The 57,671-nt window shown below is 63.3% G+C and carries 31 protein-coding genes and 1 pseudogene (1 of these 32 running past the window's edge); 24 read left to right on the forward strand and 8 right to left on the reverse strand.

Going from position 1 to position 57,671, the window contains the following annotated elements; translation table 11 throughout:
- The 8 genes from KGB28_RS11500 to KGB28_RS11535 form a co-directional block, all read left to right on the forward strand.
- On the forward strand, nucleotides 1-411 hold a 411-nt coding region (locus KGB28_RS11500; protein WP_223445024.1), incomplete at its 5' end, for a calcium-binding protein.
- A gap of 334 nt (nucleotides 412-745) precedes the next feature.
- Nucleotides 746-940 (forward strand): hypothetical protein, encoded by a 195-nt coding sequence (locus KGB28_RS11505; protein ID WP_223445026.1) that lies wholly within the window; start codon nucleotides 746-748, stop codon nucleotides 938-940.
- Nucleotides 941-965: 25 nt separating this feature from the next.
- Entirely contained in the window at nucleotides 966-2,195 is a 1,230-nt protein-coding gene (locus KGB28_RS11510) for a Zn-dependent hydrolase (RefSeq protein WP_223445028.1), read from the forward strand.
- 224 nt (nucleotides 2,196-2,419) lie between these two features.
- Nucleotides 2,420-3,445 carry a histone deacetylase family protein gene (locus KGB28_RS11515; protein WP_223445030.1) on the forward strand — a complete coding sequence of 342 codons (1,026 nt, stop codon included), beginning with the start codon at nucleotides 2,420-2,422 and terminating at the stop codon, nucleotides 3,443-3,445.
- A 245-nt stretch (nucleotides 3,446-3,690) separates the two neighbouring features.
- The gene (locus KGB28_RS11520; protein ID WP_223445032.1) at nucleotides 3,691-5,595 is read left to right on the forward strand and encodes a sigma-54-dependent Fis family transcriptional regulator; all 1,905 of its coding nucleotides are present in this window, start codon (nucleotides 3,691-3,693) and stop codon (nucleotides 5,593-5,595) included.
- Nucleotides 5,595-7,313: an ABC transporter ATP-binding protein gene (locus tag KGB28_RS11525; protein ID WP_223445033.1), complete on the forward strand. Its 1,719-nt coding sequence runs from the start codon at nucleotides 5,595-5,597 to the stop codon at nucleotides 7,311-7,313. The genes KGB28_RS11520 and KGB28_RS11525 overlap by 1 nt, the downstream gene beginning before the upstream one ends.
- Nucleotides 7,303-7,980, forward strand: coding sequence for a S8 family serine peptidase (locus KGB28_RS11530; protein WP_223445035.1), 678 nt, complete (start codon nucleotides 7,303-7,305; stop codon nucleotides 7,978-7,980). The genes KGB28_RS11525 and KGB28_RS11530 overlap by 11 nt, the downstream gene beginning before the upstream one ends.
- Complete coding sequence (locus KGB28_RS11535; RefSeq protein ID WP_223445037.1) at nucleotides 7,977-9,272, forward strand: NAD(P)/FAD-dependent oxidoreductase; 1,296 nt, start codon at nucleotides 7,977-7,979, stop codon at nucleotides 9,270-9,272. Before KGB28_RS11530 ends, KGB28_RS11535 begins: the two co-directional genes overlap by 4 nt.
- A gap of 135 nt (nucleotides 9,273-9,407) precedes the next feature.
- On the opposite strand, the gene KGB28_RS11540 is transcribed toward KGB28_RS11535, so the two are convergent.
- On the reverse strand, nucleotides 9,408-10,898 hold the full coding sequence (locus tag KGB28_RS11540; protein ID WP_223445039.1) for an aldehyde dehydrogenase family protein: 1,491 nt from the start codon (nucleotides 10,896-10,898) through the stop codon (nucleotides 9,408-9,410).
- 525 nt (nucleotides 10,899-11,423) lie between these two features.
- Between KGB28_RS11540 and peaA the strand changes: the two genes are divergently transcribed.
- The 4 genes from peaA to peaD all read left to right on the forward strand — a co-directional run bounded on the left by peaA (nucleotide 11,424) and on the right by peaD (nucleotide 15,996).
- Entirely contained in the window at nucleotides 11,424-13,004 is a 1,581-nt protein-coding gene (gene peaA, locus KGB28_RS11545) for a quinohemoprotein amine dehydrogenase subunit alpha (RefSeq protein WP_223445041.1), read from the forward strand.
- A gap of 96 nt (nucleotides 13,005-13,100) precedes the next feature.
- Nucleotides 13,101-14,531 carry a quinohemoprotein amine dehydrogenase maturation protein gene (gene peaB / locus KGB28_RS11550; protein WP_008056152.1) on the forward strand — a complete coding sequence of 477 codons (1,431 nt, stop codon included), beginning with the start codon at nucleotides 13,101-13,103 and terminating at the stop codon, nucleotides 14,529-14,531.
- 1 nt (nucleotide 14,532) lies between these two features.
- Nucleotides 14,533-14,856, forward strand: coding sequence for a quinohemoprotein amine dehydrogenase subunit gamma (qhpC, locus tag KGB28_RS11555; protein WP_008016081.1), 324 nt, complete (start codon nucleotides 14,533-14,535; stop codon nucleotides 14,854-14,856).
- A gap of 21 nt (nucleotides 14,857-14,877) precedes the next feature.
- Nucleotides 14,878-15,996, forward strand: a complete 1,119-nt coding sequence (gene peaD, locus KGB28_RS11560; protein WP_223445043.1) for a quinohemoprotein amine dehydrogenase subunit beta — start codon at nucleotides 14,878-14,880, stop codon at nucleotides 15,994-15,996.
- Nucleotides 15,997-16,256: 260 nt separating this feature from the next.
- On the opposite strand, the gene KGB28_RS11565 is transcribed toward peaD, so the two are convergent.
- On the reverse strand, nucleotides 16,257-16,658 hold the full coding sequence (locus KGB28_RS11565) for a lysozyme inhibitor LprI family protein (RefSeq protein WP_223445045.1): 402 nt from the start codon (nucleotides 16,656-16,658) through the stop codon (nucleotides 16,257-16,259).
- A 62-nt stretch (nucleotides 16,659-16,720) separates the two neighbouring features.
- Complete coding sequence (locus tag KGB28_RS11570) at nucleotides 16,721-17,119, reverse strand: GFA family protein (RefSeq protein WP_223445047.1); 399 nt, start codon at nucleotides 17,117-17,119, stop codon at nucleotides 16,721-16,723.
- 199 nt (nucleotides 17,120-17,318) lie between these two features.
- Here KGB28_RS11570 and KGB28_RS11575 point away from each other — a divergent pair, with 199 nt between their 5' ends.
- A complete protein-coding gene (locus KGB28_RS11575; protein ID WP_223445049.1) occupies nucleotides 17,319-17,798 on the forward strand; it encodes an SRPBCC family protein in 480 nt (159 codons plus the stop codon).
- A 293-nt stretch (nucleotides 17,799-18,091) separates the two neighbouring features.
- Here KGB28_RS11575 and inhA read toward each other — a convergent pair whose 3' ends face one another.
- On the reverse strand, nucleotides 18,092-18,778 hold the full coding sequence (gene inhA, locus KGB28_RS11580; RefSeq protein WP_223445051.1) for an isonitrile hydratase: 687 nt from the start codon (nucleotides 18,776-18,778) through the stop codon (nucleotides 18,092-18,094).
- 89 nt (nucleotides 18,779-18,867) lie between these two features.
- Between inhA and KGB28_RS11585 the strand changes: the two genes are divergently transcribed.
- Nucleotides 18,868-19,851: a GlxA family transcriptional regulator gene (locus KGB28_RS11585; protein ID WP_223445053.1), complete on the forward strand. Its 984-nt coding sequence runs from the start codon at nucleotides 18,868-18,870 to the stop codon at nucleotides 19,849-19,851.
- Between the two features lie 39 nt (nucleotides 19,852-19,890).
- Here KGB28_RS11585 and KGB28_RS11590 read toward each other — a convergent pair whose 3' ends face one another.
- Nucleotides 19,891-21,714 (reverse strand): glycoside hydrolase family 15 protein, encoded by a 1,824-nt coding sequence (locus KGB28_RS11590; RefSeq protein ID WP_223445055.1) that lies wholly within the window; start codon nucleotides 21,712-21,714, stop codon nucleotides 19,891-19,893.
- A gap of 270 nt (nucleotides 21,715-21,984) precedes the next feature.
- Here KGB28_RS11590 and KGB28_RS11595 point away from each other — a divergent pair, with 270 nt between their 5' ends.
- The 7 genes from KGB28_RS11595 to KGB28_RS11625 all read left to right on the forward strand — a co-directional run bounded on the left by KGB28_RS11595 (nucleotide 21,985) and on the right by KGB28_RS11625 (nucleotide 50,639).
- On the forward strand, nucleotides 21,985-23,157 hold the full coding sequence (locus KGB28_RS11595; RefSeq protein ID WP_223445057.1) for an MFS transporter: 1,173 nt from the start codon (nucleotides 21,985-21,987) through the stop codon (nucleotides 23,155-23,157).
- Nucleotides 23,158-23,329: 172 nt separating this feature from the next.
- On the forward strand, nucleotides 23,330-24,064 hold the full coding sequence (locus tag KGB28_RS11600) for a thioesterase II family protein (protein ID WP_223445066.1): 735 nt from the start codon (nucleotides 23,330-23,332) through the stop codon (nucleotides 24,062-24,064).
- Between the two features lie 257 nt (nucleotides 24,065-24,321).
- Nucleotides 24,322-33,558, forward strand: coding sequence for a non-ribosomal peptide synthetase (locus KGB28_RS11605; protein WP_223445068.1), 9,237 nt, complete (start codon nucleotides 24,322-24,324; stop codon nucleotides 33,556-33,558).
- Nucleotides 33,559-33,610: 52 nt separating this feature from the next.
- Complete coding sequence (locus tag KGB28_RS11610) at nucleotides 33,611-34,669, forward strand: TauD/TfdA family dioxygenase (RefSeq protein ID WP_223445084.1); 1,059 nt, start codon at nucleotides 33,611-33,613, stop codon at nucleotides 34,667-34,669.
- 11 nt (nucleotides 34,670-34,680) lie between these two features.
- Nucleotides 34,681-37,779 (forward strand): non-ribosomal peptide synthetase, encoded by a 3,099-nt coding sequence (locus KGB28_RS11615; RefSeq protein ID WP_223445086.1) that lies wholly within the window; start codon nucleotides 34,681-34,683, stop codon nucleotides 37,777-37,779.
- Nucleotides 37,776-49,580, forward strand: coding sequence for a non-ribosomal peptide synthetase (locus KGB28_RS11620; RefSeq protein ID WP_223445088.1), 11,805 nt, complete (start codon nucleotides 37,776-37,778; stop codon nucleotides 49,578-49,580). The genes KGB28_RS11615 and KGB28_RS11620 overlap by 4 nt, the downstream gene beginning before the upstream one ends.
- A 93-nt stretch (nucleotides 49,581-49,673) precedes the next feature.
- Nucleotides 49,674-50,639 (forward strand): alpha/beta hydrolase, encoded by a 966-nt coding sequence (locus KGB28_RS11625; protein ID WP_223445090.1) that lies wholly within the window; start codon nucleotides 49,674-49,676, stop codon nucleotides 50,637-50,639.
- A gap of 146 nt (nucleotides 50,640-50,785) precedes the next feature.
- Here KGB28_RS11625 and KGB28_RS11635 read toward each other — a convergent pair whose 3' ends face one another.
- Nucleotides 50,786-51,145, reverse strand: coding sequence for a DUF6124 family protein (locus KGB28_RS11635; protein ID WP_223445097.1), 360 nt, complete (start codon nucleotides 51,143-51,145; stop codon nucleotides 50,786-50,788).
- 535 nt (nucleotides 51,146-51,680) lie between these two features.
- Here KGB28_RS11635 and KGB28_RS11640 point away from each other — a divergent pair.
- The 3 genes and pseudogenes from KGB28_RS11640 to KGB28_RS11650 all read left to right on the forward strand — a co-directional run.
- A pseudogene (locus KGB28_RS11640) lies at nucleotides 51,681-51,857 on the forward strand (antitoxin); the annotation flags it as partial.
- Nucleotides 51,858-52,531: 674 nt separating this feature from the next.
- Nucleotides 52,532-53,068: a glyoxalase superfamily protein gene (locus KGB28_RS11645; protein WP_008049764.1), complete on the forward strand. Its 537-nt coding sequence runs from the start codon at nucleotides 52,532-52,534 to the stop codon at nucleotides 53,066-53,068.
- Nucleotides 53,069-53,134: 66 nt separating this feature from the next.
- Nucleotides 53,135-53,641, forward strand: a complete 507-nt coding sequence (locus KGB28_RS11650; RefSeq protein ID WP_223445099.1) for a PaaI family thioesterase — start codon at nucleotides 53,135-53,137, stop codon at nucleotides 53,639-53,641.
- 170 nt (nucleotides 53,642-53,811) lie between these two features.
- On the opposite strand, the gene KGB28_RS11655 is transcribed toward KGB28_RS11650, so the two are convergent.
- Together KGB28_RS11655 and KGB28_RS11660 are read right to left on the reverse strand one after the other, a co-directional pair.
- A complete protein-coding gene (locus KGB28_RS11655; RefSeq protein WP_223445101.1) occupies nucleotides 53,812-56,229 on the reverse strand; it encodes a TonB-dependent siderophore receptor in 2,418 nt (805 codons plus the stop codon).
- A 126-nt stretch (nucleotides 56,230-56,355) separates the two neighbouring features.
- Nucleotides 56,356-57,671 carry the 3' portion of a cyclic peptide export ABC transporter gene (locus tag KGB28_RS11660; RefSeq protein WP_223445104.1) on the reverse strand. The gene runs 334 nt beyond the window's last position, so the window shows 1,316 of its 1,650 coding nt (coding positions 335-1,650); its start codon lies beyond the right edge, outside the window; the stop codon is at nucleotides 56,356-56,358.

The following is a 57,671-nucleotide window of genomic DNA, read 5'->3' on the forward strand; positions in this document are numbered from 1 at the left end:
GCGAGCTACACGCTGGGTGCCGACGTCGAAAATCTGTTTTTCGGCGGCAGCGGCAACTTCGCGGGCACCGGCAACGGGCTCGACAACATAATCGTGGGAGGGGCGGGTAACGACGTTCTCAGCGGCGGTGGCGGTAACGACGTGATGAGTGGCGAAGTCGGCAACGATTCGTTCGTGTTTGCTGCCGCGGGTTTCGGCAACGATACGATCCTGAACTTCGGAGCCAATCCGGCCGGGCAGGACTTGCTCAATATCACGGCGCTGGGGATCAACAGCGCGACGTTCGCTGCCAACGTGACCATAACGGCTAACGGGGCGGACACGGTGGTAGGGATCGGGGCGGACACGATTCACCTTGTCGGCGTCAACAGCGCGGCCGTTGATCAGACGGACTTCATTCTGGCCACTTGAGGTCCTGGTCAGTACTGTCGCAAGGAGCGTGGACAGCGGAGGGGAGGGCAATGGATGCCCTCCCTTTCTCCTTCCATTCAATTGCCCATCAGGAATCGAAGACGCCTATGGCCTGTGTGCCGCACGTCGCGCTCGGCTGCTACCTATGATTATAAGCTGGCGTAATACTTCGAATAATAAATAGAAAATTGACTGATCATGGTCCTGGAACGAAAAATCATCCCCAGACCGGCGCCGCCAGAGCGCCGCGGATTTGCCGTTTCTCTCCTGCCAGAAAAATAACCAAAGGAGTCCCCCATGAAGCCTCCCGCTTCGTCCCAGCCGCGCCGTGCTGGTGTTCGGCGCGTCGTTCTTTCCCTCCGACGACAAACTGTTCAGCACCATGGCCGCTTTCGGCACGTTCGCCGTGGGTGGCGAGTGGGGCGGGGCGGTGTTCTACAGCCTAATCGCCGCGACTTCGCTGCTGTGTGTGCTGTCTCTTGCCCGTCGCCATGCCAGTGCTGAACGCGTGGAACTGGCCAAGGCCTGACCCCCGAATTTTCCTGGAGAAACACATGTTGAAGATCAATGGCGAACGCCTCTGGGCGAGTTTGATGGCGATGGCCGAAATCGGTGCCACCGCCCGTGGTGGCAGCTGCCGCCTGGCCCTGAGCGACGAGGACAAGGCCGGTCGCGAACTCTTTGCCCACTGGTGCCGCGAAGCCGGCATGACCCTGAGCGTGGATGCCATCGGCAATCTGTTCGCTCGCCGCGCCGGCACCGATCCCGACGCTGCCCCGGTGATGATGGGCAGCCACCTCGACACCCAGCCTGAGGGCGGGCGGTTCGATGGCGTGTACGGTGTACTCGCCGGCCTGGAAGTGGTGCGCTGCCTCAACGATCTGGGCATCCAGACCCGCAAGCCGCTGGAAGTGGCGGTGTGGACCAACGAAGAAGGCGCACGCTTCACCCCGGCGATGTTCGGCTCGGCGGTGTTCACCGGCATCATGGCGCTGGACGCCGCTCTGGCGGTGCGCGACATCGATGGCATCAGCGTCGCCGAAGCCCTGCAACGCACCGGTTATGCCGGCAAGCGCCCGTTGGGTGGCGCGGTGGATGCGTACTTTGAAGCGCACATCGAACAAGGGCCAATCCTCGAAGACAACGCCAAGAGCATCGGCGTCGTCAGCGGCGGCCAGGCGATTCGCTGGCTCGACGTGCGGGTCGAAGGCATGGCGGCCCACGCCGGCACCACGCCTATGCCGCTGCGCAAGGATGCCTTGTACGGCGTGGCGCAGATGATCCAGGCCATCGAAGGCCTGGCGGCGGACTTTGCCCCCGAAGGCCTGACCACGGTTGGCGAGTTGAGCATCAACAAGTCGTCGCGCAACACCATTCCGGGCCTGGTGAACTTCACCGTCGACCTGCGTCATCACCGTGATGAAACCATCGAGGCGATGGAGCAACAGGTCCGTGCGCGGCTGCAGGCGATAGCCGACGCTCGCGGTTTGAACCTGGCGATCACCCCGCACTGGATCAGCCCCGCGACACCGTTCGACGCAGACTGCGTGGCGGCGGTGCAACAGGCCGTGGATGCCCTGGGCTACGCTCAGCAATCAATCGTCAGTGGCGCCGGACATGACGCGATCCACCTGGCACGGTACTGCCCGACGGCCATGGTGTTCATCCCGTGCCTGGGCGGCCTGAGCCACAACGAAGCCGAAGACGTGCTGCCCGAAGACGTGCGCCAGGGCACCGATGTGCTGCTCAACGCCGTGTTGGCCCGCGCCGGGAAAATCGAATAAGGCGCACCAGGGAAATCAACTTCAATGTCCGGCCGAGGCAATACCCTGTGGCGAGGGGGCTCCCCCGTTGGGTCGCGAAGCGGCCCCAAAATCAGTCGCCGCGTTAAGTCAGGTGCACCGCATGCGATGGTTTTACGACTGCTTTGCAGTCGAACGGGGGCAAGCCCCCTCGCCACAGGCTTGTGTTCGTCGCATTTTTTTCTCAACTGACAGGTATTCAGCCCATGCGCAGTTTTTTCCACCCAGAACAATTGCTCCACCATCCACGCAGTTACTACTCCCGTGGCCAGATGCGTACGCCGCAGGAAGTGCCGGAGCGTGCGCAGCGCCTGGTGCAGGCGTCTCATGCGTTGGGTTTTGCCGTTGAGCAACCGGCCGATGCCGGGATCGATCCGCTGCTGGCGGTGCACGGTGCGCCGTACCTCACGTTCTTGCAGGAAGCCCATCAGCGCTGGAAAGAAATTCCCGAGGATTGGGGCGACGAGGTGATGTCGAATATCTTTGTCCGTGAACCCAATGCCCTGCGCGGGATTCTCGCGCAAGCGGCGCGCTATCTGGCCGATGGCAGTTGCCCGGTGGGCGAGCAGACCTGGCGCTCGGCCTACTGGTCGGCGCAAAGCGCCATCGCCGGGGCCCGGGCGTTGCTCGATGGCGAGCCGGCAGCCTATGCCCTGTGCCGTCCACCGGGTCATCACGCCCGGGCGGAAGCGGCGGGTGGTTTCTGTTATGTGAACAACGCGGCGGTGGCGGCGCAGGTATTGCGCGCCGGTTTTTCGCGGGTAGCGGTGCTGGATACCGACATGCACCACGGCCAGGGAATTCAGGAAATTTTCTACGACCGTGACGACGTGCTCTACGTTTCGGTGCATGGCGATCCGACCAACTTCTATCCGGGCGTCGCAGGGTTTGCCGAAGAGCGCGGTGTCGGGGCGGGCGAGGGTTTCAACCTCAACCTGCCGATGGCCCATGGCGCCAGCGAGGCGGATTTCCTCGAGCAATTGGAGGTAGCGCTGAAGGCGGTGACGGACTTTGGCGCCGAGGTGCTGGTGCTGTCCCTGGGCTTCGATATTTTCGAACTGGACCCGCAAAGCAAGGTGGCCGTGACCCGCGAGGGGTTTGCCGTGCTTGGTGAGCGGATTCGCAGCCTCGGGTTGCCGTGCCTGATTGTGCAGGAGGGCGGGTATCACCTGGAGAGTCTGGAGGATAATGCCAAGGCGTTATTTGTGAACCCTGAGGTGTGGCAACTCTGAGATCTTGGGTGTCTGGAAGATCGCTTTCGCGGGCAAGCCCGCTCCCACAATTAACGGAGTTGAGCCGCAGATTTGTGGACGACGCGAAACCTGTGGGAGCGGGCTTGCTCGCGAAGAATGATGACACGACCCACCTGACGGAACACAAGCGCCCTACGGCACTTGCCACAGCCCTTACGTTAACGTAAAGATTGCTCCAGGGCGCCGACGTATGAAGGCGCAGGGTGGATGACCCGGAGCGCTTGATGACGCCAATAAAAACAAACTCCCCCAAACTGCATCGCGAAGCCCGGCTGGCCCGGGAAAAGCTGCACCTGGAAGGCGAAGTGCCGGATGGCGTCCTGCGAGCGGAAATCGATGCCTCGTGGCGACGCAGCCTGAGCCATGGCGTGCATTTCAATGCCAAGCATGAGCTGGCGCTGGAATCGAGTGCCAGCCTCGACGTGTTGCTGGCCAGCAACCGCTTGCTGATCGACGCCGCGCTGCCGGCCATCGATTACCTGGCCGAGCGTCAGGGCAAGGAAGGGCTGATCATCCTCGCCAACTCCGACGCCACCATCCTCGCCGTCGAAGGCCGCGCCGACCGTCTCAAGGGCAGTGGCCTGCAGGACATCACCCTCGGCGCCTGCTGGAGCGAAGCCGTTCGCGGCACCAACGCCCTCGGCACGGCACTGGTGGAAGCCCGGCCGACCCTGATCGATTGCGGCGAACATTATCTGGATCGCCTCAGTGATTTTTCCTGCACTTCGGTGCCGATCCATTGCCCCCAGGGCGACATTCTTGGCGTCCTCGACCTGACCCGCGAAGGCCCCCTCGGCCGCGCACACGACAGCACTGCGCTGCTGGCCATGGCGGTCAGCCAGATCGAAAGCCGGGTGTTCAACGCCAGTTATCCGGACGAAATCGTCCTGGCCTTCCACAGCCGCAGGCAATACCTGGAATCCCCGTGGCAAGGCCTGCTGGCCGTGAGCCTCGGCGGGCAGATCCTGGCGGTCAGTGCCCAGGCCTGCCAGTTGCTCCACGCCGAGCGTTCGGCCCTGGTCGGTCGGCGCTGCGAAGAGTTTCTCGGCGTCGACGGCCTGCAGTTGTTGGCGCGTCTGCATCAGGGTGGGGCTGGTAGCCTGCAAACCGCCAAGGGTGAATTCTTCTACAAGACCCTGCGCGCGCCGCAACGCTCGATCAACCTCAGCAACCCGCCGCGCACTGCGGCGAAACCCGCCAAGGCGCAACCGGATCTGGAAGCGCTGGCCGGCAGCAATACGCGCTACGCCCGAGCCTTGCGCATGGCCCGTCAAGGCCTGGCCAATGAATTGCCAGTCCTGTTGCTGGGCGAAACCGGCACCGGTAAAGAGGTTATCGCCCGCGCCCTGCACATGGCCGGAGCGCGCTGCGACAAACCCTTCGTGGCGGTGAACTGCGCGGCCATTCCCGAAGGCCTGATCGAGTCCGAACTGTTCGGCTACCGCGAAGGCGCGTTCACCGGCTCACGCCGGGGCGGCATGGTCGGACGGCTGCAGCAGGCCCACGGCGGCACCCTGTTCCTAGATGAAATCGGCGACATGCCATTGGCCTTGCAGGCCCGACTATTGCGGGTGCTGCAGGATCGCAAGGTCGCGCCCCTGGGCGCTGGCGAAGAGCAGGACATCGACGTCGCGCTGATCTGCGCCACCCACCGCGACCTCAAGCGTCTGGTGGAAGAAAAACACTTTCGCGAGGACCTGTTCTACCGGGTCAACGGCATCAGCGTGATGCTCCCGGCCCTGCGCGAGCGCGAGGATTTCGGCGCGTTGGTCACTCGCTTGCTGACGACACTGGGCGCACCCACCGTGGTCCTGCACGATGATCTGAATCGCTTGCTCAGCGGCTATCACTGGCCGGGCAACATCCGCCAACTGGAGATGGTCCTGCGCACCGCGCTGGCCATGCGCGAACCGGGTGACACTGTGCTGACCCTCGACCACTTGCCCGACAGCATGCTCGATGAGTTGACCGCCAGCGAACGGCCCCAGGCCGGCAGCATCCGGGAAAACGAACTGGAGCTGATCCGTCAGTCCCTGGACACGCACCAGGGCAACGTCTCGGCCGCCGCCGACGCCCTGGGCATCAGCCGCGCGACCCTGTATCGCAAGCTCAAACAGTTGCGTTCGTGATGCAGCGCCTGATCGTTCGGCTGATCGACAACCAGAACCCCGAGGCCCTGCAAGCGTCACTGCGCTGGCTGTACAGCTTTGTGCGACCCCATCGCCTGGCGATTGCCGGGCTGTTGGGTTTGTCGGTCTGCGCCTCGGCGCTGGTGCTGGTGCAGCCGTGGCTGACCAAACTGCTGATCGACGATGGCCTGTTGGCGCGCAACTTCCCGATGCTGGTGTTGATTGCCGGGCTGATGATCGTTGCCGGGTTGTTGGGCACGGTGCTCTCGGGCATCAACCGCTACCTGCACACGCGACTGTCCGGGCGCATGCTGTTTGCCCTGCGCGATGACCTGTACCGGCATTTGCAAACCCTGTCGCCGGGCTTTTACGGCCAGCGGCGCATCGGCGACCTGATGTCGCGCCTCGATGGCGACGTCGCGGAAATCCAGCGCTTTGCTGTGGACTCGATGTTTTCGGCCGTGTCCAGCGTGATCGGCCTGGTGGTAGCGGTGGCGATGCTGCTGACCCTGTCCTGGAAGTTATCGCTGCTGGCCCTGGTGCTGATTCCCCTCGATGTCCTGTGGCTGCGCTGGATGCGGCGCAAGGTCGAGCGCGATGTGCGGCAGTTGCGCGAGCGTTCGGCAGACATGTCGTCGTTCATGGTCGAGACGCTGCCGGTGATGAAGTTCATCCAGTCCGCCGGCCAGCAACAGCGCGAAGCACGGCGCCTCGAGACGCTGGGGCAGGGCTACATGAGCCAGTTGCTGCGCCTGCAAGTCACCGAATTTTTCACCCAGGCCGTGCCCGGTACCCTGACCTCGCTGTCCCGGGCCTGCGCATTCCTGATCGGTGGTTACTGGGTGGTGCAGGGCACCTGGCAACTCGGCGCCCTGATTGCGTTTTCCACTTACCTGGGCATGGCCGTGGGACCAGTGCAGAGCTTGCTCGGGCTCTACGTCGCGATCCAGCGGATGACCGTCAGCCTCGGCCGGGTCATGGAGCTACGCGGCGAACAACCGACCGTGCTGACGCCCGCCACGCCACGGGCGATGCCCACTGGTGGCGATCTCTGGTTCGACAACGTGCACTTCGCCCATCCCGGCCGCCAATCGACCCTGCGCGGCATCGAAGCGCGGATTCCCTACGGTATGAAAGTGGCCCTCAGCGGTGGCTCGGGCGTGGGTAAATCCACCCTGATCGACCTGCTGCAACGTCATCACGATCCGCAATCGGGCCGGGTACTGCTGGGCGACGTCGATCTGCGCGAACTGGACCTGTTCCAGTTGCGTCGACGCATCGCCATCGTCAGCCAGGACATCGTGCTGTTTCGCGGCAGCCTCGCCGACAACCTGGCTTACGCGGTTCCGGACGCCAGCCGCGAGGCGATTGCCGAAGTGGCGCGACTGGCGCAACTCGACAGCCTGATCGAGTTGTTACCCGAAGGCCTCGACAGCCCATTGGGCGAACGCGGTCAGCAGTTGTCCGGTGGGCAAAAACAACGCATCGCGATTGCCCGGGCGCTGTTGCAAGACCCTTTGATCCTGGTGCTCGACGAAGCCACTTCCGCGGTGGATGAAGCCACCGAGCGCGAGGTCATCGACGCCATCGACCGCTTGTTCGCCGGGCGTACGCGCATCCTGATCAGCCATCGCCCCTCAACCCTGGCCGATGCCGATCTGCGCTTCGAGTTGCTCGACGGCGTGCTGACCTCGAAAACGGTGCTGCATGAAACCTGAGTTGCGCATTGGTGTAGTCGACAGCGGTCACTCGGCGGCACAACGGGTGCAAGTGATCGCCGGTCGGCGCTTTTCATTGCTAGAAGACGGCCTGGCCGAGGGCGACTTGCGCGACGACCCGCTGGGGCATGGCAGTGCGGTGATCGAAGCGATCGGCCGGCGTGCACCCTCGGCGCTGTTTTGCGTGGCGCAGGTGTTCGACCAGCGGGGTGTCACCAGCGCCTTGCAGATCGCCACGGCGATTGACTGGCTGCTGACACAGGACGTGCGACTGATCAATTTGAGCCTTGGCCTGCGCCAGGATCGCAGCCTGCTGCGCGCGGCCTGTGCGGCGGCGGTGGCGCGGGGCGTGCTGCTGTGTGCGTCGAGCCCGGCCCAGGGGGAAGGGGTGTTTCCGGCGAACTATCCACAGGTTTTGCGGGTGACCGGCGATGCGCGGTGCGCCGAGCAGGAATGGTCGTGGCTCAACAGCGCCCAGGCGGATTTCGCCGCCTGTGTGCACGGCACCTACCCGGGGCAATCCGGGGCGAGCCTCGGTTGTGCCGCCTTGAGCGGGCACATCGCCGGGTTCCTCGCCGAACAGCCTGACGCCAGCAATGCGCAAGTCATCGAGTGGTTGCGCGACCATGCCCGTTACCGTGGCCCTGAACGGCGCTTCGGGCCATGACCGACATCGTCATTCTTGGCGCGGGACCGGCCGGTGCCGCCGTCGCACTGGGACTACGACGGTTGGGCCATGACGTCACGCTGATCAGCGAATGGCGCCGGTTTGCCGCGCTCGAAGGCGTGTCCGTGCGGGTTCTCGAGGCTTTGCGCGGCGCGGGCCTGCATCAGGCGTTGGCGCAGGCGACGCTGCCTTCTCAACGCCAGGTCTCGTGGAATGGCCAGCACCATGCGCAGAACATCGAATACTTGCTTGACCGTCCGCTGTTTGACCGAGGCCTGCGCGAGGATTTGCGCCTGGCGGGGGTCGAGCTGATCGAAGGCCGGGTGCTGACGGTTCAGTCATCGGCCAATGGTCATCGAATCGAAATCGACGGCCGCGAACCGTTGCTCGCGCCGTTTCTCGTGGAAGCCCGAGGACGTCAGGCTCCCGCTATCGGCAAAGGCTTGCGTGGCCCCGAGACCGTCAGCCTGCTCAATCGCTGGCAGGGTTCGCCGGGCAGCACCGCCAGCGCCGTGGAAAGCCTCGAGGATGGCTGGGCATGGATGGCGCGGCGCGCCGACGGTCAGTGTTACTGGCAATGGACGGCGGACGTGGCCAGCGCCGGATTGCCGGGCAAGGCGATGTTGCTCGAATACTGCAGGCAGCGGCGCCAGGGTTCGACGCTGGCCACGGCATTTTTTGCTGGCGAAACGGAAGCGGATCTACAGCTGCACGCCCGCAGTAGCACGGCGATTCTCAGCCCGCAGGTGTGTGGCGACAACTGGATTCGGGTCGGCGATGCGGCAATGGCGGTCGACCCGTTGTCGGGCAACGGGATCTTTCAGTCCTTGTCTTCGGCGTTGCAGGCGCCGGCAGTGATCAACACGCTGCTGTGCAAACCCGAGCGGGCGACTCTGGCCCAGCGTTTCCACCAGCAGCGAGTGGAACAGTTGTTTTTGCGATTTGCGCGGATCGGCCGGGATTTTTATGCCGATGAGCAACGCTGGCTGGATCAGCCGTTCTGGCAGGCACGACGAAACTGGCCGGACGCCGAGGTGGCCCATGCCGAGGCGGATTTCAATGCGCTGAGGATTGAGCGGGCGCCGGTGTTGCGTGATGGGCTGGTCGATGAGGCCGAAGTGGTGATCACGGTGGATCAGCCGTTGGGGATCTGGCATGTGCATGGGGTTGAGGTGGCGGCGTTGGTGCGGCGGTTGCGCAGTGAACCGGCTGAGCAGGTGTTGGCCGGGTTAACCACTGAACAGGGAAGAATGATCAGGAGTTGGTTGTTGGCTCAGGGATTCAAACCCTGAGATTTGAGCTGTCTGGACCGGCCTCATCGTCGGATCGCCGCCCGGAGCAAGCTCGCTCCCACAGTGGTTTGCGTCGTACACAAATCCCCTGTGGGAGCGAGCTTGCTCGCGATGGCGGCCTTAAGAACGCCGCTATTACAACTTGATCAACACCGACTTCAACTCGGTGTAATGCTCGATCGCCGCATACCCCATCTCACGCCCGACCCCGGACATCTTGTAGCCGCCGAACGGCAGCGCCGGGTCCAGGGCGCTGTGGCAGTTGACCCACACCGACCCGGACTTGATCCGTGGAATCATCCGGTGCACCGCCGCCAGGTCATTGGACCAGATGCTCGCGCCCAACCCATACGGACTGTCATTGGCCATGCGCAATGCATCGGCCTCATCATCGAACGGAATCGCCACCAGCACCGGCCCGAAGATTTCTTCCTGCACCAGTGAGTGCTTCTGATCGACGTCGACAATCACCGTCGGCTTGACGAAGAACCCCGGGCCGAACTGCTCACCGCCGCAGGCGATGGTCGCGCCGCTTTCCCGGCCCTTTTCGATGTACCCATAGACGCGCTCCTGCTGCCGCGCCGAGATCAACGGCCCCATGTCGACGCTCGGGTCCAGGCCGTTGCCGAGTTTCATGGCGTTGGCGATGTCGCTGATGTCCGCCACCACATTGTCGAAGTGCTTGCGCTGCACATACAGCCGCGAGCCTGCGCAGCAGACCTGACCCTGGTTGAAGAAGATCGCGCTGGCGGCCCCGGCCGCGGCGGTTTTCAGGTCGGCGTCGGCCATGACGATGGTCGGTGATTTGCCGCCCAGCTCCAGGGTGACCCGGGTCATGGAATCCATGGCGATCTTGCCGATTTGTTTGCCCACCGCAGTGGAGCCGGTGAAGGTCAGCTTGTCCACCAATGGGTTATGAGTCAGGGCGGAGCCGGCGGTGATGCCGGTGCCGGTGACCACGTTGAACACGCCTTCGGGGTAACCAGCCTCCAGCACCAGTTCGGCGAGTTTCAGTGCGGTCAGCGGGGTTTCGTCGGCGGGCTTGAGCACCACGCTACAGCCGGTGGCCAGGGCCGGACCGAGTTTCCAGCAGGCCAGCAACAGCGGGAAGTTCCAGGCAACGATGGCGCCGACCACGCCTACCGCTTCGCGTCGAATAAAGCTGTGGAACTGGTCGTTGGGCATCAGCGGTGCCGACACGTCAACCGTAGAACCTGCGATCTTGGTCGCCCAACCGGCCATGTAGCGCAGAAAGTCGATAGCCAGTTGCACGTCCATCACCTGGGCCACCGCCGCGCTTTTACCGTTGTTCAGGCATTCCAGCTGCGCCAGCAACTCGGCGTCGCGCTGCATCAGGTCGGCGAGTTTCCATAGCAGGTTCTGCCGCTCCCGGGGACGGGTGCGGGTCCAGGCCGAATCGTCGAACGCCTGACGGGCGGCGAGCACCGCGCGGTCGACATCCTCCGGTGTTGCTCGTGGTACCACGCACAACACCGCACCGGTGGCCGGGTTGTGCAGGGGCATGGTCTGGCCGTCGGCGGCCTCGACCCAGTCACCGCCGATGAGCATGCGCGGGGCGCGCTGAATGAATGCCGAAGTGGCGGGAAGCAGGTTTGGGAGCGACATGATGAAACCTCGTCTTGTTCGTGTGGCGAGGTCTTTCGCAATGGCTGTGCCAGTTGTTGATTTCTTTGTTTCGAGCCCGAACGGGCGGGCTTGCGGGTTGTTTTTCGAATGGCCTCGGCGTGGGCAAGCGTCGCAAATTGCGACGACGTGAGACATCAGTACACCCTTGTAGGAGCGAGCCTGCTCGCGAAAAACCTCCAGACAACCAAGGCATTCAGACACCCCGCGTTATCGTTGACGTCCATCGCGAGCAGGCTCGCTCTCACAGAGAGCAGAACTATGCTTGTCTCAGGTTGCAACAGCTGTCGCGAAATTAAACGAGGAACGTAGATCCAGCCATTGGCAAAAAGCCGGTATTAACCGGCAAATCATTGATTCATTGAGATATTCATAAGCTGGCACGCTCCGTGTATTGCTCATCGCAGACGTTTCTCTTGCCTCCGTCAGCGGATCAACGCCGGCGGCAGAAACCATAAAAACGATAAGCCACAACAATAAGAACGCACCGTGCGAGGTTCGACGTTGATGAAGAGAAAACTCCGATCAGGCATGAGCGCCAGCCTACTGGCCGTAGCCGCTTGTGTAGCGCTGCATTCGCCTCATAGCCTGGCAGCCCGCGACGCCCAGACCATCCTCAAGGAAACCTGTCAGGGCTGTCACACCCCCGAAGCCGATAACGGCCTGAGCCGCATCAGCCACCAGCGCAAAACGCCGGAAGGCTGGTTGATGAGCATCGCCCGCATGCAGACCATGCACGGTTTGCAGATCAGCGATGACGACCGTCGCACGCTGGTCAAGTACCTGGCCGACACCCAGGGCCTGGCGCCGAGCGAAACCGACGGCGTGCGTTATGCGCTGGAGCGCCGGCTCAATACCGTCGAGCAGTTCGACGACCAGACCAGTCAGATGTGCGGCCGCTGCCACTCCGGTGCGCGGGTCGCCCTGCAACGGCGTCCGGCCCAGGAGTGGGAACGCCTGGTGAACTTCCACCTCGGTCAGTGGCCGTCGCTGGAATACCAGGCGCTGTCCCGGGACCGCGACTGGTTCGATATGGCCCGCAAGGAGATGGTGCCGCTGCTGGCCAAGCGTTATCCGCTGGACAACCCGGCCTGGAAAAAATGGCAGAGCGCGGCGCCGAAAGCCGAGACCCTGGTGGGCGACTGGAGCTTCAGCGGCCACTTGCCGGGCAAGGGTGAACTGGCCGGTGTCATGACCGTGAGTGCCGATGGCAGCGACACCTTCAAGGTCAGCGTCAAAGGCCAGTACGCCGACGGCACCCCGTTCAATGGCGACGGCAGTGCGATTCTCTACACCGGCTACGAATGGCGCGGCAACGTGACCATCGATGGCGTGACCATGCGCCAGGTGTTCGCCGCCCAGGGCAATGCGATGCAGGGCCGGATGTTCGAGGCCGAGCACGACGAGCGCGGTCTGGACTTCATTGCCGCCAAGCAGGGCTCCAACCGCTTGCTCGCCGTGCAGCCGGGCTATGTGAAGGCTGGCAGCGAAACCGAAGTGACCCTGATCGGTAGCGGCCTGACCGGCAAGCCGGACTTCGGCAAAGGCGTGGAAGTAGTCGAAGTGGTCGAGCAGAGCCCCGAGCGGATCAAGGTCAAGCTCAAGGCTGCGGCCAATGCCCAACCGGGCGTGCGCGCGGTCAGCGTCGGCGCGTTGAAAGGCCCAAGCCTGTCGGTATACAGCAAGATCGCCGCGGTCAAGGTTGTGCCGGAATTCTCGGTGGCGCGGATCGGCGAGGGCGGTGGTTCGACGCCGAAAGTCCAGGGCCGTTTCGACGCGGAAGCCTGGGGCAAGGGCGCTGACGGCAAGCCGTATCGCATCGGCGTGTTCCCGGCGCAGTGGAAAGTCGAAGCCTTCGACGACCGCGCCAAGGAAGACGAAGACGTCAAGTTCGCCGGCACCATGCAGGCCGACACCGGCGTGTTCACCCCGGGCGATGCCGGGCCGAACCCGGCTCGCAAGATGTCCACCAACAATGCCGGCAACCTCAAGGTGATCGCCGCCGTCGACGACGCAGGGAAATCCCTGACAGGCGAAGGCCACCTGATCGTGACCGTGCAACGCTGGAACAATCCACCCATTCCATGAGTTGGCTGTCCTTGGCTTAACACAGCTTCAAGGCTACAGACACTTTTCGGAATGACCGCAAGCCCCGCCAAGCGGAGCCTGCACAGGAGGTTGGCAATGGGCGCTATCTTGAATCTGGTCGAACGCAACCTGCACGAAGTGCAGGTCGATGCCGACCGCATGCTGTTTCACATCCCCAGCAGTTCGCTGTTCGCCAGCGATGAACTGACGGGCACCATCATCGATACCTTGCGCGGGCCCGGCTGCTCCTCGGACGACCTGATCCAGCGCCTGGCCGCGCGTTTCAACGGCGAGGAAATCACCGAGACCCTGCGCGAACTGATGGCCCTGGAACTGGTCAGCGACGGTTCGCCGCTGACCCCGGACATCGCCACCAAGCGGGTCGAGCGCACGGCAATCAATACCGTGGTGCTCAACGTCAACACCGGCTGCAACCTGAGCTGCACGTATTGCTACAAGGAAGACCTCGACAAGCCGTCGGCGGGCAAGAAGATGGACGTCGAAACGGCGATTGCCTCAGTGGAAATGCTGCTGCGCGAATCCCCGGACGAAGAGCGTTTCACCGTGGTGTTCTTCGGCGGCGAACCGCTGAGCAACCGCAAGCTGATCGAGTACATGGTCGACTACTGTGAGAAGCGTTTTCGCGAGGCGGGCAAGTTCGTCGAATTCGTCATGACCACCAACGCCACGCTGCTCACCGAAGAAACCGTGGACTACCTCAACGCCCACCGTTTCGGGCTGTCGGTGAGCATCGACGGGCCGAAGACCGTGCACGACCGCAACCGCATCACCGTGGGCGGGCAGGGCACCTATGACGTGGTGCGGCGCAAGGCCGAGATGCTGCTGTCGCGCTACAACAGCCGTCCGGTGGGGGCGCGGGTGACCCTGACCACCGGCGTGACCGACGTCGAAACCATCTGGGATCACCTGTTCAACGAACTGGGTTTTGCCGAAGTCGGCTTCGCCCCGGTGACCTCCGGCGACATCAGCAGCTTCAACCTCACCAGCGATGAACTGGTGCAGGTGTTCGCCAACATGAAGGCCCTCGGTCGTCGTTACCTGGAAGCGGCGCTGGAGCACCGCAACATCGGTTTCTCCAACCTGCACCAACTCATCACCGACATCCACGAAGGCCACAAGAAAGCCCTGCCATGCGGCGCGGGCCTGAAGATGCTGGCGGTGGATCACAAGGGCGAGCTGAACCTGTGCCACCGCTTTACCGGTTCGAGCCTGCCGACCTTCGGCAACGTCCACAGCGGTGTGAAACAGGTGGAGTTGAACGACTTCCTGTCCCAGCGCCTGGACCGCACCAACACCGGCTGCGAGGACTGCCAGATCCGCAACCTGTGTTCCGGCGGCTGCTACCACGAGAGCTACGCCCGCTACGGCGACCCGACCCACCCGACCTATCACTACTGCGAACTGATGCGTGACTGGGTCGACTTCGGCATCGAGGTCTACACCCGGATCATGGCCAATAACCCTGCGTTCATCAGCAGCTACATCACTCCGCGCAAGGCTCACTGATATGAAACATCTCAAGGCAATCAATAACAAAGCGTTGAAGCTGGATCAGGCCGCGGATGAAAACCGCATTGAAGAAGTGGTGGCCATGAGTTCCGTGGCGGGTTGCGCCTCGACCACCGACCCGGGCTGGGAAATCGATGCGTTCGGTGGTGTGTCGTCGCTGTGCCAGCCGATGGAGGCCGACCTCTACGGTTGCTCCGACCCCTGCTGGTGGCCGGCCCAGGTGCCCGACATGATGAGCACCTACCCGGACTGGAACAAGGATGCCCAGGCGTCCAACGACAACTGGCGCAACCTCGGCACTGTCTTCCCCAAAGACAAGTGATCACAGAAGAAGGATTCCAGCATGCGTAACATCAAAGCCTGCGGCCTGGCCGCGTTCGCCGTCCTGAGCAGCTGTTCTGTCAGTGTTCTGGCCGATGAAAACACCGCGCTGCAAGTCGGTCACGAATACATGGTGACCACCAACTACCCGAACAACCTGCACGTGATCGACCTGGCCACCGACACCCTGTTCAAGACCTGCAAGATGCCCGACGCCTTCGGTCCCGGCTCCGTGCAGTTGTCGCCGGATCGCAAGACCGCCTACGTGCTGAACAATCACTATGCGGATGTCTACGGTGTCGAACTGGACAACTGCAAGCAGGTGTTCCACGCCAGCATCACCCAGAAGCCGGGTGAGAAGGCCAAGTCCATGTTCGCCTTCACGGTCAGCCACGACGGCAAGGAACTGTACACCGTCGCCAACCCGACGTTGATGATGAACGACCGCTACGAAGTGCAGCAGCCACGACTCGACGTGTACAAGACCGACGCCGGCATGGACGCCAAGCCGGTGCGCAGTTTCCCGGCGCCGCGCCAGCTGACCATCATGCAGAGCGGTGACGACGGCACGCTGTACGTGGCCGGGGCGGACGTCTACAAGGTCAATGTGCAAACCGGCAAGTTCGACGTGCTGATCCCCAGCCGTCACTGGAAACGCCCGAACTACAGCGCGCCCGACGTGCTCTACGTGTGGAACCAGCAGACCTACCGGCATGACTTCTCGCTGCTGTACACCGCGGCGAAGTTCAAGGACAAGAAACAGGACCCGGCCACCGCCGAATATCTGTACGGCCTGTTCAGTGTCGACCTGAAGACCGGCAAGACCGAAACCACCGACTTCGGCCCTCTGACCGAAATCTACTTCAGCGGCATGCGCTCGCCCAAGGACCCGAACCTGATGTTTGGCGTGCTCAATCGCCTGGCCAAGTACGACATCAAGCAGAAGAAAATGCTCCAGTCCGCCACGCTCGATCATTCCTACTACTGCATTTCCTTCAACAAGGACGGCAGCAAGATCTACCTGGCAGGGACCTTCAACGACGTGGCGATTTTTGATGCCGACAGCCTGAAGCAGACGGGCAGCATCAAGTTGCCGGGCGGGGACATGGCGATTACCACGGCGCAGATTTTTGTCCGGTAATTGCGGCGCCTGAGCTGACGCTATCGCGAGCAAGCTCGCTCCCACAGTGGATTTTCAGTGTGACCACTATTGTGTGAACACCCCTGAACCCTGTGGGAGCGAGCTTGCTCGCGATGAGGCCCTCAAAAACACTGCAACACTCAAACCCCCGGCACCGGGCAACTCCCACAGTGGATTCGCAGTGTGATCACTATCGTGTGAACACCACTGAACCCTGTGGGAGCGAGCTCGCGATGGGGCCCTCAAAAACACTGCAACACTCAAACCCCCGGCACCGGACAACTCAAATCCCCCTCCTGACACTTCAAGTACTGCTTGAAAGTCTGAACCCGTGCCTTGGTCAGCTCCGTGGTGCAGTTGCTGTAGATCAGCGGATACACACTCCCGCCTTTCACCCCGGACGCCGAGAACTTGCACTCGGCATCGCGGAACGCAACCCACGCTCGCTGCGCACCCACCAACTGCTTCTTGCTGTCCGGGTTGCTCTTGAGTCGCGAAGTGATCTGCTGGTACAGCGCATTCAATTCCTTGTCGGCGGCCGCATTCTGCTGCGCCGCGCACTGGTTCATCGTCGCCTGGTCGCTGGCATTGTCGTAGTCCACGGCGAGCGCCATGGAGGTGAACAACAGGGGCGTCAGCGCCAATAGTAAGCGTGGGTTCATGCTGGAGTGCTCGCTGTGACCGAATGAGAGATGCATCGTAGCGCCGAGGGGCATTCAGCCCGCTACGCTTGCCATTGCGCGTGCTTTTCCACCGAATCGTATTCCAGCCATGGCACGTCATGGGCCGTCCAGATATGCGCCTGGGGCGTCATCTGCGGATCGCTATCCAGTGTCGCCACCCGAACGATCACGTGCGGCTGGGCCGGCCGTTCGGCCATCAGGTGTGAACCGCAGGCCGAACAGAAATACCGAAACTTGCCCGGCGACGATTCATGGCGGCTCAGGCGATCCTGGCCTTTGGTCCAGCGAAAATGCTCGCGCATGACCCCGGCGGTCGATGCAAAAGCCGCCGCGTGAGCCTTGCGGCAGGTTTGGCAATGGCAGTGGCTGATGGGCATGTCGAGGCTATCGAGTTGGTATTCGATGGCCTTGCACAGGCAACTGCCGCGCAGTTTATTCATGGCTGACTCCTTTCAGGGGAAGATTTCGATGGAGAACGTTAGCAGTTTCGATTCTCTGACTATTCTCCCGCTCCAGAACTTATTGTCGTAAATGCAACCGAATATCTCAGGTATGGTTGATTGCACATCCCGATTGGTACAACTTTAGGGTTGGTCTTGTGCTCTTACTGACCTACTGTTCATGTACAGGAGGTGACTTATGAACCCAGCATCTGATCGCATCGAAAGGAAAATCCTGCTCAAGGCCAAGCGTTCACAGGTCTGGCGTGTGCTGGCCAATGCCGAAATGTTCGGACAATGGTTTGGCGTGGCACTGGAAGGCAAGCGTTTTGTGGCAGGCGAGTGGACCCAGGGGCAGATTACCTATCCCGGTTATGAGCATTTGCGCTGGAATGTACTGGTAGAGCGGGTCGAGCCGGAGCGGTTGTTTTCGTTTCGCTGGCACCCTTATGCCGTGAACCCGGAAGTCGATTACTCCCAGGAGCCCACCACACTGGTGAAATTCGAGCTCGAAGACATGGACGACGGTACGTTGCTCAGGGTCTCCGAGTCCGGTTTCGATCACGTTCCCCAGGCCCGTCGCGAAAGGGCTTTCCGCATGGACAGTCGTGGCTGGGAGGAGCAAATGAACAATATCGAGCAGTTTTTGATCGACAATGCCAAGTCCCACGAGCAATAGAGTGGCTGAAGTCGGCTCGAAACCTGAGGCGTTCAAGGGTTTCGGAAGGGGGGTTATAGCGAATGTCTTACACGCGATGGTAGCAATGTCGCCTGTTACAAATTGGATCCGGTGCGTATTCTCGCCTCACCCACTGAAGCACAGGATGTGCTCAGGATCATGGATGATCGACCATCTGCAAGGAACGCTACGACAAGGAGTCGTCATGGTCTTGGAAAAACCCGCTTCGGCGGGTTTTTTTTGCGCGCATGAAAAGTCGTGGCGGCAGGAACCGGGTTCCCGCCGCCATTTCTTCACTGTCGGTCGAGTTTTGCCGCCGCGCGCTCGGTGATCTGCGCCCGCAGCTTCAACGAGCCGGCAGCCCGCTGGCGAGCCTCCTCCAGCACACTGGCCGGGGCCGTCTCGGGGCTGCCCGCGCTAAACGGCGGGGCCGGGGCGTATTCCAGTTGCAGCTGCACCAGCTCGGCGGTGGCCTGGTCGAACAGCTCGGCGGCCAGGGTCAGGGCGAAGTCGATACCGGCGGTGATACCGCCACCGGTCAACAGATTGCCGTCGCGAACCACCCGGCCTTGCACCGCAATTGCGCCCAGCGGCTTGAGCAATTCGTGATACGCCCAGTGAGTGGTGGCGCGTTTGCCCTTGAGCAATCCCGCCGCGCCCAGCACCAGCGAGCCGGTGCACACCGACGTGACGTACCGGGCGTTGGCGGCCTGGGCCTTGAGAAAGTCCAGGGTCTGGTCATCTTCCATCAAGGGGCCGACGCCACTGCCACCGGGCACACAGATCACATCCAGTGCCGGGCAATCGTCGAAGGTGGTGGTGGGTTTCAACAGCAGGCCGGTGCTGGCGGTGACCGGCATCAGGTCTTTCCAGATCAGATGCACTTTCACATCCGGCAGCGAGGCCAGTACGTCGTAAGGGCCGGTCAGGTCCAGTTGCTGGACCTGTGGAAACAACAGAAAACCGATCTGTAACGTCATGGTGTTCTTTCTCGTGAAGTGGGTGGACGGTTTGACTTTAGGCTCGTAGGCTTTGGCGCATACGCCAATATCCCCACGAATTACGCCAAATGTCGAAAACCATCCGTGTGCTCGCTTTCGCCAACGTGCAATTGCTCGACGTCACCGGGCCGTTGCAGGTATTCGCTTCGGCCAACGACATAGCCCGCCAGCAAGGCCTGCCGCCACCCTACGCGCCGACGGTGATTGCCAGCGGCGGCGGGGCGGTGATGTCGTCGGCGGGCTTGTCGCTGTTGGCCGAACCGTTACCGGAGGAGGGCACCGATACCCTGATCATCGCCGGTGGCTGGGGTGTTTACGCAGCGGCTGAAGATGCGCCGTTGGTCGCCTGGGTGCGCGAACATGCCCGTGGTTGCCGGCGCGTTTCCTCGGTGTGCACCGGCGCGTTCCTGCTGGCAGCCAGCGGCTGGCTCGACGGCCGGCGCGTGGTCACCCACTGGACCCGTTGCGAGCAACTGGCGCAGCAGCACCCGCAACTGCATGTCGAGCCCAACCCGATCTTCATCAACGACGGCCCGGTCTGGACCTCGGCCGGGGTGACCGCCGGCATCGACCTGGCAATGGCCATGGTCGAACAAGATCTGGGGCGCGCCATGGCCCTGGAAGTCGCCCGGCAACTGGTGGTGTTTCTCAAGCGTCCGGGTGGCCAGTCGCAATTCAGCGTGACCCTGTCACTGCAACAGGAAGGCAACCGTTTCGACGAACTTCACGCCTGGATCAGCGAAAACCTGACCCACGACCTCGGCATCCCGACCCTGGCCTTGCAGGCCGGCATGAGCGAACGCAGCTTCGTGCGCCACTACCGCGCCGACACCGGCCAGACCCCGGCTCGGGCCATTGAACTGATCCGCGTCGAAACCGCGCGGCGTTTGCTCAGCGATACCGGCGTGCCGATCAAGCGGGTGGCGGTGCAATGCGGCTTCGGCAGCGAAGAAACCCTGCGCCGCAGCTTCCTGCGGGCCATGGGCGTGACGCCACAGGCTTATCGGGAGCGGTTTTCGGTCAGTGCTGGCGTAGATCCAGTGGTGTCTTGAACCACCTTCTGCCTGAGTTCGAATATTGTTTACCTGTATTCACGGCTGCCAAAGAACCTTCTCCCCACTCAACCTCCGATCCAGAAAGCACGCCGCACTGATCAACGCCAGATGCGTCAGCGCCTGCGGCGTGTTGCCCATATGCCGCCCATGGCTGTCGAACTCTTCGGCATACAACCCCAGCGGGTTGGCGTACCTGAGCAGTTGTTCGAACTCCAGGTGGGCCTTGTCGAGCTGGCCGGCGCGGGCCAGGCATTCGACGTACCAGAACGAGCACGCGGCGAACGCGCCTTCGCTGCCGGGCAGGCCGTCGATCTGGCTGTCGTCGTTGCGGTAGCGGTAGATCATGCCGTCGCGCACCAGGCTCTTTTCGATGGCTTGCAGGGTCGCCAGCCAGCGCGGGTCGCGGGCGCTGACGAAACGCACCAGCGGCATCAGCAGCATCGAACCGTCCAGGCCAGTGCCGCCGATGTGCTGGACGAAATGTCCGCGTTCCTCGCACCAGAAGTTCTCCCAGATGTCGGCGTAGATCGCCTGGCGGGTCTGGTCCCAGCGCGCGAAGGGTGCCGGCAGCGAGCGTTTTGAAGCGAGGCGGATGGCGCGGTCCAGGGCGACCCAGCACATCAGCCGTGAATGCAGGAAATGGTATTGCGCGCCGCGCATCTCCCAGATCCCGACATCCTTTTGCTCCCAGGTTTCGCAAACCTGATCGATCACCTCCACCGTGTGTTTCCAGCCTTCATGGGAGATGGCTTCGCCGTATTTGTTGACCAGGTAAATCGCGTCCATCAACTCGCCAAAGATATCGAGCTGGACCTGTTCGTAGGCCTGATTGCCGATGCGCACCGGTTGTGCACCACCATGACCGGACAGGTGTGTCAGCTCGATCTCCGGCAATTCCTGGCGACCGTCGATGGCATACAGGATATTGAGTTTCATCGGCTTGCCCCGACAGTCGCTGACCCGCCCGCGCAACCAGCGCATGTAGGCGTTGGCCTCTTCGACGAAGCCCAGGCGCATGAACGCATAGACGGTGAACGAGGCGTCGCGGATCCAGGTGAAGCGATAGTCCCAGTTGCGTGCGCCACCCGGGCTTTCCGGCAGACCGAAGGTGGCGGCGGCGAGAATGGCGCCGTGTTTGCGCGAGGTCAGCAGCTTCATCGCCAGGGCCGAGCGGTTGACCATTTCGCGCCAGCGGCCACGGTAGTTGGACTGGCCGATCCAGTCGCGCCAGAACTTCAGGGTGCGCTCCAGGCACAGTTGCGCAGCGCCTTCCTTGAAGCGCGGATCGTCGAGGGCGCCGAGCAGGAACTGACCGGTCTGGTCTTGTTCGAGGGTGAACTCGGCGACCGCCACGTTGGCGTCGATGCGCAATGCCTGATCCGCAGAGAGCCGCAGAGTCGGTTGGCCGTCAGCCTCAAACACCACATCCTGTTTGTTCTGGCGTGCGCGAGTGTGGGCGCGGGCGTAGTCATGGCGCACGGTGCAGCACATGTGGAAGGTGGCGCGGCCGCTGACCACTCGGACCCGCCGCATCAGCAGCGGCAAGTCATCCTCGGTGTCGCCGACGGGCAGCAGGTCGGTGACTTCGACCACGGCTCGATCACTGAGCCAGCGGGTCAGCAGTACATTGGTGTCGGGCAGGTAGATTTGTTCGCGGCGGGCGTCGGGCAAGTCCGGTGACAACTGGAAAATCCCGGCCTCGGGGGTGTCCAGCAGCGAGCAGAAGATCGACGGGCTGTCGAACTCCGGCCAGCAGAAAAAATCCACGCTGCCCTTGTCGTTGACCAGCGCCGCGCTGCGCATGTCGCCGATGATGCCGTGGGCGTCGATGGGGCTTTGGCGTTCGGGGGGATCAACCATTGTCGCGAAACTCCGGAACCTGAGGCCTAATCAGCTGACTGGTTTGGGTGGCCGAGAGTTCATTTGGCGGGGTGGTTGTGGTGGTTTAGCTGGCCCCTTCGCAAGCAAGCCCGCTCCCACATTGGACGGCGTACACAAATCAACTGTGGGAGCGGCGGTGCGGCGATCCGACTTGCTCGCGAAGGGGCCTTCACATTCAACCAACAATTCCACGCTTCCCCCGCAATCAGCCGTTATGGCAACGTGCAGTCCCCTGATGAGACCCGTCCCATGGCCAACCCCTATCGCGAGTTGTTCAAAGCCCCCGGCAGTGGCGCCTTCGTGCTGGCCGCAATGATCGCGCGCATGCCGATTTCCATGACCGGCATCGGCCTGATCACCATGCTTTCGCAGTTGCAGGGTGGCTACGCAATGGCCGGCGCGGTGGCGGCTACGTTCGCCCTGGCCACGGCCTTTTGTGCGCCGCAGGTTTCGCGGCTGGTGGATCGCTATGGCCAGGGGCGGATTCTGCCGGTGGCGGCGTTGCTGGGCGGTGGGGCACTGTTGCTGCTGTTGCTGTGCACGCGATTGCAGGCGCCGCACTGGACGCTGTTTTTCTTCGCCGCGCTGGCCGGTTGCATGCCGAGCATGTCGGCGATGGTCCGTGCACGCTGGACCGAGGTGTATCGCGGCCGCCCCGAGTTGCAGACTGCCTACGCCCTGGAGTCGGTGCTGGACGAAGTCTGTTTCATCGTCGGGCCGCCACTGTCGGTGGGGTTGTGCGTGGTGGCATTCCCCGAGGCCGGGCCGTTGGCGGCCTTGCTGGCGCTGGCCATCGGCGTCACCGCGTTCGTCTTGCAGCGCAGCACGGAACCGCCGGTGCATCCCCATGAAGAACACCATCAAGGCTCGATCATCCGTTCCCGCGACATTCAGTTGCTGATGCTGTTGATGGTGGCCATGGGCACCATCGTCGGCGTGGTGGACGTGGTCAGCGTCGCCTTCGCGCAACACCAGGGCCAACCGGCGGCGGCGAGCATCGTGCTGTCGGTGTATGCCATCGGCTCGTGCCTGGCCGGGTTGGCGTTCGGCGCATTGCGCTCGAAAGTGCCGCTGGCGCGCCTGTTCCTGTACGGCGGGGTAGCGACGGCGGTGACCACCTTGCCGTTGCTGCTGGCGACGAACATTTTCGGCTTGTCCCTGGCGGTGTTTGTCGCCGGCCTGTTTTTTGCCCCGACGCTGATTGTCGCCATGGCCCTGGTGGAGCAGATCGTACCGCCGGCCAAACTCACCGAAGGCCTGACCTGGCTGGTCACCGGCCTGAGCATCGGCGTGGCGATCGGCGCCGCCGGCTCCGGCTGGCTGGTGGACGCCTTCGGCGCACGCAGCGGGTTCTGGCTGGCGATTGCGGCGGGGGCGGTGGTGCTCGGTTCCGCGATCCCGAGCTATCGCCATCTGAAATGAAGATTTACCTGTGGGAGCGGGCTTGCTCGCGAAGGCGGTGTGTCAGTCGACATCAATGTTGCATGACACACCGCCTTCGCGAGCAAGCCCGTTCCCACAGCGGTTATTCGTATGGCTAATTCTTTGGGCTCCTCGTCCGTTCTCCAAGCAGACAACTCTCGAGGAAAGTCCGGTGACCCCGCTGACATTGCTGTGCCTGCCCTATTCGGGCGCGAGTGCCATGGTCTATAGCCGTTGGCGGCGCAAGCTGCCGCAGTGGCTCACGCTGCAACCGGTGGAACTGCCGGGGCGCGGCGCGCGGTACGGCGAGCCCTTGCACACCGACATGCGCCGCCTGGCGCTGCAATTGGCCCAGGAACAAAAAACCACACTGAAGGCGCCGTACGCGCTGTTCGGCCATAGCATGGGCGCGTTGCTGGCCTGCGAGATGGCCCACGCACTTCGCTCGCTGGGTTGCCCGGAACCGGTAGCGCTGTTCGCTTCGGGCACCGCCGCGCCGACCCTGCGCGCCGACTACGACCGGGGCTTTGCCCAGCCCAAGACCGACGCCGAACTGATCGAGCAACTGCGCACCCTCAACGGCACCAGCGAAGAGATCCTGGCCAACGAAGAGTTGATGAGCCTGACCCTGCCGGTGCTGCGCGCGGACTTCCTGCTGTGCGGACGTTTCGAGCCGGTGCAGCGCCCCTTGCTCAAGTGCCCGGTGCACGTGCTCGGTGGCAAGAGCGATCGCGCCACCACCGAACAGTTGATCGGCTGGAGCCAGGAAACCCGTGGCAGTTTTTCGGTGGACATGCTGGCGGGCGGGCACTTTTTCATCCATGAGCAGGAAGCGAAGGTGCTGCGGGTGATCAAGGATCAGCTTGAGGTGCATCATCGGCGGCTTTCCATGGCTGCCGTGGGTTAACACCATTCCCAAATTTCACCCGACCCCTGTGGGAGCGGGCTTGCTCGCGATGGCGGCATCACATTCAACTTGAATGTGTCTGACCCACCGCTATCGCGAGCAAGTCGGATCACCGCACCGTCGCTCCCACAGGTTTTTCATTGTTCTGTATTGCGCATTTCACCTCCCGCCTGATCCGCTAATTTTTCCCGCCTGCATTCGTTTTATAGGCACGACGCGCCTTTGCGCCTGCTGCCTACTGATGCGGATGCCGATAGATGAATGCTGAAGACTCCTTGAAACTTGCTCGCCGGTTTATCGGGTTGCCCCTGGAAAAGCGCCAGATGTTCCTTGCGGCCTTGCACAAGGAGGGCGTGGATTTCGCCCGTTTCCCGATTCCGGCCGGCATCGAGGCCGAGGATCGCCAGGCGCTGTCGTACGCCCAGCAACGCATGTGGTTTCTCTGGCAACTGGACCCCCACAGCGGCGCGTACAACCTGCCGGGCGCGGTGCGGCTGACCGGTCGCCTGAACCTGTCGGCGCTGGAACAGGTATTCGCCAGCCTGGTGGCGCGGCATGAAACCCTGCGCACGGTGTTCGCCCGTCAGGCCGATGACAGCCTGAAGCAAGCCCCGGCCACAGCACCGCTGGTCATCGAGCAAGTGGATTTCAGCGCATTGCCTGCCAATGAGCGCGAATGTGCCGTGGCTGAAACCGCCGAGCAGCAATCAGTGCTGCCGTTCGATCTGTCGACCGGTCCGCTGCTGCGGGTGACCTTGCTCAAGCTCGCCGAGCAGGAACATGTCCTGCTGCTGACCCTGCACCACATCGTCTCCGACGGCTGGTCGATGAACGTGCTGATCGACGAATTCATCCGCTGCTACGACGCCTTCGATGCGGGCGCACAACCGCAGTTGGCAGCATTGCCGATCCAGTACAGCGACTACGCCCTGTGGCAGCGCCGCTGGCTGGAGGCGGGCGAGCAGGCGCGGCAACTGGCGTACTGGCAGGCGCAATTGGGTGACGAACACCCGGTGCTGGAATTGCCCCTGGACCATTCGCGCCCGGCGATGCCGAGCTATCGCGGCACCCGCTACGAATTCGCGGTGGAGGCGCAACTGGCCGAGCAACTGCGCAACACCGCACAGAAACACAACATCACCCTGTTCATGCTGTTGCTCGGCGCCTTCAACGCTTTGCTGCATCGCTACACCGGGCAAACCGACATCCGCGTCGGCGTGCCCATCGCCAACCGCAACCGCGCGGAAATCGAAGGTCTGATCGGCTTCTTCGTCAACACCCAGGTACTGCGCACGCAACTGGACGGCCAGACCCGGGTCGACGACCTGCTGCGCGCCATCAAGGACACCGCCCTCGGCGCCCAGGCCCATCAGGACCTGCCGTTCGAGCGCCTGGTCGAAGCGCTGAAACTGGAACGCAGCCTCAGCCACACCCCGCTGTTCCAGGTGATGTACAACCACCAACCGCACGTGGCCGACATGGCCTCGGTCAGCACCGCGTCCGGCCTGGAGCTGGACAGCATCGACTGGCAAAGCCGCACCACCCAGTTCGACTTGACCCTCGATACCTGGGAGAAGGGCGGCAAGCTGCACGCCGCGCTGACCTACGCCAGCGACCTGTTCGAGGCCGATACCATTGCGCGCATGGCCGGGCACTGGACGCGCCTGTTACAGGCGTTGGTCGACGACTCGACGCAAAAAATCGGCGAGTTGCCGATGCTGACAGCGGATGAACAGCAAGTGCTGGTGCGGGACTGGAACCGCACCGCCGAGGCCTATCCGGTCGAGCAGTGCATGCACCAGTTGATCCAGGCCCAGGCCCGACGCACCCCTGGCGCGCCGGCGCTGGTGTTTGGCGATCGTCAGCTCAGCTACGGGCAACTCGATGCCCGCAGCAATCAACTGGCGCACTGCTTGCGTGAGCAGGGTGTCGGTCCGGATGTGTTGGTGGGCATTTGCGTCGAGCGTTCGCTGGAGATGGTCATCGGCCTGCTGGCGATTCACAAGGCCGGTGGTGCCTACGTACCGCTGGACCCTGAGTACCCGGCCGAACGCCTGGCCTACATGATCGAAGACAGCGCGATCGGCCTGTTGCTCAGCCAAAGCACCTTGATCGGCGCACTGCCCACCGAGGGTGTCAAGGTCATCGCCCTGGATCAGGAACAGGACTGGCTCGACGGCTACAGCGAGACCTGCCCGCCGGTTGAAGTGCATCCGCTGAACCTGGCCTATGTGATCTACACCTCCGGCTCCACCGGCAAGCCCAAAGGCGCCGGCAACAGTCACGCCGCGCTGGTCAACCGCTTGTGCTGGATGCAGCAGGCTTACGGGCTGGATGGCAGCGACTCGGTGTTGCAGAAAACCCCGTTCAGTTTCGACGTGTCGGTGTGGGAGTTCTTCTGGCCGCTGATGACCGGCGCACGCCTGGTGGTGGCGCCGCCGGGGGCGCATCGTGAGCCGGCGCAGTTGATCCGCCTGATCGATGACTACGGCATCAGTACGCTGCACTTTGTGCCGTCGATGCTGCAGGCGTTCATCCACGAACCGGGTGTCGAGGCTTGCACCGGCCTCAGGCGCATCGTGTGCAGCGGTGAAGCCTTGCCGCTGGATGCGCAATTGCAGGTGTTCAAAAAGCTGCCGGGCGCCGGGTTGTACAACCTCTACGGCCCGACCGAGGCGGCCATCGACGTCACCCACTGGACCTGCATCGACGAAGGCGCCGACAGCGTGCCCATCGGCCGGCCCATCGCCAACCTGCGCACCCATGTGCTGGATGCGCAATTGCTCCCGGTTCCGGCCGGCGTGGCGGGGGAGTTGTACCTCGGCGGCGCCGGGCTGGCGCGCAGTTATCACCGGCGTCCGGCGCTCAGCGCCGAGCGTTTCGTGCCGTGCCCCTTCCATGACGGCGCGCGCTTGTACCGCACCGGCGACCGCGTTCGGCAGCGTGCCGATGGGGTGATCGAATACCTCGGGCGCCTCGACCATCAAGTCAAATTGCGTGGCCTGCGCATCGAGCTGGGGGAAATCGAGACTCGCCTGATGCAGCATGCCCTGGTGCGCGAGGCCGTGGTGCTGGTGCAGGGCGGCAAGCATCTGGTGGCGTATCTAGTGCTGGAAAACGCCGATGCCGACTCGCAGTGGCCGCAAACCCTCAAGGCCTGGCTGCTCGGCAGCCTGCCGGAATACATGGTGCCCACCTACCTGATGCCGCTGGACGCCTTGCCGGTGACCGCCAACGGCAAGCTCGACCGCAAGGCCTTGCCGCCACCGGACGCCGCGCCGCAACAGGCATTCGTCGCGCCACAGGATGCGATGCAGACCGCGCTGGCGCAGATCTGGCAGGACGTATTGGGCGCGGAACCCGTGGGCCTCGAAGACAACTTCTTCGAGCTCGGCGGCGACTCGATCATTTCCATCCAGGTGGTCAGCCGTGCCCGCCAGGCGGGCATTCGCCTCAGCCCGCGCGACCTGTTCCAGTACCAGACCGTGCGCAGCCTGGCACTGGTCGCGGCGTTCGACAGCCGCAGCACTGTCGATCAAGGTCCGGTCAGTGGCGAGGTGATTCTGACCCCGGCCCAGCATTTCTTCTTCGAACAGGCCATCGCCCAGCGCCGGCACTGGAACCAGTCGCTGCTGCTGACACCCCGGGAAGCGTTGAGTCCTGAGGCGTTGGAGCGGGCGTTGGTTACCGTAATCAACCACCACGACGCCTTGCGCCTGCGCTTCATCGAGGGGACCGACGGCTGGCAGCAGCGCCATGCAGCGCCGGTCGAGTCCGCGGGGCTGTGGTTGCGCAATGCGTCTTCAGCCGAAGCCGTGACCGCCCTGTGCGATGAAGCGCAACGCAGCCTCGATCTGGCAGACGGCCCGCTGCTGCGTGCCTTGCTGGTCAGCCTCGACGATGGCAGCCAGCGCCTGCTGCTGGTGGTCCATCACCTGGCGGTGGACGGGGTGTCGTGGCGGGTGTTGCTCGAAGACTTGCAACAGGCTTACCGGCAAGTGGCGTTGCCCGAGAAAACCAGCGCCTACCAGGCCTGGGCCACGCACCTGCAACAGTATGCCGGCACCTTGCTTGGGCAAATGCCGTACTGGCAGGCGCAACTGGCGGATGCCCGGGACCTGCCGTGTGACAACCCGCAGGGCAGTTTGCAGCAGCGCCACGGGCACAAGATCGAGTCGAAACTGGACGCCGAACTGACCCGCCTGTTGCTGCAACAGGCCCCGGCGGCCTATCGCACCCAGGTCAATGATCTGTTGCTCACGGCGCTGGCGCGGGTCATCTGCCGCTGGAGCGGGCAGGGCTCGACGCTGATCCAGCTCGAAGGCCACGGCCGCGAAGACCTGGGCGACGACCTCGACCTGAGCCGCACCGTCGGCTGGTTCACCAGCCTGTTTCCAGTGCGCCTGCAACCCGAGGCCGGGGTGGCGAATTCGATCAAGTCGATCAAGGAGCAACTGCGCGCCATTCCCGACAAGGGCCTGGGCTACGGCTTGCTGCGCTACCTCGGTGAACCGGCACAGCGCCAGGCCCTGCAAGACCTGCCGGCGCCAAGGATCACCTTCAACTACCTGGGACAGTTCGACCGTCAGTTCGACGACGCCGCGCTGTTCGTCCCGGCCCCGGAAAGCGGCGGTCAGGCCCAGGGCGACGATGCACCGTTGGCCAACTGGCTGACCGTGGAAGGCCAGGTCTATGGCGGGCAGCTCTCGCTGCAATGGGGCTTCAGCCGTGACCTGTTTGCCGAGTCCACCGTGCAACGACTGGCCGATGCCTACGCCGAAGAACTCAAGACGCTGATCGAACATTGCTGCTCGATCGTGGCAGGCCAGGTCACGCCGTCGGACTTCCCGTTGGCGCGCATCACCCAGGCACAACTCGATGCCTTGCCTGTTGCGGCGGCGGCCATCGAGGATGTTTTCCCGCTGACGCCGATGCAGCAGGGCATGCTGTTCCACACCCTGTACGAACCCCAGGCCGAGGCCTACATCAATCAATTGCGCCTGGACATCCAGGGCCTGGAACTGGCGGCATTCGGCCGGGCCTGGCAAGCGGCGATCAACCGGCATGACATCCTGCGCAGCAGCTTCCACTGGCTGGGGCTCGAGTGCGCGCATCAGGTGATTCATCGCCAGATCGACCTGCAACTGCAAGTGATCGAAGCCGCCGACATCGAGCTCGATGCACTGGCCGCCGAGGAGCGCAGCCGTGGCTTCGAACTCAGCACCGCGCCGTTGTTCCGCCTGTTGCTGGTGCGCCGGGGCAGTGAAGACTGGCACCTGATCCATACCAGCCATCACATCCTCATGGACGGCTGGAGCAACGCCCAGTTGCTCGGTGAAGTGATCCAGCACTATGCCGGCCAGACATTGGCCAGGCCGTTGGGGCAATACCGCGACTACCTGGGCTGGATTCAACAGCAGCCGCTGCTGGCCGCCGAGCAGTTCTGGAAACAGGCGCTGGCGCCGCTGGAAACGCCGACGCTGCTGGCGCAAGCCTTGCCGACGCCCGCCGAAGGGCACGGCATGGGCGAACATCAATTGACCCTTGAAAGCGCCGCGCTACAGTGCCTGAGCGATTTCGCCCGCCAGCAGAAAATCACCCTCAACACCTTGCTGCAAGGCGCCTGGGGCCTGCTGTTGCAGCGCTACACCGGCCAGTCCTGTGTGGCGTTCGGCGCAACGATAGCCGGACGCTCCGCGCCGTTGCCGGGCATCGAACAGCAGTTGGGGCTGTTCATCAACACCTTGCCGATCATCGCCGCGCCGCAGGCAGGGCAGTCGGTGGCCCGGTGGCTCAACGACCTGCAAGCCCTGAACCTGAGCCTGCGCGAGTTCGAACACGTGCCGCTGTACGATATTCAGGGCTGGGCCGGGCAACAGGGGGCGCTGTTCGACAGCCTGCTGGTGTTCGAGAACTTCCCGGTGGCCGAAGCCCTCAAGCAAGGAGCGCCGGCGGGCCTGACCTTCGGCGCGTTGCACAATCACGAAATCACCAGTTACCCGCTGACCCTGGGCATCGAAGTCGGCGCCAGCCTGCGCCTGGATTTCAGTTTCGACCGCACCCGGTTCAGCGCGGAGCAGATCAGCCAGTTGGGCGCCAGTCTGCTGCATGTGCTGGCGCAATTTGTTGCCCAGCCACAACAGGCGCTCGGTGCCGTCAGCCTGCTGGACGCTCAGACCCAAGCCCAGGTAATACGCGGCTCGCGTCCACCGGCACCACAACTGGACAGTCCGTTGCTGGCCCATCAGCGCTTCGAGCAACAAGCGGCCCGCACCCCCGATGCGTTGGCGGTGATGGTCGGTGACGAACGCCTGACGTACGCCCAACTCAACACCCAGGCCAACCAGCTCGCCCATCGCCTGCGCGCCCAGGGTGTGGCGCCGGGGCAGCGGGTGGGTCTGTCGGTGCGGCGCAATGCGCAAATGATCGTCAGCCTGATGGCGATCCTCAAGGCCGGCGCCGGTTATGTGCCGCTGGACCCGGATTACCCGGCCGAGCGCCTGGCCTACATGATCGAAGACAGCGGCATGGACCTGCTGCTGGCGCAACCGGGGTTGCTGGTCGATGTGACGCTACCGCAAGGGTTGCCACGCCTGGCGCTGGAGCCGGGCGCAGGCACCGGGTATTGCACCGACAACCTGGTCAACCTCGCCAGCGCCGAAGACCTCGCCTATCTGATCTACACATCTGGCTCTACCGGACGGCCGAAAGGCGTGTGCCTGGCCCATGCCGCACTGCGCGAGTTTTGCGTGATCGCGGCGGACTATTCACAACTCACCGCGCAAGACCGTGTACTGCAATTCGCCACGTTCAGCTTCGACGGCTTTGTCGAACAGTGCTACCCGCCACTGTGCGTGGGCGCGGCGCTGGTGATGCGCGGCGATGAACTGTGGGACACCGACACCCTCTATCGCCAGATCATCGAACAGGGCGTGACCCTGGCGGATTTGCCGGCGGCCTACTGGTTCCTGCTGGCTCAGGAGTGGGCCGCGCAACCGCAGCGGGACAAGGGGCGCTTGCGTCAGGTCCACGTCGGCGGCGAAGCCATGTCGCTGGAAGGCCTGAAACTGTGGCACGCCGCCGGTTTGGGCGATGTGCGCCTGCTCAACACCTACGGGCCGACCGAAGCCACGGTGGTGTCCAGCACCCATGAGTGCACGCTGGCCGATACCCGCAATCACCTTGGCGTGCCCATCGGCAAAGCCCTGCCGGGGCGTGCGCTGTACGTACTGGACAGCGAAGGTCACCTGCTGCCGACCGGTTGCGTCGGCGAGTTGTGCATCGGTGGCGACGCCGGCCTTGCCCAGCGTTATCACCAGCGACCGGGCTTGAGCGCCGAGCGCTTCATCGCCGATCCGTTTTTCAGCACCCCGGGTGCGCGGCTGTACCGCAGCGGTGATCTGGCGCGCTATCGCGAGGACGGTGCGCTGGAGTACCTGGGGCGTATCGATCATCAGGTGAAAATCCGTGGTTTCCGGGTCGAGTTGGGTGAGCTCGAAGCGCATCTGCAAGGCTTGCCGATGATCAGCGAAGCCGCGGTGCTGGTGCATGAAGGCGTTGGCGGCAAGCAATTGATCGGCTACGTGGTGCCGGCCGATGCCGGGCTGCTGGCGGCGGATGCGCGTCAACTCACCGACACCGTGCGCCGCGCCCTGGGCGAGCGCCTGCCGGACTACATGCTGCCGGCGCAACTGGTGTTGCTGGCGGCGTTGCCGCTCAACCGCAACGGCAAACTCGATCGCGCCGCGTTGCCGGCCCCGCAGGTCTGGGAGGCCGAAGTCGGCAGTGCGCCGCAAGGTGCGCTGGAAATCGAACTGGCGCAGATCTGGCGGCAGGTGTTGCAGGTCAGTCGCGTCGACCGCGAAAACAGCTTCTTCGAATTGGGCGGGCATTCGTTGCTGGCGACGCAAATCGTCTCGCAGATCCGCCAGCGCCTGGGCCTGTCGGTGAGCCTGCGCAGCCTGTTCGAACATCCGCGCCTCGAGGATTTCGCCGCTCAGGTGCAGGTGCTGCAACACAGCTGTGAACGCCCGGCGCTGGTGGCGGACACCTCTGGCGAACGCCAGCCGTTGTCCTTTGCCCAGCAGCGCCTGTGGTTCCTGTGGAGCCTGGAGCCGGACAGTTCGATGTACAACATGCCCGGTGCCTTGCGCCTGCGGGGCGAGTTGAACCTTGACGCCCTGCGCCTCAGCTTCGAAACCCTGGTGCAGCGTCACGCCGTGTTGCGCACCACCTTTTACGAAGAAGACGGCCAGGCCTGGCAGCGGGTCCACGGGCAATTGCCGTTGAGCTTCGAGGCCAGCGACCTGCGGCATCGGCCGGCGCCGGATGTCGAAGCGCAGCAACTGGCCCGCGAGGAAGTCGCCCGGCCATTCGACCTGCGCCACGGTCCGTTGCTGCGGGTGCGGGTGCTGCGGGTCGCGGATGACGAGCATGTGCTGTTGCTGACAGTGCATCACATCGTCGCCGATGACTGGTCATTCCGCGTGCTGATCAATGAATTCGTCACGCTCTATCCAACCCTCAACCTTGGTCAGACTCCGCAACTGCCGGCGCACAGCGTGCAGTACGCCGACTTCGCCAAATGGCAGCGCCAGTGGCTGGAGCAGGGCGGCGAGTTGCAGCGCCAACTTGACTACTGGCAGCAGCGCCTTGCCGAGCCACAGGCGGTACTGGAGTTGCCCGCCGATGGTGACGGGCGCGCGGCGCAAGAGGGTGCCAGTGCCCATTTCACCTTCAGCGGCGAACTCAGCCAGCAGTTGCGCGACTTTGCCCAACAGCGCGATCTGTCGCTGTTCATGCTGCTGCTGGCCGGTTTCACCCTGGTCCTGCGCCAGCGTACCGAGGTCAGTCGGGTGCGCATCGGCACCGATATCGCCAACCGAAATCAAGCCGAGCTTGAAGAAATGGTCGGCTTCTTCGTTAACCAATTAGTACTGCAAGTGGAGGTCGATGCCGAGCAGTCGGCGGCGCAGTTGCTGGAGGTTTGTCGCCGGGCGGTGCTGGAGGCTTCGGACCATCAGGACCTGCCGTTCGAGCGTCTGGTGGAAGCCTTGCGCCTGCCACGCCGGGCCGGCCGTTCGCCGCTGTTCGACATCAAGCTGATCTACCAGGAAGGCGTTGGTCGCCTGCCGTCGATGGAGGGCCTGCAGGTTGAGGACTTCCCGTCCGGGCGTCAGGCCGCCGAGATCGGCATGGTCGCCGCGTTCTACAACGATGCCGAGCACATTCACTTGAGTTTCGAAACGCCGGTGGGCCAGTACCTGCCGAGCACGCTGGAGTCCTTGTTCGAGCAGATCCGGGCGGTACTCGAAGCGCTGATACGCGCTGACGGGTTGCAGGTCGGCGAGTTGCTGGACCTGGCGGCCGATGTGCAGCGCCGTGCCGATGCGCGCTTGAACGAGCAACGCAAGGCCTTGCTCGGCGGCGCCATGGCGATCAAGCGTCGCTCGGCGAACCGTGGCGCGCCGGCAGCGCAATCCGCGGCGGACTGATTCAGTCGGCGGCGCCTCTGAGCGCCGCCGTCAACATTTTCTGGAGGGGTTTATGACCGTTTCAACGACCAAGTCCATGCCCAGGATGGGCCGTGGTGCCCGCAAAAGCCTGTCCACCGATCCGACGCGGCTGGTGAGTTTTGCGCCAATGTTCGAAGGCCTGAGCATGCCACTGGTGTGCCGTCCGGCCGTGTCCGGCGTGAGCCTGGTGGAGTGGGCGGCCCAGAATCGCGCGCTGATCGAAAGCAAGCTGCTGGAACACGCGGTGATCCTGTTCCGTGGCTTCCAGGTGGCGGACATCAGCGAGTTCAACCGCTGCGTCGATGCAATTTCCGGCGGCGCCCTGGAGTACCTGTTCCGCGCCTCGCCACGGACCCAGATCAGCGGCCAGTTCAAGATCTACAGCTCCACCGATTACCCGGCGCCGGAAAAAATCTTCCCGCACAACGAACACTCGTACTCGCCGGTGTTCCCGCGTCACCTGTACTTCTACTGCGACACGCCGTCGGCCACCGGCGGTGAAACGCCATTCGGCGATACCCGCCAGATTCTGGCGCGGATCGACCCGGCAGTGCGCGAGGAATTCCAGCGCAAACGCATTCAGTACGTGCGCAACTACGGTGACGGCATGGGCCTGCCGTGGCAGACCGTGTTCCAGAGCGAGGACCGCGCAGAAGTCGAGGCGTACTGCGCCAAGATCGGCATCCAGGCGGAATGGAAGTCGGGCAACCGCCTGCGCACGCGGCAAAACGGCCCGGCCATCGTGCGCCATCCACTGACCGGCGAGCGCATCTGGTTCAACCACGGCACTTTCTTCAACGCACTGACCCTGCCGGACAGCATCCGCGACAACCTGCTGCGTGAATTCGGCCCGCAGGACCTGCCGCAAAACACCTTCTTCGGCGACGGCTCGCCGATTCCCGACGATGTGATCCGCCACCTGCAAGGCATCTACCGCGAGGTGATGGTCGAGTTTGCTTGGGAGAAGGGCGACGTGGTGCTGCTCGACAACATCCTCAGCGTGCATGCGCGCAACGAATTCACCGGCTACAGAAAAATCCTCACGGCCATGGCCATCGCGCAGAAAAGCGCCGACCTGGATCAGGAATAAGGACACCCGACATGAACACCACCGCCCTCGAACCTTCGGTAGACGTATTCCAGACCTCGGCCCAGCAGGCCTTTTATTTGCGGGCCCAGGAGTTGGGCGCACGGCCGCTGTTCGCCGCGCTAATGTTGCCGGTCGGCAAAGCAGTGGACGCACGGGCGTTGCGCCGGGCACTGGAAGCCCTCGGTCAGCGCCATGAAATCCTGCGCACGCTGTACCGCCGCCTGCCGGGCATGAAGTGGCCGGTGCAAAGCCTGTGCGATGGCTTGCCGCTCACACTGCTGGGTAACCAGCCTTCGGTGGCCGAGGCCTTGAGCCGCAGTCGCGAAGCAATGGTTGAAGATTCGAGTCAGGCGCTGGTGGTGGCACACGTTGAAGACGGAGCAGGGCAGCCGTTCATCACCCTGCTGGCCCCGGCATGCAGCTTCGACGAGGCATCGCTGCGGGTGCTGGCGAGTGAACTGGGCAGCCTGTTGCGCGGTGAAACCCTGGGCGACGACGAGGACGCGCTGCAATACCTGGACTACAGCGCATGGCAGGAAGAACTGCGCGAAGAAGACATCGGCCACCAGGGCGCGGCGTTCTGGCGCAATCTGCAACAGCAGTTCGCCGTGGTTCATCGCTTGCCGTTCGAAAGAGCCGTCGACGTCACCCTGGTTCGTCGTTGGGCAACGTTGATTGACGCCCCATGGCTGGCTGGCGTGCAACGGGTCGCTGCCGGAGCTGGCGTTGAGGCAGAGCAATTGGCGCTTTTGCTGTGGACCGCATTCGTTGCGCGCATCGGCCATCAGGAAAAGCTGCTGATGGGCTGGCAGGTGGAGGGGCGCAACGAGCAAACCATCGCCACCCTCGGACGCTTCGCCCGGCGTTTGCCGGTGGCTTTCGAACACCGCAGCCAGCAGACCCTGGCGCAAGCGTTGGTGGCGTTTGCCGCCAGCGTCGAACAGTCGCTGTCGTGGCTCGATTGCCTCAATGAATTCGAACTGAGCGCCGAAGGCACCGCGCCGTTGCGTTACGGCTTCGTCTATCAGGCCGCCATTGAAAGCGCTATCGAGGTGGATGACGGTAACCCCGAAGTCCTGCGCCTGCGGATGCAGGGCGATCAGTTGCAGTTGTCGTGTCTTGACGCTGCGCTGCCCGAATCAATGCTGACCGAATGGCTGGAGCAGTTTGTCGAGTTCAGCCGCCAATTGCTGGGGTCGCCCGAATTGACCCTGGCTCAGGCTGATCTGCTGAGTGCTGCGCAACGGACTCGCCTGATCGAAGGCTTCAACCCGAATGCCACCGAGCAGGCATTGCCGTGTCGCTACCTGCAGGATCTGTTCAGTGAACAGGCGCGCCTGCATCCGCAACGCATCGCCCTGAGCGTCAACGGTCAGCGCCTGACCTATGCCGAACTGGATGCGCGCTCCAACCAAGTGGCCAATACCCTGCACACCCAAGGCGTGGCGCCGGACCAGATCGTGGCGGTCTACGGCCAGCGCTCCCTGGAAATGGTCATCGCGTTGCTGGGCACGCTCAAGGCTGGCGCCGCGTACTTGCCGCTGGACCCGAACTACCCGATCGAACGTCTGGCGTTCATGCTCGCCGATACCGGCGCGCGCCATGTGCTGGCCTGCCAGCCGCTACCCGAAACGTTGCACAGTGAACGGATTGTTTCCCTGATGCCGGGGGCCGAAGTCTGGTCCGCTGCGCCAACCCGGCCAGAGCCACAGGGCGACAGCGCCAATCTGGCCTACGTCATCTACACCTCTGGTTCCACCGGCAAACCCAAGGGCGTGATGATCAGCCATGCCAACGCCGTGGCCTCGACCCTGGCGCGCAATGCTTTTTATCGCCAGCCGCTGCGGGCTTTCCTGATGCTCTCGTCGTTCTCCTTCGACAGCTCGGTGGCCGGGGTTTTCTGGGCGCTGGGGCAGGGCGCGACCCTGTGCCTGCCGGACGAAGACAGCTACAAGGATCCGGCCCGACTGGCCGAGTTGATCCAGCGCGAAGAGGTTTCCCATTACCTGACCCTGCCGTCCTACCACGCGCAGATTCTCGAGCACCTCGACCGTCAGGCGTTGGCCTGTGTGATCGTCGCCGGTGAAGCCTGCGGCAACGCACTGCTACAGCGACATCGCGAGGCATTGCCGGGGGTGGCGCTGGTCAACGAATACGGCCCGACCGAAGGCACCGTGTGGTGTTCGGCCTGGGAACTGCCGCTTGATCAGGACGATGACAACATCCCGATCGGCCAGCCGATTGCCGGCATGCGCCTCCACGTGCTCAGCCCGGACCTGCAACCAGTGGCCGTGGGCGTCGAAGGCGAGTTGTATGTCGGTGGGGCCGGCATCGCCCGGGGCTATCTGCGACGGGCCACGCTGACGGCCGAGCGTTTTGTCCCCGACCTGTTCGCGAAGGCGGCGGGCCAGCGCCTGTACCGCACCGGCGACCTGGCGCGTTATCGCGCCGATGGCGTGCTGGAGTATCTGGGCCGGGTCGACCATCAAGTGAAAATCCGTGGCTTCCGCATTGAACTGGGCGAAATCGAGTCGGCCATGCGCAACGCGCCGGGCATCGAAGACGCCGCCGTGATTGCCCGGGAAACCCCGACCGGTCCGCAACTGCTGGGCTTCGTGGTGTCCCCGGCCGACACCGACGACATCCGCCTCAACGAATTGCGTAGCTATCTGGCCGAAGCGCTGCCCGAGCACATGCAGCCGACGCGCTTGCAGGTGCTGGAGCGTTTCCCGCTGATGCCCAACGGCAAACTCAATCGCCAGGCCTTGCTCGATCTCGATGTGCGCCGCAGCGTCTTCATCGCGCCGCGCAACGAACTGGAAAAAACCCTGGCGGCGATCTGGGCCGAAGCGCTGCACGTGGAGCGTGTCGGCGTGCACGACAACTTCTTCGAACTCGGCGGGCACTCGCTGCTGGCCACGCGCATTCGTGCGCGGATTCAGGAAGAACTGAACCTGGCGATCCCGCTCAAGCTGTTTTTCGACGGTGACACCCTGGAACGACTGGCGGCGCAGATCGAGCAGTTCCGTGAGCACAGTGAACATAAAGAAAACGATGTAGACGCCCTCGAAGCGTTGTTCGACGAAGTGGATGAGGAACACGCGCAATGAGTGCTGCACCGGACAGAATGATGACCCTGGCCCAGCGTTTCTGCGGCTTGAGCGCGGACGCCCGGCGTGCGTTGCAACAAAAGATGCACGCCCAGGGGCTGACCCTGGAACTGCTGCCGATCCCACCACGGGACCGCGCCGTCGACACGTTGCCAGCGTCCTACGCGCAGCAGCGCTTGTGGTTCCTCTGGCAGATGCAGCCCCAGGCCACCGCCTACAACCTGACCGGTGCCTTCCGCCTTAGCGGCGAGCTCAACCCTGAGGCGCTGGCGCAAACCCTGGGCGCGCTGGTACAGCGTCACGAAGTGCTGCGCACTACCTTCGTCTTCGATGAGCAGCAAGTGCTGCAAAAGATTCACCCACGGATGGATGCGCCGCTGGTCGAAGTCAGGGCTGGCGACGAGGTCGAACTGCAACGGCAGATCGCCCTCAACGCCGAGCAGCCGTTCGACCTGCAGCGCGGCCCGTTGATGCGCTGCCGCTTGATCCGCCTCGATGCACAGCAACATGTGCTGGTGCTGACCTTCCACCACATCGTCACCGACGGCGGCTCGCTGCCGATCCTGTTGCAGGAGTTCACCCGACTCTATGCACAGCTAAGTGCCGGGCAGGCCCCGCAGCTACCAGAGCTGGGCATCCAATACGCCGACTTTGCCCGCTGGCAGCGCCTGTGGCTGGAGGCCGGCGAGGCCGAACGTCAGCTCGATTACTGGCGCGAACAGTTGGGCCGTGAACATCCGCCACTGAATCTGCCGACCGACCGTCGTCGCCCGGCGATCCCGAGCCAGCAGGGTGCCAGCGTCGAGCTGGAAGTTTCTGCCGCATTGACCGCGCAGTTGCGTGAGCTCGCCCGCCGCGAAGGCTGCACCTTGTTCATGCTACTGATGGCGGCGTTGCAGACGTTGTTGCACCGCTACAGCGGCGAACAGGACATCCGTGTCGGCGTGCCGATTGCCAACCGCACCCGCCAGGACGTGGAAAACCTGCTGGGCTTTTTCGTCAACACCCAGGTGCTGCGCAGCCAGCCACGGGCCGACCAGCCGTTTGGGCAATTGCTGGCCGAGATCAAGGCCGCGGCACTCGGCGCACAGGCCCATCAGGACCTGCCGTTCGAGCAACTGGTCGATGGCCTGGGTGTGGAGCGCAGCCTGAGCCACATGCCGCTGTTCCAGGTGATGTTCAACCACCAGCGCGACAGTGGCGGCCCGCAACGCTGGGACTTGTCGAAGCTGAGTGTCGAACCGCTGATCTGGGATGAGAAAACCACCAAGTTCGACCTGATGCTCGACACCGTCGATGGCGACGAGGGCATCCACGCGTCGTTCGTCTACGCCACCGAACTGTTCGACGCCTCGACCATCGAGCGTCTCGGCCGGCACTGGCTGAACCTGTTACAGGCGATTTGCACTGACAGTACGGTTGCCCTGGCGGACCTGTGCATGCTCGATACCTCCGAGCAGCAGGCCACCTTGCTCGACTGGAATCGCACTGCCGGGTTGACCAGCGATCAGCCGAACCTGCTGTGCGCCCATCAACTGATCGAAGCCCAGGCCGCCGCGCACCCGAGCAACATTGCCGTGACCTGCGACGGCGTCACCCTCACTTACGCCGAACTGAACCGCCGCGCCAACCGCATCGCCCATCGCCTGCGCGAGCGCGGCGTCGGCCCGGACGTGTTGGTGGGCATCGCCCTAGAGCGTTCGCTGGAGATGATCGTCAGCCTGCTGGCGATCCTCAAGGCCGGTGGCGCCTACGTGCCGCTGGACCCGGAGTACCCGCAGGATCGCCTGGCCTACCTGCTCGCCGACAGCGGCACGCGCCTGTTGCTGACCGATTCCGCGCTGTTGCCGCGCCTGCCGTTGAACGAAGAGATTGAAGTGATCTGCCTCGATCACGCAGGCGACTGGCTGTCCGAGGCCAGTGCCGACAACCTGCCGAACCTGACCGCGCCAGCGAACCTGGCCTATGTCATCTACACCTCCGGTTCCACCGGCAAACCGAAAGGCACGCTGCTGCCCCACAGCAACCTGACGCGGCTGTTCAGCGCCACCGAACATTGGTTCGGTTTCAATGCGCAGGATGTGTGGAGCCTGTTCCACTCCTATGCCTTCGACTTTTCCGTGTGGGAAATCTTTGGCGCGTTGTTCTACGGCGGTAAACTGGTGGTGGTGCCCCACGCAGTCAGCCGCTCCCCGGAGGACTTCGCCCGCTTGCTGCGTGACGAGCGCATCACCGTACTCAACCAGACGCCCTCGGCCTTCCGCCAGTTGCTGCCGTTCGCCTGCGCCAACGCGCAAAACATGGCCCTGCGATGCGTGGTGTTCGGCGGCGAGGCGCTGGACGTGGCCAGCCTGCGTCCGTGGTACGACGCCTTCGATGACCGGCAGCCGTTGCTGATCAACATGTACGGCATCACCGAAACCACCGTGCACGTGACCTACCGAGCGCTGTCCCGCGCCGACCTCGACGGAGCCAACAGCTCGCCGCTGGGGGAGCCGATCGGCGACCTGCGCTGGTACGTGCTCGACCCGCGCCTGAATCCGGTGGCCAAGGGTTGCGTGGGTGAGTTGTACGTCGGCGGCGCCGGCCTTGCTCGCGGCTATCACCAGCGTGCCGACCTGACCGCCACGCGGTTTGTCCCGGACCTGTTCGCCGCCGAGTCGGGCGCGCGCCTGTACCGCACTGGCGATCTGGCGCGGTACTGCGCCGATGGCAGCATCGAGTACGCCGGGCGTATCGACCATCAGGTGAAGATTCGCGGTTTCCGCATCGAACTGGGGGAAATCCAGGATCGCCTGCAAAGCCATCCGGCCATCGAACAAGCGCTGGTGCTGGCGCCCGAGGTCAATGGCAGCCAGCAGTTGGTCGCGTGGTTCACCGCGACCGGCGACGACAGCGATCTACGCCAGTCCCTGCGCGAACATTTGCAGGCCGGTTTGCCGGATTACATGGTGCCGGCGCATCTGATCAAACTCGACCAATGGCCGCTGACCGGCAACGGCAAACTGGATCGCGCTGCATTGCCCAAGCCCGACGCGGCGCTGGCGCAGCAGGCGTACACAGCACCGATGGATGCGCTGCAAACCGAGCTGGCGGCGATCTGGCAAGACGTGCTCAAGCTCGAGCGCGTAGGCATCGACGATAACTTCTTCGAACTGGGCGGCGACTCGATCATCTCGATTCAGGTGGTCAGCCGCGCGCGTCAGGCCGGGATTCGCATCACCCCGCGGGACCTGTTCCAGCACCAGACCGTGCAGAGCCTGGCGAAGGTCGCTTTACGCAGTGCCGGGCTGGTGATCGATCAGGAACCGGTGCGTGGCGAGGTGTTGCTGACGCCGATCCAGCACTGGTTCTTCGAGCAAGACATCAAGGCCCGTCATCACTGGAACCAGTCGCTGCTGCTGGAACTGCGCGAGCCGCTGGACAGCGCCAGCCTGCAACAGGCCTTGACTGCATTGGTGGAGCATCACGATGCATTGCGCCTGCGTTTGCGTATTGTCGACGGCGTCTGGCAACAGGCCCAGGCCGAGCAGTGGAGCAGCGCCGAGGTGCTGTGGCTGCGCCAGGCCGCCAACGCCGATGAACTGCTGGAACTGTGCAACGCCGCGCAGGCCAGCCTGAACCTGCAGGACGGCCCGCTGTTGCGTGCCTTGCTGGTGGACATGGGTGCGGCGGGTCAGCGCCTGTTGCTGGTGGTGCATCACCTGGCGGTGGACGGCGTGTCCTGGCGATTGCTGCTGGAAGATTTGCAAACCGCGTATCAACAGGCGCAGCAAGCTCAACCCCTGCGTCTGCCAGCGAAAACCAGCGCCTACCAGGCCTGGGCCGCTCGCCTGCAATCCCATGCGCAATGTGCCGGGTTGGCCAGCCAGGCCACTTACTGGCAAGACCAGTACCGCGACGTGCAAGTTGAACTGCCTGCCGACAATCCCCAAGGCAGCCTGGCCAGCCAGCACGCCGTCAGCGTGGAAACCGTGCTCGACAGCACCTTGACCCGCCAACTGTTGCAAGATGCCCCGGCGGCTTACCGCACCCAGGTCAACGACCTGTTGCTGACGGCGCTGGCGCGGGTGCTGGGCCAATGGACCGGTCAAACTTCGACCCTGGTGAAGCTGGAAGGCCACGGCCGTGAAGACCTGTTCGACGACATCGACCTGACCCGCACCCTGGGCTGGTTCACCTCGATTTTCCCGGTGAAACTCACCCCGGCCACTGATCTGGCCGGCAGCATCAAAGCGGTCAAGGAACAGCTGCGCGCCGTGCCCGACAAAGGTATCGGCTTCGGCATCCTGCGTTATCTGGCCGACGCCGGCCTTGAGGATCTGCCGTCGCCGCAGGTCACCTTCAACTACATGGGCCAGTTCGACGCCAGTTTCGACGAACAGGCGCCATGGCGCCCGGCCCGGGAAAACGGTGGCGCCGAGCAGGGCGCATCGGCCGAACTGGACCGGGGCCTGAGCATCAACGGCCAGGTCTACGCCGGGCAACTGCGCCTGAGCTGGACCTTCAGCGGTGAAGTGTTCAAGCCGCAGGCGGTGCAGCGTCTGGCCGATGCCTACGCCTTGGAACTGCAACAACTGATCGAACATTGCCTGAGCGGTGCCGGCGGGTTGACCCCGAGCGACGTGCCGCTGGTGCGCGTCGATCAGGCGCAGCTGGATGCCTTGTCGCTGGCGGCCAGCCAGATCGAAGACATCCTGCCGCTGTCGCCGATGCAGCAAGGCATGTTGTTCCACAGCCTGTTCGCCCCGGATGCCGGGGCCTATGTGCCGCAGATGCGCGTGGATGTGCAGGGTCTCGACGTCGAGGCGTTCCGCGATGCCTGGCAACAGACGCTGCAGCGCCATGAAGTGCTGCGCGCGGCGTTCTTCAGCGAAAGCAACGGCTCGCGGCCGCTGCAAGTGATCCTGGCCGACGCCACGCTGCCGCTGACCGTGCTCGATTGGCGCGATCAAACCAACGCTACTGAAGCGCTGGATCGCGTGGCCGAGGACGACCGTTTGCGCGGTTTCGACCTGACGGCAGCACCCTTGCTGCGCCTGACCCTGGTGCAGACCGCCGATGACAGCCATCACCTGATCTTCACCAACCACCACATCCTGCTGGACGGCTGGAGTACTTCTCAGTTGTTCGGCGAAGTGCTGCAGCGGTATTCCGGCGTCATACCCGCGCCGAGTGTTGGCAGTTATCGCGATTACATGACCTGGCTGGGCAGCCGTGATCGCGCCGCGTGCGAAGCGTTCTGGCTGGAGCAATTGCAGTCGTTCACCGAGCCGACGCGACTGGCCGGCGCCTTGCCGGGGCCGGTTGCGGGGCAGGGTGATGCTCATCGCACCCTGCACCTGAGCCTGGACCGCGCCGCCACCGAGCGCCTGAGCGGCTTTGCCCGTCAGGCCCGCGTCACGCCCAACACCCTGCTGCAAGCGGCGTGGCTGTTGCTGTTGCAGCGCTACACCGGGCAGCAAACGGTGGCGTTCGGTGCCACCGTGTCGGGGCGTCCGAGCGAGTTGCAGGGCATCGAGCAGCAGATAGGTCTGTTCATCAACACCTTGCCGGTGATCGCCACACCGCACCCCGAGCGTACGGTCAGCCAATGGATCGATGAAGTCCAGGCACTCAACCTCAGGTTGCGCGAAGTCGAATATACGCCGCTGGCGGATGTGCAGCGTTGGGCCGGTCACTCTGGCGAAGCGCTGTTCGACACCTTGCTGGTGTTCGAAAACTATCCGGTGGCGCAAGCGCTGGAGCAGGGTAATGCCAGCGCGCTGAAGTTTTCCGGCATCAGCCACCACGACCAGACCAGCTTCCCCCTGGCCATCGCCGCCGAGCTGGGTGAATGCCTGGACCTGCGTTTCAACTACGACACGGCGCTGTTCAGCGCCGAGGCCATCGAAGGCTTGAGCACACGTCTGCTGGCGTTGCTCGATGCCATGGTCAGTGCGCCGCAGCAACCCTTGGGGCGCTTGAGCCTGCTCGATGCCGCACAAACGGCGCAGCAAGTCGAAGGCTTCAACTGCACCGCGCAGGCCTGGCCGGACGTGCGCCCGGTCTACCAGTGCTTCGAAGCCCAGGTGCTGCAAACCCCGCAGGCCCCGGCCCTGGTGTTTGCCAGCCAGACCCTCAGCTATCGCGAACTCAACCAACAGGCCAACCGGCTGGCGCACTACCTGCGCAGCCAGGGCGTCGGCGCCGAAGTGCTGGTGGGCATTGCCGCCGAGCGTTCGCTGGAGCTGGTGATCGGCCTGCTGGCGATCATGAAGGCCGGTGGCGCCTACGTGCCGCTGGACCCGGACTACCCGCGCGAACGCCTGGAACACATGTTCGATGACAGCGGCGTGCACCTGCTGTTGACCCAGCGGCATCTGCTGCAACAGTTGCCGATTCCAGCCGCCACCACCGCGATCTGCCTGGACGACATGGCGCCGTTGCTTGAAGGCCGCAGCGAAGAAAACCTGCCCTGCGTGGTCGAGCTGCAATCGCTGGCCTACATGATCTACACCTCCGGCTCCACGGGCAAACCCAAGGGCGCGGCCAACCGTCACGATGCCTTGTACAACCGTCTGGCGTGGATGCAGGGCGCGTACCCACTGGACGGGCGCGACACCGTGTTGCAGAAAACCCCGTTCAGTTTCGACGTGTCGGTCTGGGAGTTCTTCTGGCCGCTGATGGTGGGCGCACGCCTGGCCTTGGCTGAACCGGGTGCCCATCGTGATCCGGCGCAACTGGTCAATCTGATCGAGCAGTACCAGGTCAGCACCTTGCATTTCGTGCCGTCGATGTTGCAGGCGTTTGTCCAGGGCGAAGGCTTCGAGCGTTGCGCCAGCCTGCGGCAGATCCTGTGCAGCGGCGAAGCCTTGTCGGCGGACTTGCAGCACAGCCTGTTCCGCGTGCTGCCGAACGTCGGCCTGTACAACCTCTACGGCCCGACCGAAGCGGCCATCGACGTGACCCACTGGACCTGTGTCGACGACGGCGGCTTCAGCGTGCCGATCGGTTATCCGATTGCCAACCTGGTGACCTACATCCTCGACGACTGCCTGCAACCGCAGGTGCAGGGTTGCGTGGGTGAGCTGTACCTGGGCGGCATCGGCCTGGCCCGTGGTTATCACAACCGTGCGGACCTGACCGCCGAGCGTTTCGTTGCCAGCCCCTTCGGTGAGCAGGGCGAGCGCCTGTACCGCACTGGAGACCTGGCGCGTTACCGCGAGGACGGCGTGATCGAATACGTCGGGCGCATCGACCATCAAGTGAAAATCCGCGGTTTACGCATCGAACTGGGGGAAATCGAAGCCTGCCTGCAGGAGCATCCTTCGGTGCGCGAGGCCGTGGTGATCGCTCTCGACATTGGCAAGTCCAAGCAGTTGGTGGCTTACGTCACAGGTGATGCCGCCCTCGATCCACTCAAGCAACACCTGCGCAACGCACTGCCCGAGCACATGCAGCCAAGCCACGTGCTGCTGCTCGACCAGTTGCCGGTGACGCCCAACGGCAAGCTCGACCGCCGCGCATTGCCGCAACCGGATCAGCAAGTGCGTGAATACATCGCGCCGCGCAATGCCGTGGAAACAACGCTGCAAGCAGTGTGGCAAGCATTGTTCGAAGTGCCGCAGATTGGCATGCAAGACAACTTCTTCGAACTGGGCGGCGATTCCATCGTCTCGATCCAAGCCGTCAGCCGCGCGCGCAAGGCCGGGTTGAGCATTTCCCCCAAGGACGTATTCAGCCACCCGACCATCGCCGAACTGGCCACGGTCGCTCAACCGCTCACGGCGGATCAAGCCGCGCCGACTGTGGTTGAACCGGTAGCGAAGATCGAACTGAGTGAAGCGCAATATCAGGCGCTGGAATTGACGGCAGACGAAGTGGAGGATGTTTATCCGCTGTCGCCGATGCAGCAGGGCATGCTGTTCCACTCGGTGCAGGACGGCGACTCGGGGCTGTACGTCAACCAGATCGAAGTGGGCGTGCGCGGGGTTGATGGCGCGCGTTTCCGTGAAGCCTTGGCCGACGCCGCCCGGCGTCACGGGATTCTGCGCACCGCATTCCTCTGGGAAGGCGACAAGGAACCGCTGCAAGTGGTGCTGCGCGATGCGCCTTCGCTGCTGACCGAACTGGACTGGCGCGGGCTGGATGATCAGCTCGGGCGTGTACGCGAACTGGCCCTCGAGGAGCGCGAACGCGGCTTCTCGCTGAACCGCGCACCCTTGTTGCGCCTGTTGCTGGTACGTCTGGAGGACGACCGCTATCGCCTGATCTGGACCTACCACCACATCCTCATGGACGGCTGGAGCGTGTCGCGCCTGATCGGTGAAGTGTTGCGCCATTACAGCGGTGACGAGCACGAGCCGGTGGCCGCCTATCGCGACTACATCGACTGGCTCGGCCAGCAAGTCGCCGAGGCCAGCGAGGCGTTCTGGAAAGACAAACTCAATAATCTCGAAGGCGCCACGCACCTGGCCCGCGCACTGCCGGTCAAGGCGCCGCAAGCCGGTTATCACGCGATCTATACGCACCTGAGCGCCGTGCAGACTGCGGGTTTGCAGGCGTTTGCCCAGCAACAGCAAGTGACCCTCAACACCCTGGTGCAAGCCGCGTGGCTGCTGCTGTTGCAGCGCTACACCGGCCAGCGCACGGTGACCTTCGGCGCCACCGTGTCCGGCCGCCCGGAAACCCTCAACGGCTCGGAGAACATGCTCGGGCTGTTCATCAACACCTTGCCGGTGGTCAACAGTGTGCCGACTGAGGTCAGCGTCGGCGACTGGCTGCGGGAAATCCAGGCCTACAACCTCGACATCCGCGACTTCCAGCAGACCCCGCTCAGCGATATCCAGCGCTGGGCCGGGCAGGGCGGGCAGTCGTTGTTCGACAGCATCATCGTGTTCGAAAACCAGCCGGTGGACCGCACCCTGCGCGAGTGGAACGGCGACTCCCTGCGTTTCGAGGACGTCTCCGATTTCGGCCTGACCAGCTTCGCCATGGACCTGATGGTCAGCCTCGATGAAGGGCTGCGCATCGAGTACATGCACCAGCGCGATCAGTTCGATCTGGCGACCGTCGAAGTCCTGCGCGGCCACATGGAAAGCCTGATGCAGCGTCTGTGCGACGACGCCGGGCGCGCCGTCGGTGAGCTGGGCCTGCTGACCCTGGACGAAGGCCGGGCGCTGGACGGCGAACTACCGGTGGTGGCCGAGGGTGACGAGACGCCGGTGCACGAGCTGATCCGCCAGCGTGCGCGACTGCAACCGGATCACACGGCGCTGGTGCTCAGTTACGCCGAGCGCGACGCCGAGCAGTTGAGCTACGCCGAGCTGGACCGTCGCTCCGATGCCCTGGCGGCGCATCTGCTGGAACAAGGCGTGCAGGTCGAAGACGTGATCGGCGTGTTCATGGAGCGCTCGCTGGAGCTGGTGGTGTCGCTGCTGGCGGTGATGAAGTGCGGCGCCGCCTACGTGCCGCTGGACCCGCAATACCCGCAGGAACGCTTGCGCTACATGATGGCCGACAGCGACATGCGCCTGTTGCTGACCCAGGAGCGGCTGCGCGATAGCGCGCAACTCAATCCGGGCACGGCGATGGTCGCCGTAGATCGCCTGAACCTTGATGTCGATGTGACGCTGCGTTCGTGTTCTGTGCACGCCGAGCAACTGGCCTACCTGATCTACACCTCGGGCTCCACCGGCAAGCCGAAAAGCGTCGCCGTCGCCCATGGGCCATTGAGCATGCACGTGCAAGCCATCGCCGAGCTGTACGAGATGGACCCGGACAATCGCGAGCTGCATTTCATGTCGTTCGCCTTCGACGGTGCCCATGAACGCTGGATCACCGCGCTGATCAGCGGCTCGACCCTGGTGATCCGCGACAACACCCTGTGGACCGCCGAGCAGACCCTGGCGGTGCTGCATCACCAGCGCATCAGCGTCGCCTGCTTCCCGCCGGCGTACCTGCTGCAACTGGCCGAACACGCCGAGTTGCAGGGTGGCGATCCACCGCCGGTGCGCATCTATTGCTTCGGTGGCGATGCGGTGCCGGACGCCACCTTCGAACGGGTCAAGCACACACTCAAGCCGCAATACCTGGTCAACGGCTACGGCCCGACGGAAACCGTGGTCACGCCGCTGCTGTGGAAAATCGCCGCCGACGGCCACTGCCAGGCGATGTATGCGCCGATCGGCCGGCGCGTCGGCACCCGCAGCCTGCATGTGCTGGACATGGACCTCAACCCGCTGCCGGTGGGCATGGTCGGCGAACTGTACATCGGCGGGCGGGGTGTCGCGCGCGGCTACCATCGCCACCCGTGGCAGTCTGCCGAGCGCTTCGTCGCCGACCCGTTCAGCACCGAGGGCGGGCGCCTGTACCGCACCGGCGACCTGGTGCGCCGTCGCGAGGATGGCGTGTTCGATTACGTCGGGCGTATCGACCACCAGGTCAAGGTGCGCGGCTTCCGCATCGAACTGGGCGAAATCGAAGCGCAACTGCGCGAGCAGGCCGGGGTCAACGACGCGTTGGTGGTGGTGCGTGACAACGGCCAGGGGCCGCAACTGGTGGGTTACGTGGTGGCGGCTGCCGACGATGGCCTCGGCCCGCGTTGCCAGGCGGCGTTGCGCGAAAGCCTGCCCGACTACATGGTGCCGACGCAGGTCGTAGTGCTGCCGCGCTTCCCGCTGACCCCCAACGGCAAGCTCGACCGCAAGGCCTTGCCGGATCCGGCCTTCACCGGTCGCGACTACGTGGCCCCGCGCACACCGCTGGAATGGGCGCTGGCGGACATCTGGCAGCAGGTATTGGGCATCGAGAAGGTCGGCATCACCGACAACTTCTTCGAGTTGGGCGGCGATTCGCTGCGCACCCTCAAGGTGATCTCGAAAGTCCGTGCCCTGAATGAGCCTGGTTTCCAGCTCAAGCTGAGGGACATGATGGCCAAGCCGACGATTGCCGGGTTGTCCGGTGTCGATGAACAGCCCGTGCGGCAGAGTCCGCAACCGCTGTTGCTGCTCAACCAGGTGGTTGACGACCAACCGCCGCTGTTCTGCCTGCATGCCGGTTTCGGCACAGTGTTCGATTACGAGCCACTGGCCCGACGCATGGAGGGCGAACGCACGGTGTATGGCGTGCAATGCCGGATGCTGCTCGACCGGCAGTGGCACGACACCTCGCTTGCGCAGATGGCCGCCGACTACGTTGAGGCGATCCGCGCCCGGCAACCCCAGGGCCCGTACCACGTGCTGGGCTGGTCGCTGGGCGGGGCGTTGGCGTTGATGGTGAGTGACCTGTTCGAACAGCTGGGCCAGCGTGTGGCATTCGTCGGTCTGGTGGATAGCTTTGTGCCGACCCAGGCCAATGCCGTCGCCGGCCCGAATGAGTGGCGCGCGGATCTGGCCGAGTTCCTCGGTGCAACCTTGGGCATGGATGGCGAGGTGATCGCCCGGGTGTTGAGTAGCGAGTCGGCGGGGGACCACGACGCCGTGGCGCGGATCATTCGCGCGGTGATCGACAGCGAAAGCGATCAGGCCAGCGGTTATGCGCTGCTCGGTGCCGATGAGTTGGCCCAGACGTTCATGGTCAGCACGCGGTTGAAGGCGCTGTCGCGGCAGGTCGAAAGCCTGCCGATTCCTCAGGCCGAACTGCATTGCTGGTGGGCCGATGGCAACCCGACGACCGAACGCGCGACCCTGGAGCGCCAGCAACCACGGCTGCGCAAGGTGCAAACGGTAACGGCCGGCCACTTCGATATCCTGCAGCAGGGCGAATGTCTGGACGCAGTGGTGGCGGCGCTGGGCCGGGAGGTGGTGCCGCAGCTCTAGGGCTTGCCCGCGACAAAAACAGGCTCGCCCTAATGAACGGCCCTCACGGTTCGTTTATTGGGCGAGCCTGTTTATTTTTGGAGACTACCGCCCATGGCACTGCACCCGGACATCGAAGGATTTCTAGAGCTGGCCGAGTTCGGCCGCCTCAGCGGCAAAAGCCAACCCATGCATGAGCTGAGCCCCGGCGAAGCAAGGCAGCAGTTCGAACAGACTTCACAGTTGCTCGATGCGGCCCCGACGGGCACGTTGACGGTTACGGCGGTCAGCATTCCTGCGCGGGACGGTCATGTGCTCAATGCGCGGCTGTACGCCAAACCGCAACCGGACAGCGAACCGCGCCCGGTGTTGCTGTACTTCCATGGCGGCGGCTACGTGGTGGGCAGCCTCGATTCCCACGACACCCTGTGCCGGCGTCTGGCGCTGGCGGGGGAGTTTGCCGTGTTGTCGGCGGATTATCGCCTGGCGCCGGAACACCGTTTTCCCACCGCTTACCACGATGCCGAAGACATCACCCGTTGGCTGGCCATCACCGGAGCCAAGGCGTTGGGCCTGGACGCGGGGCGCATTGCGCTGGCGGGGGACAGCGTCGGCGGCAGCCTGGTGGCATCGCTGTGCATCGCCATTGCCCAGGACCCATTGGGCTGGCCGCTTGTGCCGCGCCTGCAAGTGCTGCTGTACCCGGTGATCGACGCGGTAAAAAAGCGCCCGTCCCTTGAACGATTCGCCGAAGGCTACCTGCTGGAGGCCACCACGCTGGAGTGGTTCTACCAGCAATACCAACGCACTGAAGCGGACCGCACCGACTGGCGTTTTTCGCCTTTGTACGCCGAGTGCGAGCAACGGCTGACGCCGACGGTGCTGTGGCTGGCCGAGTACGATCCGTTGCTCGATGAAGGCCTGGCCTGGGCCGAGAAACTGCGCACGGCGGGTCAACCTTTGGTGCTGGAGGTAAAAACCGGCATGACCCACGACTTTGCGCGCATGGGCGAAATGGTCCAGGAAGTGCCGGGGATGCTGGTGCAACTGGCGGCGCAGATTGGCGAGAGTTTGGCCTGACATATTAGTGATCAGCGACGTCGTACCCCTGTGGGAGCGGGCTTGCTCGCGAAAGCGATATTTCAGCCGACACATAAGTTGCCTGACACACCGCCTTCGCGAGCAAGCCCGCTCCCACAGGTTTATCGGTGATCTGGAGATTGTGGTCAGGGCGGATCAAGCCGATCCAGCGCCCGATTCACCGCCAGTTCCCCCAGCATGATCACCTGTGCAATCCCCAGCAGCGCATTGCGACTCGTCCCCTCCAGATGATCCACCAGATCGTTAGCCATGACATTGGCCGACGCCAGCGATTCGCAGGCGTGCACCAGCAGGGTTTCGGTACTGAGTTCGGGATTGACGATGAACATGGTGCTGGGTGTGCGCGGGGTAGCCATGATGTTGGCGCCCGGGTTGAGGTAGTGATTGAACGCGCGTTCGGCGGCTTCGTGGAATTGTTTGGAGTCGGGGCTTTCGTACGGGGAGGCCGGGTCGGAGTCCGGCGGATTTGGCGTTACTTTGAACATAGGCTGATTACTCCTGAATGGAGCCGCTCATTCTTCTCTACTAAAAGAAGGGTGGCGGCTGGACGCAGGTTAGTAGACCGGGGAGATTAGCATTTACCGGCGCGCCGAAGCGCCCTGCGTACAGCCACCATCAAATTCAGGCAAGCCTGACTGATAGAGCTTTTACACCTTGCTGATAAAACCACGGGCTACTAAACCCGATCACTGACAATCAGTGACCCGAATCAAGTTACCGACGGCCCCCAAGGCGCACAAGCCGGCGGATTCTGGCGTACCTGTAGGCAACGGCGCAAGGCGTTGTGGCTTTCACAAAGTAACCTGTAGGCCGCTTAAACAGACGCTATCGAGTGGTTTTTAACCTGCTGTTTTGCCTTGTCAGAGAGCGTTGAAATCCTCGGAATCGGCAGGAAGAATCCTACGACAGTTTGCGGTTGGCCGTCGGAAGTACAGCCCTTACGATCTGACGCGACGCAATGGTTGGCTAACCCAATGACATTCATCATTGCCAATGACGACAGCGGCTCTGGAGGCCATTATGAGCGCCGACTTTTCCCCCATCGTTTCAGGGCTTGAGACCGAAGAGCAGGCCGCCAGCCATGACCGTTGGTTCCGCGCCAAGGTGCAAGCTTCGATAGACGACCCGCGCCCGAATGTCCCACACGATCGGATGATGGCTGATATGCGAGCCCTCATCGAACGGAGCTCTGAAAAAACCAAGGACGCTTCAATGATGGATCTTAAAAAAAACCTCATCAGTTGCCTGATATTCCCCATCGCCCCTGTCGCGGTCATTTATCTGACTTTCGCCCTGTGCAGGGACATCTGGGCAGAAAACTTCTACACACCCGGCGAGGACGGCGGAGAAATCGAACCCACGCTGGCTCTCTTTATCATTCCGATCCTGCTGGTGATTGCGGCGCCGTTGCTGGCGGGGCTGACAGGGTTGACTCGATGGGTTACGCGGCGCTTTGAACCCGGTGCCTGGTGGCGGTGGGCAATGGCGATTCCACGCGTCACCCTGGCGGCCATTTCATTGTTTCTGTTTCTGCTTTCAAGCGGTTTTCTGATGGGAGACGTGCTCGGTCCACTCAGGCATTGGCAGGTGGCTTGCGCATGGGCTGGCTGCGCAGCCACCGTGAGCGCATTCCTGATTCAGCAATTTTCACGCCTGAAGGAATAGTCATCAGGCCTCGGACAGGGTTCTGCCGAGCCATCTTCCGCATCCCCTATCGGCTATGTATCATCGACATCGGTCTGATGCTGCCCGCCGCTCGCTCCCGTTGGGAAAGGTGAAAGCATCTCCTTCTTGTACGAACCCTGTCGCCTCTCTTGACGGTCGAGGTTTGGCAATGCGAGCACCAAAGCATCTCGGCTACAGGAGCAGTCATGTTTTCAATCGAGCAAGCCAAGCAAATGGCCAAACAGTTGCGCGCCTCGCTGGAGGAGCGCAATCAGGCGGTGACCCATTCCACCGCGCTGGAACTGGTCGCGCAACAACTGGGCTACAAGGACTGGAACACCGCGTCGGCGATGCTTTCCCAGGCAAGTACGCCGTCCACGCCTGCTGTGACTTTCGACAAACCCATTCCAATTCTGCGCAGTTTCGACGAAGCCAAGGCGCGCGAGTTCTATCTGGATTTCCTCGGGTTCAGCGTCGAGTTCGAGCATCGTTTCGAGGCTGATCTGCCGCTGTACCTGGGCATCAGCCGCGACGGCCTGCAACTGCACCTTTCCGAGCATCACGGTGATGCCAGCCCGGGCTCGACGGTGTTCGTGCCCATGCAAAACATCGAACTGCTCAGGGACGAATTGCAGGGCAAGCGCTACGGGTATGGACGCCCTGATATTGTCCAGCAGGGCTGGGGCAAAGAGCTGCAAGTCTACGACCCGTTCGGCAACCGGATTCGCTTCTGCCAATATTGATCAGGCGCTGCGGGCCGGGGTGACCCGGTCCGCTTTCAACCACCCGGTAATAAGGATGAACACGCTATGACCACGCAGCACACTTCGCTTCAAGACATCGCCGCGCCCGAAGGCGTTTGTTATGGCTGCGGCAGCCAGAACCCGCACGGGCTGCACATCAAGAGCTTCTGGCATGAAGACGGGGTGCATGTCATGGCGCAGCACGTGCCGGATGAAAAGTACTGCGGCTGGCCGGGTCTGGTTTACGGCGGTTTGATCGCGATGCTGGTCGATTGCCACTCCAACTGGGCAGCGATGGCTTATCACTACCGGGCAGAGCAACGCGAGGTGGGCAGCTTGCCCCACATCACCTGCGTCACCGGTAACCTGGGCATCAAGTACATCAAGCCCACCCCGATGGGTGTCCCCCTGACACTGCGTGCCAGAGTCGAGGGCGAGGTCGGGCGCAAAAGCCGGGTCATTTGCGAGGTTTTCGCCGGGGATGTCCTGACCGCTGTCGGGGACTCCACGTTTGTCCGCGTCGATACCGAGCAGCTCAGGGCCGACGCGCACGAGCGTCAGGTGGAATCCTGACGATAAGCGCAAACTCTTCACCACCGGGCCACTGTAGGAGCGAGCTTGCTCGCGATGGTCGTTAACGATAACGCGTGTTTACTGGCTAAACGCAGCGCTCTTGAGTCCATCGCGAGCAAGCTCGCTCCTACAACGGCCCGGTTTCTTGTTGCAGATGAAGTTTTTAGCCATCAGTACTGCGCGCGCAGGCTCAGGGTCAGGGTGCGCGGGTCGCCGTAGAAGTTGGTGCCCCAGGAGGCATCGACGCGGTCGTAGTACTTGCGGTCGAACAGGTTGTTGGCGGTGAGTGTCGACGACAGGTGTTCGTTGAACTTGTAGCCGACCTGCGCCGAGGTAACGGCATAGCCGCCTTGCTGGAACTTCACGTCACGCTGGTAGTAGGTGTCGCTGACCACACGCACGCCACCGGCGACGCTGAAGTCCTTGAGCGCACCGTCGGTGAACTCGTACTTGGTCCACAGGTTGTAGTTGTGCTTGGGCGTGATGGTGCTGAAGGTCTTGCCTTTGTTGGCCTGATCGCCGTCCAGGAACTTGGTGGAGGTGTAGGCGTAACCGGTGACGATGCTCCAGTTGTCGGTCAGGTTGCCGCTCAACTCGGTTTCCCAACCCTGGCTGCGTGCCTTGCCTTCGGTCATGTAGGCACCGGAGGTGTTGTCGTATTCGGCGCGGTTTTCATCGTAGATGCGGAAGGCCGCAATGCTGGCGTTCAGGCGACCGTCGTAGAATTCGCGCTTGAGGCCGATCTCGTACTGCTTGCCTTCGCGCGGGCCGACCGGCTGGCCGTCCGTTCCGATTTCACTCTGCGGTTTGAACACGCCGGTGTAGCTGAAGTAGGTCGACAGTTGCGGTGTGATCTTGCCGATGATGGCGCCGTACGGCACGACCTTGCGGTTGATGCTGGTGTGGGCTTCGCCGAAGTTGTTGAAGAAGGCGTTGGCGTTCTTCGCATCGCTTTCGTACCAGGTGACGCGGCTGCCGCCGATGACATCGAGCCAGTCGGTGACGTTGAACTTGGCGCGGGTGTAGACGCCGTACTGATCGGACTTGGACCAGTTGCCGTTGACGTGCGCATAGTCGTTGCGGGGAATGTCGATGCTGCCCGGATCGAACACGTTGATCGGGAAGTACTCGCCGCCGCCGTAGGTGAAGTCCTTGTCCAGGTGCTGGTACTCGGCGCCCACGGTGAACTCGTGCCGACGATCGGCGAACTCGAACGGCGTGGTGACGAAGCTGTCGACACCGATGGTCTTGATATGGGTGTAGTAGTCGTACGCCACGGCCCAGCTGTCACCGGTGGCCGGGTCGACCGCGCCGTCGGCCCAGGTGAAGTTACGCTCCGGGGTTTCGGCGTCGCGGTAGGTCAGGGTGGTCTTGAATTGACCGCCGTTGTCCAGTTCGTGGTCGAGTTCGGCGAAGGACTCCCAGACTTTTTCGTTGAGGGTGTTCCACTTGGCATCGACGAAGGTCGAGCGCGGTACGTCGAGCAATGAGCCGTCGGCGTAGGCCGGCAAGCCGAAGGCCGGGGTGGAGTTGTTCTTCTGGTAAGCGCCACCGACCGACAGGGTGGTGGCCGGGTCGAGGTCGAACTCCAGGCGGCCGTAGACCATCGGCCGTTCGTTCTGCGCGTAGTCGACGAAAGACTGGTTGTTCTCGTAGGCGGTGATGAAACGACCGCGCACGGTCCCCTGGTCGTTCAACGGGCCGGTGACGTCCACCGAAGAACGGTAGCGATCGTAGGAGCCTGCGGCCAGTTCGCCACCGAGGGCGAACTTGCTCAGGGCACGCTTGCGCACCACGTTGATCGTACCGCCGGGTTCGCCCGCGCCCTGGTACAGGCCCGACGGACCGCGCAGCACTTCGATGCGGTCATACATCGCCAGGTCGAAACTGGTGGCCATGTCGCCCTGGCCGGTGGGCTGCGAGACGCCGTCGACCTGCACCTGGTCGACGAGGAAACCACGCATGTAGACGTCGTTGAGGCTGGAGCCGGAGTTGTAGGTCTTGATGGTCACGCCGGTGACCTGACGCAGGGCGTCCTGCAGGCTGTTCAGGTTCTGGTCGTCCATGCGCTGGCGCGTGACGACGGACACCGACTGCGGGATGTCCTTGACCTTGATGTTGCCTTTGCCGATGGTCACTTCATCGCTGGTGTAGGAGTGCGTGCCTTCGGTGGTCGGCCCCAGCGCCACGCCGGTGATGGACGTCGCACCCAGTTGCAGTGCACTGGAGTCACCGGCCGATGGCAACAGCGACACGGTGTTGCCATTCAACTGAAAATTGATGCCGCTCCCCAGCAGCAAGGTTTTCAGTGCCTGTTCCGGTTCCATGTTGCCGGACACCGCCGTGGACTTGATGCCGTTGACCATGTCCTGGCTGTAGAGAATCTGCAGGTTGGTCTGCTGGCCCAGTTGGCGCAATGCGCTGGCCAGCGACTGAGCCGGTACATTGACGTTCACCGGGGCTGCCTCGACCTGGGACGTACCCAACAACAACAGGGTCAGCAGCGCGCCCGGCACGACCGTTCGGAATTTCTTTTGCCGTTCGATGGCTAACGCCAAGGGTGCGCGGGACAGAGTAAGGCTTTGCATTGCTCGAATCGCTCCAGAATGGTGTGTGTAGTGTTTTAGTTAATGATAATTATTATTAGACGGACCACTTTGGCTAAACCGGAAAACAAACTTCAAAAAACAATGATTTGCGTGCGGCAACGGCACTCAGGCGGTTGCGCGCTCGGTGACGACCCGGCCCGATTCCATGCGTACCAGTTGATCGGCCATGTCGAAATAACGGTCGTCGTGGGAGATCACGATGATGGTCTTGCCCAGGCGTTTGAGGTCCGGCAGCAGCTCGGTGTAGAAGATGCGGCGGAAGGTCGGGTCCTGGTCGGCGGCCCATTCGTCGAACACCAGCACCGGGCGTTCTTCCAGCCAGGCATTGACCAGCGCCAGGCGCTTGCGCTGGCCGGTGGACAGGTCGGTGGTGGTGAAGCTGCCGTCCCTGACGCTGACCTTGTGCGCGATCTCCAGCCGTTGCAGGTATTTGTTGGCATCTTCGGGAATGTGCTGGTCGCCCTGGACCACGTCATCGAACAGGTAGTAATCGGCAAAAATCGTGGTGAACAATTGGCGGTAGTCGTCGCGATTGTGCGCATCGATGCCTTGGCCGTTGAGCAGGATCGAACCCTGCTGCGGCGCGTAGAGGCCCAGCAGCAGTTTGATCAGGGTGGTCTTGCCGCAGCCGTTTTCGCCGACGATGAAAATGATCTCGCCTTGCTCGACGGTCAGGTTCACCGGGCCCAGGCGAAACGCGTCGCTGCCCGGTGCGGCGGGGAAGGCGTAGCTGACGTTGTCCAGTTGCAGGCGGTTGACCACGGTCGGCGGGGTGCCTTGGTCGTTGAGCAACAGGTGCGGCTCGGGCGAGGAAAACTGGCTGGACAGTTCGGCGATACGGCGGAAGGCAATGCGCGCCCGGCTGACGATCGGCAAGGTGCTGACCAGGTGCTCGATCGGGCCTTTCATGTACAGCAGCACTAGCACGAAGCCGCTCATCACCGCCTGGTCGGCGCTGGGCCAGAACGATTGCAGGGCCAGCGCCAGGCCGATGACCACGAAGAACAGCATCGAGCCCAGGGTCTTGGCAATCACGAAGGTGTTGATCGAACGCACCTGGGTGTTACAGATGAAATCGGCAGTGCCCTGGATGCCCTTGACGAACATGCGCTGGCGGCGCGGGCGGTGGATGCGCAACTCCTTGGCGCCGCCGGCAATGGCGTTGTAGTGCTTTTGCAGATCGTCCTCGGCGTCGCGGGCGGCCATGAAACCCTGGATGCCCTTGCCCTGGGCGTAGAACTGGATGCCGGTGCCGATGGCAATCGCCAGCACCATCATCAGGAACATCGGCCACGACAACATCGCCAGGTAACCCATGCAGCCGAGGGTCACGGTCAGGGAAATCGCCAGCGGCGCGAAGGCGAAGGCGAAGTCGCTGATGGTGTCGACATCGTGGGTCAGCACCGGGATCAGCCGGTGGC

It is taken from the genome of Pseudomonas sp. BF-R-19, assembly GCF_019956445.1.
In the GTDB taxonomy this organism is placed as follows: Bacteria; Pseudomonadota; Gammaproteobacteria; order Pseudomonadales; family Pseudomonadaceae; genus Aquipseudomonas; species Aquipseudomonas fluorescens_BH.

Bases quoted from the DNA above. Each gene is read 5' to 3' on its own strand.
- KGB28_RS11620 (WP_223445088.1), top strand. From the start codon at position 37,776: ATGAGTGCTGCACCGGACAGAATGATGACCCTGGCCCAGCGTTTCTGC.
- KGB28_RS11510 (WP_223445028.1), top strand. From the start codon at position 966: ATGTTGAAGATCAATGGCGAACGCCTCTGGGCGAGTTTGATGGCGATG.
- KGB28_RS11570 (WP_223445047.1), bottom strand. From the start codon at position 17,119: ATGAATAAACTGCGCGGCAGTTGCCTGTGCAAGGCCATCGAATACCAA.
- KGB28_RS11645 (WP_008049764.1), top strand. From the start codon at position 52,532: ATGTTTTCAATCGAGCAAGCCAAGCAAATGGCCAAACAGTTGCGCGCC.
- KGB28_RS11655 (WP_223445101.1), bottom strand. From the start codon at position 56,229: ATGCAAAGCCTTACTCTGTCCCGCGCACCCTTGGCGTTAGCCATCGAA.
- KGB28_RS11530 (WP_223445035.1), top strand. From the start codon at position 7,303: ATGAAACCTGAGTTGCGCATTGGTGTAGTCGACAGCGGTCACTCGGCG.
- KGB28_RS11520 (WP_223445032.1), top strand. From the start codon at position 3,691: ATGACGCCAATAAAAACAAACTCCCCCAAACTGCATCGCGAAGCCCGG.
- KGB28_RS11610 (WP_223445084.1), top strand. From the start codon at position 33,611: ATGACCGTTTCAACGACCAAGTCCATGCCCAGGATGGGCCGTGGTGCC.
- KGB28_RS11595 (WP_223445057.1), top strand. From the start codon at position 21,985: ATGGCCAACCCCTATCGCGAGTTGTTCAAAGCCCCCGGCAGTGGCGCC.
- KGB28_RS11535 (WP_223445037.1), top strand. From the start codon at position 7,977: ATGACCGACATCGTCATTCTTGGCGCGGGACCGGCCGGTGCCGCCGTC.
- KGB28_RS11525 (WP_223445033.1), top strand. From the start codon at position 5,595: ATGCAGCGCCTGATCGTTCGGCTGATCGACAACCAGAACCCCGAGGCC.
- KGB28_RS11565 (WP_223445045.1), bottom strand. From the start codon at position 16,658: ATGAACCCACGCTTACTATTGGCGCTGACGCCCCTGTTGTTCACCTCC.
- KGB28_RS11540 (WP_223445039.1), bottom strand. From the start codon at position 10,898: ATGTCGCTCCCAAACCTGCTTCCCGCCACTTCGGCATTCATTCAGCGC.
- peaD (WP_223445043.1), top strand. From the start codon at position 14,878: ATGCGTAACATCAAAGCCTGCGGCCTGGCCGCGTTCGCCGTCCTGAGC.
- KGB28_RS11515 (WP_223445030.1), top strand. From the start codon at position 2,420: ATGCGCAGTTTTTTCCACCCAGAACAATTGCTCCACCATCCACGCAGT.
- KGB28_RS11590 (WP_223445055.1), bottom strand. From the start codon at position 21,714: ATGGTTGATCCCCCCGAACGCCAAAGCCCCATCGACGCCCACGGCATC.
- peaB (WP_008056152.1), top strand. From the start codon at position 13,101: ATGGGCGCTATCTTGAATCTGGTCGAACGCAACCTGCACGAAGTGCAG.
- KGB28_RS11615 (WP_223445086.1), top strand. From the start codon at position 34,681: ATGAACACCACCGCCCTCGAACCTTCGGTAGACGTATTCCAGACCTCG.
- peaA (WP_223445041.1), top strand. From the start codon at position 11,424: ATGAAGAGAAAACTCCGATCAGGCATGAGCGCCAGCCTACTGGCCGTA.
- KGB28_RS11635 (WP_223445097.1), bottom strand. From the start codon at position 51,145: ATGTTCAAAGTAACGCCAAATCCGCCGGACTCCGACCCGGCCTCCCCG.
- KGB28_RS11585 (WP_223445053.1), top strand. From the start codon at position 18,868: ATGTCGAAAACCATCCGTGTGCTCGCTTTCGCCAACGTGCAATTGCTC.
- qhpC (WP_008016081.1), top strand. From the start codon at position 14,533: ATGAAACATCTCAAGGCAATCAATAACAAAGCGTTGAAGCTGGATCAG.
- inhA (WP_223445051.1), bottom strand. From the start codon at position 18,778: ATGACGTTACAGATCGGTTTTCTGTTGTTTCCACAGGTCCAGCAACTG.
- KGB28_RS11605 (WP_223445068.1), top strand. From the start codon at position 24,322: ATGAATGCTGAAGACTCCTTGAAACTTGCTCGCCGGTTTATCGGGTTG.
- KGB28_RS11625 (WP_223445090.1), top strand. From the start codon at position 49,674: ATGGCACTGCACCCGGACATCGAAGGATTTCTAGAGCTGGCCGAGTTC.
- KGB28_RS11650 (WP_223445099.1), top strand. From the start codon at position 53,135: ATGACCACGCAGCACACTTCGCTTCAAGACATCGCCGCGCCCGAAGGC.
- KGB28_RS11575 (WP_223445049.1), top strand. From the start codon at position 17,319: ATGAACCCAGCATCTGATCGCATCGAAAGGAAAATCCTGCTCAAGGCC.